Source organism: Teredinibacter waterburyi (assembly GCF_001922985.1).
In the GTDB taxonomy this organism is placed as follows: Bacteria; Pseudomonadota; Gammaproteobacteria; order Pseudomonadales; family Cellvibrionaceae; genus Teredinibacter; species Teredinibacter waterburyi.
In genome coordinates, this window is sequence record NZ_MRUH01000085.1 from 1 (window position 1) to 57,671 (window position 57,671).

Below are 57,671 nucleotides of genomic sequence, written 5' to 3' on the forward strand. Positions count from 1 at the left end.
TGTCGCGCAGCTCCATATTACACAAACGCTCACAGCAAAAATTGCAGGTGAGCTTGGCGTTAACTGCCAAGGAATAGTAAGTGCCTAACTCAAGAAAAGAAGCATTTAATTTGTTAGAAAAACTTGGTGCACCAGAACATCTAAAGACTCACGTAACACTCGCGGGGGAAGCGGCTGATTTACTTATTGATGCACTAAGAGAACTCGGAGTCGAAATAGATTTTGAGTTTGTTCGCACTGGCGTAGCTATACACGATATAGGAAAGATTCTACATACCAGCGAAATGACTGGCCCAGGTTCAGAGCATGAACCGGAGGGTGAAAAAATTCTTATTAATAACGGTGCCTCACCTAAACTGGCGCGAGCCTGTATGTCCCATGCGCGCCGGGATAAAATGGATTGTTCTTTTGAAGAATTGATGATCGCACTGTCAGACAAATTATGGAAAGGTACGCGCGTAGAGTCCATCGAACTAGATGTTGTGGATAGAGCCGCGAATACCCTACAGAAAGAACGCTTGGATATATTCCCAGAATTAGATTTAAAGTTTGAAGAAATTGCTTCGGGCGGTCACGAAAGGTTACAGCGAAGTGTTGGCAGTTAACAAGGTAATCAACCGAAGTCCGCATTGCGTGGTTAGCACTAAAACACATATTGGAGAATTCATGATAAAAAGTATTAAGGTCCATCTACTGTTGATAATAAACGTAACTTTTATCGGTTGCGCTTCCCAAGGAATTAAGCTGACGGCTTACAAAGAAGCGCCAAGCAGTGCCTCAGCCAAAATAATGTTTAAAAACTCAGACCCATTCTACTATGAAAAAGGGGAGGCTAAAGATGCTTCCTTTATAATTGTCGATTGGATACCAGGCACTTATCGCGATTTCTCTGCAGTTATCTATGATAGCAATGAGATTTGTACAGATGGAAAGGTATTCCCCATTGTTAACGATACTGACAAATCTTTTGATATCAAAGCCGGAGAGCTTCAGACATTTATGCTGAATACTTATCACAACACTGAAGATAAAAGGGTTTGGTGTCCGAATAGATTCTCTTTTATACCCCAACAGGGTGAGGAATATACTGTGAAAAACAGTATACATATCAAAAGTATTGATTACGGGTATTGTCAGGTTGAGGTCTTCGATTCGAGCGGAGATCGCATCGAAATAATTGCCAGGGAAAAAATACCTCCTCTGTGGACTCAAAGTAGTCCTAGATGTGACAAGTCAGAGATAGAGAAACCAGTACAATCAAAAATATCTAAGCAAAATTTCGAATGTATAATCAAGGTGGGCGGGTACAAGTGCTAACAAGGCCAGTCAGCATCGCCAGCTGCGCGGGCTTGACAGGTTACTCCGCACCTTTTGTGTTTCGCTACGCTCATTTTTACACAAAAGGTACTCCATGTTAGCTGCCGCTGCTGGCCGCGTTACATTCAATCTATATAAACAAGAAGTACTAGTTGAGAATTGACCCTGTTTTTCAAAAAACCTATCCAAAACTATCGAGTTGGATACAAGCAAATCTACCTAAGGTTAAAGTAAAACCTAAGGTTTGGAATGCTTTTAAAAAGTATTCCGAACTTAAAGAGCCTTCGGCAACATGGGCTATCACTAATGGATATAATCCGGATATAACGTATGCAGTAATGCCTGGTTCGAATGGACGGTTTAATGGCGGGAAGTTTCCAAACCGAGTCTATCTGGCAAAATCAATATGTGATCGTTTTGAAAGTGTAGACTTTTCTAACCCTCTAATGCATTTGTTGTTGGAGTCGACAATTTTGCATGAAATGGTTCACTGGGGAGATCATAAAGATGGAAAAGACCAAGCAGGTGAGGAGGGAAAAGCTTTTGAGGTGGCTGCATATGGAAAAAATATTAATAGGTATTGGCGGTAAGATATTTCTAACGATTATAGCATTTATAGTTTTATCCTGTTCTACGGAGAGTAATATGAAATTACCAAATACATTGGTAAATAATGTATTTAAATTAATCCTTTCAGATGAAGAGTTTCATCAGTATTTGCATCTCGAGCTGGAAGAGCGTAGCCCTATTTTAATAGCAACAAATCACAATATCCCTATAAGTACAAAGCCAGATGGCTTCGACGTGGTATTGCACGTCGAGAAAATATCTGAGCTGTATATAGAAGTTGTTAAATTTGTAGTCGAAAGTAATAGCGTTGAGTTCGAGATTAATTATGAAGTTGAGGGGGTAACCTTTCAGGGCGTTGCATCTAAAAAAAATGGTCAATGGGTTATCCAGAAAAAGTCAATATTTGAATCATGAATCAGTGAATGCTGGAACAGCTGCTCTGGGCCTGCTGATGGTAGCTACACCAATTGGCTGGGTAGGTTTAATTATTGGTGGTGTTGTCGTTGCTGGAGCCGCCGCAACAGCATCTATTACCACGAACAATATTGTGAAGGGTAAAAATGGCGGTTTGTATGATCAAATTATGGCACGGCTTTCATTACTATGAATTTTGAAGATTTTATCTTTGCTTTGGGTTTTTCGGTGGGCTTCTTTCGCTTATCCTGTATGTATTATTCGGTCAAATAACGGTAAGAAGGCTTAGGAAAAACCCAAAATCCAAGGGTCGGCTAGGGGTTGAGTTTGCAAGTGGCTGGGATATATTTAATGTTGCTCAAGCACTATCGCTCCCGAAGTTTATAACTCGGAAGTTGGCTGAAAGTCCAATGTCCAACCTCTATGCGAATAGGGATGTGTTAGATGAAAGCACGAATTTATTCGATAGGTGTCTAGCTCGTATATTTTAATAGCTTAACAAAAACATCCAGCCGAAGCGGAAAAGCGCGCGCCTGCTGTAAGCGTTAACAATATTCTAGGAATTATCGTGAAGATTAATAAATATTTATTACTTACATGCTTTATTATCTCTGCCGCTAGTCACGCGTCAGATTTTAAGAATGACTGGGGATATCTAGACCTTGTTGCGGATGTTGACGACTGCGCAATATTTTTGATTAAGAGTGCTGCAGATAACTATCAAAAAAAAGCAATCTCCCCTGCTGCTAGTGAAATTCAACTTCAAGAAGAATTAATGAGTTTTGTTCGTTATGTAGAGCTTGGATTTCGGGCGCAATGCTATTGTGCAAATGAGATGCTTTATAAGCAGTACAGCAAAGAACAAATTAAGAAACGTAGTACCGGAGTTGATATTGGTACGCTATTGAACAGTGAACAATGTATCCGCCAGCGTGATGAGGCCTTTGAGTCACTAAGAAAATAGCTAACAAAGCTGTACACCTACCCCAAACTAAGCTTGGCGCTCATCCAACTAGCGCCAATTCTCCCGCTTCGTTTGGGCAAGCCTACGCCGCCCTAAATATGCCCCACTGAAATACCTGTAACCACTAATGAATCAGCCATAAAAACCATGAGAGAGCACTATTTCACATAACCATCAGCATAAATAGAGCCCGCCATAGAGAAGGTGCCGACTATGGAAAACTATGCATTACAGCTTTAAATACTGAAGAATCCCATAGTATTATTGAGCCCGCTGGCATTGTCGCAGAATTTTTACTTAACCCCCTAAACGATAGCAGCTAACAAGCATGTCAACTACGCGGTTACATGGGCGTTAGGCAATAAGGTCGTACCATGAATATAATTGGCAAGATTAGATCGCTGTTTTTAAAATCTGATAATCAACATTTGACAAATAAAGTTGAGCAGAAAAAAACGTATGAGAGTATCGATATTATCGTAGATACATTCAATTTTTTGATTTCCATCCCTGATGATGAAAATTCCTGGGAAGCAATTTGTGACAGGTCGGAAAATTTCTTAATTACTGACGACTTTATTGATCTTTCATGGAATAGATTGGCGGATAAGTATGGTTTCAATCATATTTCAGAAAATATGATTTCTGAAAATGAAGTTGAATTGTCTTATCGTAAAAGTAGTATAAAATATCAATTGAATCATGATCGAGATGACATCATCAGAGCTTATTGCGCGTTATCAAAGCTTCTAGAAGATGATTTTTATTTGTTTTATTGTACCGATAGTTGGCAGACAAGTGATCTAGCATTTCTTGCAGTGCCTAGCTCTCATATTGATTCGTTAAATGATAATGAAAGTAAAAAGATTATTCCTGTACAAGAAAATTTCGATATATTTTTCAATAATGCATTTTCTGATGAATATAAAAATAACTATACCTAACAAAGCCCGTAACGGCGTCAGCTTCGAAAGTGAATTAAAGATGGTTTTCTCCGACTTCTATACGTACCCAAGTGAAGTCAAGCTAGCTCTTTTCGATATTATTTTCAACGTCGGAATGACCGACTTAAACAATCAATGGCCAGTCTTTAAAAAAGCTGTTAAAGCGAAGGATTGGTCCACTGCTGCAAAAGAATCAAACAGAAAACATCCCATCTCGAAAGAAAGAAATAAGTATGTAAGCTTAGCTGACAGCTACGCATAGAGCATCAAAGCGATGTGTTTAAGGTCATATTAAAGACCGTATAGACTAAACACGCGATATTTTCACACGGATTTTACATCGAGATCATTATAGTGTGTGAAAAATATCGAGGGACTAGCCATGTTAAAAAAAACGCTCATAGTATTATCCAGCCTATTGGGCATATTCTTTATGTTCATATTTAGCGTCATAATCATCAGCGGCTCATCAAACGATGAAAACCTCGCCAACACCAAACCAGAGGATATTGCCTACCTAGAAAAACCTGCGTCAGGTCGAGGTAAAATTCTTGCTGTGGTCACGAGTACCGGCGAAATCGGGAATACAGGAATGGAAACGGGGTATGAACTCACAGAACTTTCCCGAGCTTATTATGTGTTTCATACCAATGGATTTGAGGTGGATATTGCCAGTCCAAACGGCGGACGCCCTCCCGTAGTCATTGACGAAGATGACATAGGAAAATATGACTACGCCTTCATGAACGATATTGCCGCCCAAAAGAAAGTCAACAATAGTATACCGCTTAACGAGGTTATCCCAGGTGAGTACAAAGCAGTTTACTTCGTTGGCGGCAAAGGCGCCATGTACGATTTCCCTAACAATAGCAGTATTCAAAAAATAATTAGGGAATATAATAAAGAGGGAAAAGTGATTTCTGCCATTTGTCACGGTCCCTCGGCCTTTGTGAATGTGATGCTTTCCGATGGAACACCGTTCATCGCCAATAAGAACGTAAGCGCATTCACGAATAACGAAGAATTATTTTTGATCCCTAACGCTAAAGAAGTATTCCCATTCCTATTGCAAGACAAACTAACAGAACAAGGAGCCCTCTTTGAAGAAGGTTCTCTTTACTTAGAACACCTCAGCCAATCAGGCTCAGTGTTGACAGGACAAAACCCATGGTCAATTTGGCCACTGGCCGACGCTATCGTCAAAGAGCTTGGTTATTCGCCAAGAAAAAGAGCGAAAACACCAGAAGAACATAGTATTGACATATTACTCACCCTTGATGCAGAAGGTTTAGATGAGGCAAAAGCCTTGACCCTAGAAGCAATTGAAATATCCCCTCAGGCGATTAAAAAACAGTTAATCACTACTCACGCCCTCATTGCGACACTAAATATGGAATTCAAAAAAATGGGACAATTAATTTATCTTCTCTTCTTCGCTGCCGCAGCCACCTAACATCAGGTTGAATGAACGATTAATGTATGAAGGCGCCCTAAATGCTTTTATTATCTTTTTGCTACACGCTCCACCGCTTATTAATATTGGCTAGGGTATGTGATTATGATATTTTTTAGCTATATTTTATCATCTGGACCGATTTGATACTTATACACCATTTTTCTCCAAGCAGAATGACTTGAGATTACCCCAAACGAGAAAAAAGAAATGATTAGAAAAAAAATTATGTGTTCATTGGGGCTGTTGTTAACAATAGCCACTATAGTATCGTCTACACTTATCTTTTCCGGATGCAATTACACAAAAAAGCTCTCCCCACAAAATAGCAAAAATCACTATATTGTGGCCGGCGTGAATTTGATCGATGTGGTTAACCAGAAGATCATTCCTAAGCAAAGCATTGAGGTAAAGCAGGGCAAGATTGTGCGTATCTTTCAGCACGATAAAAAGAGCTTAGTCGCGAACAACGTGCATACTATCAACGCAAAGGGAAAGTATCTTTTGCCTGGTTTGTGGGATATGCACACGGTGACCTCCATGCTATCACCAGAATTGGACTACCCCCTCTATATTGCCAATGGCGTGACCTCCATACGAAGTATCATTGCATGCCCCAACGAAAACAAAACCTCTTTATACCCCTGCTTCCAACATAAACAACAGTGGAATCAGGAAGTACTCAAACAAGAGATGGTTGGGCCCATCATACGTGGATCAGGTACTTTCCCGGTCAATGGGGAAGATCATTCTCACCCTGATTCACCTGATTTTCACGCAACAAAAACATCTGAAGACGTCCAAAAACTCGTCAACTACTATGCCAATATCAATGAGGGAATGCGACCTTTCTTTATCAAAAGTTACAACTGGATTCAGCCAGAAGCCTATTTTGAAATGGCCTCAGAAGCAAAAAAACAAGGTATCGAAATCGGCGGACATATGCCTCGTAAAGTAGGGCTGATGAAAGCCATCGATGCAGGTCAAAGATCGTTTGCCCATGCTCGCCTCTTTTTGTTTGATTGTTCAAAATACGCGGCGGAACTTCGAGAAGGAAAACACTGGGATAAACCACTAGCCGATCTTTATCGACTACTTATTGATAGTTTTGATGAAAAAAACTGCGCAGAAAAATATCGCTACTTAGCTGAACATGATGTGTACCTTTCTCCCACGCTATTGACTCGACGAAATGATTATCTTGCCGTCGCGGAGCAAGAGAGTGATGTCGAAGGACTAGAATATACCCACTATATAATCCGTCTAGCGTGGAGTGAAGATATTGCAGGTCTAACAGATAGAGGCCGTTCTGATGCGCCTATATTTAAGGAATTCTACGAATTGGCGGCCAAAACCATCGTGGATGCGCATCGCCATGGCGTCAAAGTTATGGTCGGTACGGATGCAAATGATGTTTACGTCGTGCCTGGGTTTTCCCTTCATGAAGAGATGAAAGCCTTAAACAACGCGGGCATGTCTGCATTTGATATCCTCACTGCTGCGACATTAGTACCAGCACAGTATTTTAAAATGGATAAACATTTAGGAAGTATTGAGGAAGGCAAAGATGCAGAATTTATATTACTCCATGATAATCCTGTGAGCAATATCGCCCATGCCAAAAATATCAACATGGTGTTTCAAGGGGAAACGATTTACGATGAAAAAGAAATCGACGAGCTCAAGTCCCATGTTAAAGAGAGTTCAGGAAGCCATAGAATTCTTTTTTACGTCTTATCTATGTGGTTGAAAAACCCAGCAGGATTTTAGTAGAGACTGTAAATTAAATTGTGTATCTGCTCATTATTAATTACCTTCTACCCGGAGAATAATAATGAGTAAGATCATGAACCAAGACAAGATGAAAGCGCTAGCAGCCGAGTTAGCCAAAGACCTCAAAACACCTGAAGATCTCAGCGTATTCAGCGCCCAGTTAACCAAAATCTCTGTAGAAGCAGCTTTAAATGCCGAGATGGATAGTCATTTAGGTTACTCCCGCCATAATGGAATTTCCAATATCAGAGTTAGTAATGGATTAGGGAATTGTTTTTTATAGAGATTGATAAAGCGCTTAACATCTATGCCATTCTTTTGACTCCAAAAAGCCTGCATATCTTGCTGGTGCTTATAATCAGAAGCCAAAAGGGAAACTAGACGCTTATGGATGTCTGACACGGCCCTCAGTATTGCTGATAATCTTGGAGTTGAATCAAAGCACATTCAACAAAACATCGAAAACAAACTCCCTGAAAAAATTGCTAGTGTAATTGCTTCTACATGTGGCTATGATTACGAACGAAAAAAGGCTCTGATCCAATCAATTACGTCGGGTAACTTCGATAGCCTAAAAAGTACTAATATCTCCCAAGATACGCTCGGCAATCTTATAAAGGGGAAGTACGTCGAGATAGTGGGTAATTTGAAGTTTGACATCCCGATAATAAAAGACAATCAATATGCTTCGATACATTTGTTTACTTTCCTTACTTGCCTTTAGCACCGGCTTATGTTCTGCCCCTACTCCCAAAACGCCAGCGGAAATTTGTTCAACGTATGGCGAGAAGAACAAAGGCGAATTATTGCAGTCTATTAACGATGTAAGCTTTCTCAATAAAACTGAATTGTCTTGTATTATCTCGCCTAAAAGTGCCAATGAAATTTCTGAGATTATCGAAACGATAAATAAGTGGAATGAACTTAACCCTAAAATTCATATCAGCGTCGCAGGAGCCAGACACAGTCAGGGTGGGCATATAGCGTCAAAACTCGGCATCACATTGGATATGAAGTCCCTTAGCTTTGTAGACAGCCCGAATCTTAAAAATGGATTGTGGACAGTTAAGGTTGGCGCTGGTGCATTGTGGAGCGATGTGCACAACGCTATCAAGATGTTTGACGGGCATTCACTCGCAAACAAAGTTCAGCAAAGCTCTACGCCGTTTACGGTTGGTGGCACACTATCGGTTAATGCTCATGGCAGAAGCTTTAGTTATGGCAGCGTAATTCATAGTGTAGAAAAAATTACAGTTGTATTGCCCGACGGTTCTATTACTACAGCTAGTCGAAATGAGAACCCTTTCCTTTTTAATCGAGTAATCGGCGGTTACGGACTATTCGGTGTAATTGTTGATGCCACATTAGAGCTTCACGAAAATCATTACCTTAAATCAGAGGCCACATATTTTAATTCGCCCGAAGAGTACATAGTAATACTTGATAAAATACTTAAAGACACGCCAAGGCATATCATCGAACGAGATGAATCAGGCTCTATCGAATCGCTAACCCAATCGCCAATCGCCTTTCTATTTGCGACACTTGCGCTAGATAGGGACGGGTTCATGACAAAGGGCACTGCTTATACTTATCGACAGTTGGTAGATGTAGACAGAACCGGAACTGTAAACCCAGACCCAAAACCAACCCTGTTTAACCCAAGGGCTTTACTAACAAAAATTGGCTTTTGGCTAAAGCGAAAAGGCTTACTTGCTTCTACAGCTCAAAAACTGCAGTACAAGTTTTTAAACACTCAAGACACTCACTTAAAAGTACTAACCCCACCAATCAAGCCAATATTGGCGGCTGCCAGTAAAAAGAACCCCGATTTGCTTCAGGAATATTTTATTCCAGTCCGACACATGCCTGAATTCCTAGGTCATGTAAAAGAGGCATTTTTAAATAATGACATTAAACTAAGTAACGCTTCGTTGCGCTTCATTCCAAAATCTACCACTTCCTCTACCTTAACTTACGAGTCGGCGACAGAAGATCAGCTAGCAATCGTGCTTTATTTCTCTCTCAGGCTGAATAAAGAGAATATTGATAAAGCTAAGATATGGACACGAGATTTAGTGCAAAAATCTATCGCGCTCGACGGCCGCTATTACCTTCCTTATCAGCAATGGCCAAGTAAAGCGCAGTTTGAGCAAGCTTACCCAAGCTATAAAGTCTTCAAGGAAGATAAAGTTTCGCTAGACCCTAACGACGTTTTTTCAAACCGTTTTTATGAATACTATTTAAATTCTAGTGTTGATTGAAAAAGCAGGAAGCATGAAAATTCGAAGGTGCTAAATAATTATGTGCATTCTTTACTCTGTGAAAATTATTTTACAGAGAAGCTAGCAACAGCTGTGTTAATTCAGCTTCCCGTTGCAGCATGGTATGCATGCTTTACAAGCGTACTCTACCGGATCAGCTCATCACCTAAAGATAAAGGCCCCGGTGGTCGGGCAAGAGTTTTTAAAGCTTCTTATTTCGGTCGATTTATATCTTCTGGGAGTTTACACAGCCCTATTTAATTCTCGAAAGATTTTCTGCATTTTTTTACTCTTCTAACTAGGCGTTGGTGATTAAATCACATTGATTTCGCCATTTGTTTACAGTTATCTCCGCCGCTAAAAGCACATTATTTAAGAATTGCAGTGTTGTTATAGTTACGCTACTTGCTGCAAATCTTTTATTAACTTCCGCGCCATTATAATTCCAATTGGGATTAGCCATACACACATCAAAAGAAGGGAACCCAACCAAATTATTGGGGCGGGTATTAATATGAAATATAAAAACTGTCCATTGTGCGATAAGGAGATCGAACACGATAGCCATATTTGTACACACTGCAACAAGGGAGCTTTTGTCGTTGATTTCGGAGATTCAGCGGCAAGGCTCATAGCCGGTATGATTCTTTGACAAACCAAATGCGTACGAGATATGTGGCTGGCACGATATTATTGTGCCAGCGGGAGTAAGGCCTCCCAGCCCCTCAAGGGAATGGAGATGCGAGAGATATGAGCCCAAGGTATTTCTTGGTAAGTAGGGATTGAACGCACTAAACATGGAAACTACCGTTTAGCCAAGTTAGCTGGATGGGAGAAAGTGACAGGCACAAAAAAGCCCGCTACAAGAGCGGGCTTTTTTGTCGTTGAGTTAACAACGTGATTTGGTGGAGCCTAGCGGGATCGAACCGCTGACCTCAACACTGCCAGTGTTGCGCTCTCCCAGCTGAGCTAAGGCCCCATAAAGGGTCTGAGAACTGTGTCTTCAGAGGGGGCGCATTCTATCAAACATCGCTGTACTGTCAACAAGTTATCTGGCTTTTGGGTGATTTTACGGCTTATTGCGGCTGTACGCCGCGGTTGTCGGAATGCCTAGCCTCGTTTGCTTGGTATACTGCCGAGCTAAGCGCTGTGGAGATAACCAATAATGACAAGCCTTGCTGCCTACCGCGGCGCCATTCTGCACTTTTTACACGAGCCAAACGCTACAGCGCCAGGTGTTACCAACCCCGATGACGCCACAAGCACTGCCCTGCCCGCGTGGCAGTATTGGCAAGATGGCCTGCTTCTGGTCGAAAACGGCCATATACGGCAACTGGGCGATGCTAGCGAGCTGCTGCCACAACTCGCCGCCGAACTGGCTGAAGGCCTCGCGATACAGCACTACCCTCACCATTTGATACTACCCGGCTTTGTGGACACCCATATTCACTACCCGCAAACCGAGATGATTGGCGCTTACGGCGAGCAGTTATTGCGCTGGTTAAATACCTACACCTTTCCCACTGAGCAAAAATTTGCCAACCCAGCTTACGCAGAACAGGTTGCAGCGTTCTTTTTAGCCGAGCTGTTACGCAATGGCACTACCACGGCTATGGTGTTTGGCACGGTTCACCCGCAATCGGTTGATGCGCTGTTTAGCGCCGCACAGCAACATGGCCTGCGCTTAATTGCCGGTAAGGTGATGATGGATCGCAATGCGCCAAGCGCGCTGTGTGATACCGCAGAGACGAGCTACAGCGAGACCCGTGCACTGATCGAACGCTGGCACGGTGTGGATAGGTTGCAGTATGCGATTACGCCGCGCTTTGCGATTACCAGTAGCCCAGAACAATTAAATATGGCCGGTAAGTTGTTAAGCGAATTCGACGATGTGTACCTGCACACTCACCTTGCGGAAAACCACGACGAGGTTGCATGGGTTAAAGAGCTGTTCCCCACCGCCAGACATTATTTAGATGTTTATGCGCAAGCGGGCTTAGTAGGCAAGCGTAGTGTGTTTGCCCACGGCATTCACCTAAGCGATGACGAGTGTTCGCTATTGGCCAGCCGCGATGCAGCGATTGCACACTGCCCTACCAGTAATTTGTTTTTAGGTTCTGGCTTATTGAACTTAACTCGTTTGCAAAACGCTGGGGTTAAAGTCGGTTTGGGAACGGATATTGGTGCGGGCAGTAGTTTTTCGCTGTTTCGTACAATGGACGAAGCCTATAAGGTTCAGCAGTTACAGGGGTGTAATTTAGCCCCTATGCAAGCTTTGTATATGGCAACACTGGGCGGCGCAAAAGCGCTGGATTTAGAGAGCAAAATTGGCAACTTCGCCGCGGGCAAAGAAGCCGATTTTACCCTGTTAGATTTACACGCAACGCCGTTGCTAAAATTTAGAACCGCACACTGTAAAAATATTGAAGAGCTGGTATTTGTGTTAAACACTCTGGGGGATGATCGCTTAATAGAAAAAACCTTTGCGCTGGGCAGGTGTGTTCATCAGCGCGACTGAGGCTTTAATAACAAAACAATACAAACGAAAAATCCCGCCTCGGCAATAAAACTGTTTATTACCAAGCCGGGATTTTTCCGAGTGATTTTTTTTCAAACGTTTAGAACGACACTGTTTAAGCCTGACCGCCCTCTTCTGCTTGAGGTTTATCTAGGTCGGCAAATTCTTTTTCGTAGCGCTTTAACACTTTTTTACCTGCACCACCAAGCACGTCTACCGCTTCACGTAAACGCGTTCTCGACAAGTCCGGCCCTAGCAGCACCATTGCATCCATTACCGAAAAGCTGGATGTAGAACCGCTAATCGCAATAAATACCGGTGCGAGGAAGTCTTTTAGTTTAATGCCCATGCCATCGGCTAGGGCTTTAAACTCGGCAAAAATAGCATCGCGTTCCCAACTGCGCAGTAGGTCCATTTTCCATTGAGCAAATTGCAGTACTTTCTTTTGGGTTTCTACGTCGAGCTTATTCGCGCTAAAACTGGCTTCGGTTAAACCTAGGTTGCCTGTGGCCAAAAACGCGACGGTGGGAATAAAGTCGCCCAAAATTTCCATGCGCTGTTTTACTTGTGGAATTACCGCAAGTAAATTTTCGCGATTAAGTAACCATTCGGTTAAGCGGTCGGCTAGCTGTTCGTCGCTGTGGTCTTCGCGAATCCATAAGCCATTTAACCAGCGCAATTTTTCCACATCAAAAATTGGCCCGCCCAATGAAACACGGCCAATATCGAACTGATCTATCATGTCGGCTAACGAAAACTTCTCGCGTTCGTCTGGCATGGACCAACCCATACGACCAAGGTAGTTGAGCACGGCTTCGTGCAAAAAGCCCATACGCTTGTAGTACAAAATACTGGTGGGGTTTTTACGTTTGCTGAGTTTGGTTTTATCTGGGTTGCGCAATAACGGCAGGTGGCAAAGTACCGGCGCTTCCCAACCAAAATATTTATATAACAACAAATGTTTAGGGGCAGAGTTAATCCACTCTTCACCACGAATAACGTGGGTGATACCCATCAGGTGGTCGTCGACGACGTTGGCCAAGTGATAGGTTGGCATGCCGTCGGACTTCAGCAATATTTGCGCATCCACTAAAGACCAATCTAGCTCCATAGTGCCTCGTAATAAATCGGCAACTTCGCAGCTGCCGGTTTCTTCTGGCACCATCATGCGCACTACGTAGGGCAGGCCTGCCGCTTCGCGCGTTGCTTGTTCGGCGTCGCTCAATTTTAGGTCAGACGGTTTTAGGGCCGAATGAATACCGGCTTCTTTGCGCTGGTTGCGCAGTTCGTCTAACTCTTCTGTGGTGCGGTAGCATTTAAAGGCGTGGCCGCTTTCTAGCAATTTGTTTACGTGGTCAATATAAATATCTTTGCGTTCGCTTTGACGATACGGGCCGTTGTTGCCACCTACGTCTGGGCCTTCGTCCCATTCTAGGCCGAGCCAACGCAGTGAATCTAAAATCGCTTGCTCCGATTCTGGCGTGCTGCGCGCTTGGTCGGTATCTTCAATACGCAAGATAAACTGGCCGCCATGCTTGCGGGCAAAACAGAGGTTAAACAAAGCGATATAGGCTGTGCCTACGTGGGGGTCGCCGGTTGGCGATGGAGCGATTCGAGTTCTTACGGTCATGGTATTTCTCGGCCTGGCTATAACAAGAATTTTTGTAGGGTTAAAACTATTGGCGGCGATTATACCCGCTATAGTCGGTTTGAATAAGAGCTTGGCGGCAACTATTGGTATACTGCGATTCTTTCGCAAAGCAAAACAAGACAGTAACATTAGATAACAGCGATACTTACTGGTACATCTAGCAGTAATACGTTTGTTTAAATCGTCACCCCTACCCCAGCCGCGCCAACTGATAAGCCCTAAAAGTAGAGCAAATTATGACCGAAACCAATTCCAGCGAATCATCTATTACAACCAACCAAACCGACAGCGGAACGGTAAATCTGTTGCTAAGCCGTCGTTCTAGCACCGCCGCCGATATGGTGGCGCCGGGCCCAGATGCAGCGCAATTACAAACTATTTTAGCGGCGGGCCATCGCGTGCCAGACCACGGCAAAATTGGCCCTTGGCGTTTTGTGATCTTTGAAGGTGAGGCGCGTACAAAGTTTGGCCAAATGGTTGCGGCTATTTTTGCGGTAAAAAATCCCGAGGCTTCAGAAAAGTTATTAGAATTTGAAAGCCAGCGTTTTAACCGCGCGCCACTGGTTATTGCAGTGATCAGCTCTCCTGTAGACCACCCCAAGGTGCCGCAGTGGGAGCAGTTACTTTCTGCCGGAGCCTGCTGTCAGAATATGTTAGTGGCGGCAACCGCAATGGGTTTTGGCGCTCAATGGTTAACCGAATGGTACGCCTACGACGACGATGTAAATAATGCGCTAAACCTAAACGCTAACGAAAAAATTGCAGGTTTTTTGTATTTTGGCAGCCGCACTAAACCTGCAGATGAACGTGTAAGGCCCGATTTAGCTGAACGCGTGCGTCATTTTTAACGATTATTACGTTCACATTCAATTATGCGCTTTTTTATTTCTTTATTGAGATTAAAGAAGCGCAACACCTTTTACCTGCGCAAACACCTGCATACCTAGGGTTAAATTTAATCGCATTTGCGATAGCCGAGTAATTTTTGCGAGCAAGTACTGGCCATCATTTAGCTGTAAGCGCACGATTACGCGCGCTTCGTCTAGGTTTTGAATATCGCTAACTTTTGCCTCTAGAATATTCACTATGCTGGTATCCAAAGCGCGACTTAAGGCTAAGCTTACATCCGCTGCGTAAACGCGAATACGCTCTAGTTGCCGTAGTTTTTTGTGCTCTGCCGGTACAGCGATTTTTTCGCCGCCCACCCCCAACCAACTCAAGCCCTGTGCATCTTTTGCGGTTATTAACGTCGCGCGTAAAACAGCGCTGGCATGGTCGTTTTGTGCGAGCGGTAAATGCAATTGCGTGAGTAGCTGTTGGGTGTTGCCTTGGGTTAGGGTTTCACCCCCATCCATAATTAATATGTTGTCGCTAAAACGCGCGACTTCACTTGGGTCGTGGCTGACGAATAGCGTGGGAATTTCCAAGCGCGCAATTAAGTCTTCTAAATAGCGAATAATATCGTTGCGTGCGGCTTGGTCTAACGCGGCTAGAGGTTCGTCTAATAATAACAACTGCGGATTACGAAGCAGTGCTCGACCAATGGCAACACGCTGTTGCTGGCCACCAGAAAGCTGATGCGGTTTGCGCTGCAATAGTTTCGTTAAACCTAGCAGTGCAATGACGTGACTAAAACCCAAACCCAATTTGGTTGGTTCGGCGATTGTTACATTAGTAGCTTTTGTTTTAGCGACTTTTATTTTAGCCGCTACGCTTTCACCAAAGCGAATATTTTGCTCTACCGACAAGTGCGGAAATAACCCAGACTGCTGCACTACATAGCCAATACGACGCTGATAAGCCGGCACAAAAACTGGTCTGGTGCCGTTTTTTTCATCTCGCGAGGCTTGCCATATCGTGCAACTTTTACCGTTGGAAAGCCACTCGCAGCTACCCTGTGCGCTGGGTTCTAAACCGGCTATAGCGCGCAATAAGGTTGTTTTACCGCAGCCGGAGGGGCCAAATATTGCAGTTACACCGCGCTGAAATTTAAACTCGCAGTTCAGTATAAAGGGCTGAGTTGATTTTGTTCGTTGAGTTAAATCGCCGCGCTGTAACCTAAACTTGCCTTGCAGTACTGGCTGATCGTTTGTTAGCAAGTCTGACATCGCTTGGTTCGAATCAGTCATTGTCACGCTCGCTGCCGCTCGTTACTGGTCTGTTTTTTTCGGCCTCGGCATCTCGCCAGTAGTCGGCTTTACTGGGTTGGGATTTACGGTGTTTGGATTTGCTAAGCTCGGCTTTACTAGACCGAACCGGTAGCGATAAGCCTAATGCAGAATACTTTTGTAAGCGGTGAGTGATTAGAATTACAACAAAAGCAAACAGCAACATTAATAACGACATTTGATGTGCAGCCCCCCATTGCAACGATTCCACCTGCTCGTAAATAGCAATGGAGACCACGCGTGTTTCTCCGGGAATATTGCCACCAATCATTAACACCACACCAAATTCACCAAGCGTGTGGGCAAAGCCCAGCACAAACGCCACTACAAATCCGGGTTTTGCCAGCGGTAACGCTATCCGCGTAAATCGCTGTAAGGGTGTGGCACCAAGCGTTGCGGCAACTTCGAACAGGTTGTGGGGAATGGCAGCGAAACTATTCACTAGTGGCTGCACAACAAAAGGCAAAGAATAAATAACCGAGCCAATTACTAAGCCGGTAAAGCTAAACGCAAACGTCGTTAAGCCGAACAGCTGGGCAACGTTTGCCAAACTACCTTGTGGTGAAAGCAGCAACAATAAATAAAAACCAATAACGGTTGGCGGCAGCACTACCGGTAGCGTAACCAAGGTGTTAACGATACTCACCCACCACCCCTGCCGGCGCGCCAGCCACCAGGCTAAGGGCGTGCCCAGCAGCAGTAATATCAATGTCGATACAAGTGCGAGCTTAAGGGTTAGGGTTATTGCTAGCCAATCCATTTGTTTTATAACGTCTCTTTTTGTGTGTTAGCTGGCGAGTTGTAGCCCATGGTTTTTAAGCGTGCTTGGGTTTGTTTTGTTAGTAGGTAATCTAAAAAATTTTGCGCCAAGATAATTTGTTGCGCAGCTTCTACACCGCTAAAGCGGCTATTAATCGTGCCGCTGAGTACCACAGCATGTTGGTCGATAGGGTCGTAGTGACCTTCTGGCACCAGCCAAACAGCCGAAGTGCGTTGTTTATCTAAACTAATAAGTGATGCGCTAACAAAACCCGCGGCAATATTTCCACTAGCGACAAATCCATAGGCTTGTGCCACGGATTCGCCCATCACTAAACGCGAACGTGCGCTGGCGGGAAAGGATTCACGCTCTAAAGAACTAATGGCGGCGGCTCCGTAGGGCGCGATTTTGGGGTTTGCCAAGGCAATTTTTGCCTGTGGATCTTGCGCGAGCTTAGCGATAACGGCGGCGAAAGACATCTCGCTGTTTAGCCCAAACTTTTGTGGCTCGGCCACCCATAAAACCAACTGACCGCGCGCGTAGGTACTGGTACGCTCGGCAAACCCCTGCTCCACCAATCGCGCAGGGGTTTGCTCGTCTGCCGCAAAGAACAACGCAAACGGCGCGCCATGAATAATTTGGGTGTACAACTTGCCGGTCGAGCCGGCACTAAGATTCAGTATTACCCCAGTTTCCGCTTGGTAGCTTGCTTGCAACTTTTGCATTGCGGGTAAAAAGTTAGCGGCAACAGCAATATTAAGCTCGGCGGCATATACTGCTGTCAGCGGGGCTGCGATCGATATCGCAAAGAGAAGTCGCAGCAGCCGGTGTCGATACCCGCACAGCTGCCGCTTGAAAGAACTCAACATAAACTACTCATAGAAGACCGAAATAAGCCGTTAAAGACGCAGATTACACCACAAGCAACTGCAACTTGCCCAGAAGTGTAATGTTTTTGCACGTCTATCTCTAAGCTTTCATCAGACTGACGAGACTAGGTTATGGCAAGCAGGACACAAAAAAGGCAAGCCTGCGTGGCTTGCCTTGGTGATCTCAAAAAACCTAACGGAATAAATTACTGGGAAACGCGCAGCGCCTCGGTGGCGTGACTTAACTGCTGCATTTCGGTGTTCAAAGTGTGAGCAACGCTTAGCACTTCAATTGTCACTTTAGTGGTGCTTTCGGCAGAACTGGAAATGCTATCGATACTTGCGTCAATTCCGCCTGCAACGTCGCTCTGCTCTTTTGAAGCGGTAGCAATAGACTTGCTCATCTGTTGGATATTGGCGACGGCATCGACAATTTTTCGTAACGTTGTATTCGCTAAGCCCATCTGCTCGACACTTGCCTGAGCCGACACGGTTGAGTTTTCGACCACGGCTACGGCTTTACTGGTTTGGCTCTGCAGGCGTTCGATGATTTTCTGAATCTCTTCCGTGGAGCTCTGGGTTTTTTGAGCCAAAGTTCGCACTTCATCGGCCACTACAGCGAAGCCTCTGCCCTGTTCGCCTGCTCGTGCGGCCTCAATAGCGGCATTCAGCGCTAGCAAATTGGTTTGTTCGGCAATGCCGGTAATAACCGTAAGTACCTTGCCGATTTGTTGACCGTCTAAATCCAACTGCTGCATTACCTTTACCGCGCTATCCAACTCTTGCGACATTTTTTTGATAACGCCTGAGCTTTTTTCAACAACGATATACCCTTCTTTTGCCTCGGCACTGGCTTCGTCGGCAAATTGTGCGGCGCTAGTCGCATGCTCAGAAACAAGATGAACCGTCGCCGTCATTTGGTTCATGGACGTTGATACCGACTCCAGCTCACGGTGCTGACGGCTGACGAAGCTTTCCGATTCAGTTGCTACACCAATAAGTTTTGCGGTTTGCTCGCAAACATTTTTTGATCGGTTTTGCACCCCTTCCACGATAGCACTAACCTGTTCGATCATCCGGTTGTAGGCGGTAAACATACTGCCAATTTCGTTATCGCTAACCTCGACATCGATCGCATTAGAAAAGTCACCGCGGCCTACCTGTAATAACCGCTCTTGCAGCAGATGAATTTGGGCCATTAGCCAATTCATGCCCAACAACCAACTCACTAAGGCAAACGCAACCGTAACCAGCGCAAGTACAAGCGCCGTTGTTTCCTGAGCGTGTACCGATTGGTTCGCTTCATTTGCGATCATCCCTACCGCTTTGTTCATATCTTTTAACACCGCAAGACTCTGCTGCTGTAACTTTGGTAGTAGATCGCTACTTTTAGTTTGTAGGTAGCTGTTAACAGTTGTTTTGTAGTCTCGCCACAAACGCCCTACTTGATCTAGCTGCGCTTTTATTTCGGGGCTTGCGGGCGGGTGAATGGCGTCCGCCTTATTGCCATTTAACAAGCTGCGGTGGGAAGCTTCGAACAGCGAAATCGTCTCTTCGGGCACTGTCGCCTTTTCGGCACCTAGCACGACTAACATCGACTCTTTTGCCAAGCGCTGGCTCAGCATTCGCTGCCGACCTGCCATATTGACCGTATCGGCGCTCTGCTCCAACGACAGGAAAATCGTTCCTGCGGAAATTCCGGCACACGTAATAATGATCAAAAAGGCTAGCGTAAACTGGCTCTGGATCGAGTTAAAACCAACCATTCGTGACATCGAATTGAGCAGATAGGACAAATTTTGGCGCATTCTAAACCTCGTGATACTGCAAGCGCGGGAGATGGCCCAAAAAGCTAGGGGTAAAGATCGGGCATAAAGCTTGGGCGTAAAGAAAGGCGGCTAGATTGCTTATTATCAATCCTGAACCGCAATAATGTATAAGTTAGTATAGACACTAATTCCGAAGCGCAAGCCACGATTGAGGACAAGACAGCCAGTCAAACCAGTTTTGATAGAATCTTCGACATAGTCATATGTTCCCAACACAAAAAAGCCCCAAGTCCCATTTGCAGACTTGGGGCTTTTTGAGATTCATACAGCTATGGCCGCATTCTTACAATCAGAATGCGGCTATCTGAATTACCAACTTAGCTGTACTTCGACGTACTTTATTGCGCAGCACAAAGCATCTTATAGCGTAGCGCGAAGCATCCAGGCGGTTTTCTCGTGAAGACGCATGCGGTCTGAAACCAGCGACGCCGTAGACTCATCGGCAGCGCCCTGTGCCAGCACCAACACATCTCGACAGGTTTTGACAACTTGTTCATGTCCAGCAGTTAAAATTTCAACCATCTCACGTGAAGCCGGTACACCTTCCACTTCACTTATTGACGACAACTTAGCGAAGCTTTTGTAGGTACCAGGGGCAACTACATCGAGGGTACGAATACGCTCGGCAATTTCATCCACGGCTAGAGCTAATTCGGTGTAGTGCTCCTCGAACATTAGGTGTAATTCGCGAAACTGCGGCCCCGTCACATTCCAATGGAAGTTGTGAGTTTGCAGGTAGAGTGTGTAGGAATCAGCTAATAACTTTTTCAGCCCTTCGGCAATTGCATTACGGTTCTCGGTACTAATACCAATATCAATAGAATGCATACTTGATCTCCTTGTTTAGCGTGGTTCATTGAAAGTCGCGGCGTTTTCTAAGCGATGTTAGGGTTGCCGCGATCGATGGGTTTATACTATGCCCTTACGGTCATTGATAATAATTATTAATGACTAGGCGATCGATAAATTTTACCTATTCACGATGATAGCTTTTCTATGACGTCCACAGGTTCTCGTTCCACAGACTCTTTCACGTCTCGCCCCACAAGTGCTACAAAGGCTGGCCCGTCTGTATCAAATGACACAACTCGGTCGACTTCCCAGCCGAACAAGCCGACGCCCCAACCCATGAAAGATTCGAAGCAAGTTGTTAATCGGCGTCATCATCGATTCTGCATTGCACCGATGATGGATTGGAGTGACCGACACTGTCGTTACTTCTGGCGTTTACTCACAAAACAAAGCTTGCTCTATACAGAGATGGTGACGACTGGCGCACTTTTAAACGGCGATCGGCAACGGTTTTTAGAATTTAATAGCAGCGAACACCCCATCGCCCTGCAGCTTGGCGGCAGCGACCCCAAAGCCTTAGCCACTTGCGCGCGCATGGCCGAAGACTGGGGTTACGATGAAGTGAATTTAAATTGTGGCTGCCCCAGTGACCGAGTGCAAGAAGGTAAAATTGGCGCGGTATTAATGGCAGAACCGGATTTAGTCGCCGACTGCGTTGCCGCAATGAACGCCGCCTGCACTATTCCGGTAACGGTAAAACATCGTATTGGTATTGATCAGCAAGATGACTACGCAGATATGGCGACCTTCGTTAAAACAGTCGCAAGCGCTGGCTGCGATACCTTTATTGTGCATGCTCGCAAAGCCTGGTTAAAAGGCCTGAGTCCGAAAGAAAACCGCCAAGTCCCGCCGCTGAAATACGAGTTGGTACAACAACTTAAAGATAACTTCCCCAACCTAACCGTGATTATCAATGGCGGCATTACCACCATCGACCAATCGCTACAGTTACTTGAAGGTTTGGACGGTGTGATGATTGGACGAGAGGCGTATCACAACCCTTACTTTCTTGCCGAAATCGATCAAAAAGTATTTGGCGAAAACACCCCGATACCGAGCCGAACAGAGGTATTAAGCGGGTTTGTTGACTACTGCTCCAGCGAGATCGCCCGCGGGAACCGCCTGCATCATATGTCGCGCCATATGTTAGGCCTTTTCGCTGGCGAATACGGCGCTCGAGCCTTTCGCAGGTACATCACCGAAAACGCCAATCAAGCCGGCGCTGGCGCGCAGATTTTGCTGGAAGCCGAAAAACTCACTCAGCGCCCACCGTTTGTGTAACCGATTATCATTTTTCGGCAAAATTCGACCTCTAAACCGGACTTCACACATCGTTTTATGTTAAAAAGAGTGCGCCGTAAATTCTGCAATTTCCGACGAAATGACCAATAACAATAATCCAAGAGGGTTTTCACATGCACAACTCACGTCTCTTGCTAAAGGGGATGATCGCCGCCGTACTTTGGCTGGCACTTCTCGGCAGCAGTGTTACCAATGCTCAAACGCGCATCATGCCGCTGGGCGATTCAATTACAGGTAGCCCAGGTTGCTGGCGCGCCTACCTATGGGATCAGCTAGTCAATGCTGGTTACACTAATATCGATTTTGTGGGGACCCTCGGTCCGCAGGGCTGTAGTATTTCTCACGACGGTGACAACGAAGGCCACGGTGGCATTCTTGCTACCAATATGGCTAACCAAGGTCAACTTGGCCCATGGCTTTCCAGCACTAACCCAGATGTGGTTATGATGCACCTAGGCACTAACGATGTATGGAGTGGCCGCTCTACCAGTTTGATTCTGGAAGCCTTCACCTCATTGGTTGGCAGCATGCGTGCCAACAACCCCAATATGAAGATTATCGTGGCACAAATTATTCCTATGGACCCAGCGGGTTCTTGTAGTGATTGTGATCAACGCGTTATCTCTTTGAACAACGCCATTCCGGGCTGGGCTTCTGGTCTTAGCACTTCGGCATCTCCTATCGTTGTTGCCAACATTTGGTCTGGCTTCGACGCAGTTGCCGACACTGGCGACGGCGTCCACCCTACTGATGCCGGCGATCGCAAAATGGCGAATGCTTGGTTCCCAGTGCTAACCTCGGTTCTTGATGGCGGCGGCTCTAGCAGCTCAAGCTCAAGTAGTTCTAGCTCTAGCAGCTCTTCAAGCTCATCGTCTAGCTCGAGCAGCAGTTCTACCAGCGGTGGTAGCTGTACTGAGCAGTGTAAGTGGTATCAAGATGACCCACGTCCACTATGTGCCAACCAAACTAGCGGTTGGGGCTATGAGAACGGTCAAAGCTGTATTGGTCGCACTACCTGTGAAAGCCAAGGCGGAAACGGCGGCGTAGTTAGCTCTTGTACTAGTAGTTCGTCTTCCAGCTCTAGCAGCTCATCCTCGTCTAGCTCTAGCAGTTCTTCTAGCTCATCCAGTTCTAGCAGTTCATCTTCCAGTTCTAGCAGCTCGTCTTCTTCTAGCAGCTCTTCAAGTTCTGGTGGTACCTGTACTTCGAGCCAAACGACCTGTAACTGGTACGGCACTCAACACCCTGTGTGCAACAACCAGAACTCCGGTTGGGGTTACGAAAACAACCAAAGCTGTATTGGTGCTGACACCTGCGCGAGCCAACCAAACGGCGGCGGTATGACTGTTGGAGATTGTTTCCCAGACAGCGGCAGCTCAAGCTCTTCTAGTTCTTCATCTAGCTCAAGCAGCTCAAGCTCATCATCTAGCTCAAGCTCTTCTAGCTCTAGCAGCTCATCAAGTGGCGGCACAGGCGGTACCTGTAACTGGTACGGTTCTAGCTACCCACTCTGTACCAACACTAGCAGCGGCTGGGGTTGGGAAAACAACCAAAGCTGTATCGCACCTTCTACCTGTAACTCACAGTAGTCGACGGTGTTTTAATCTTTATGCCTTATCGCGAATAATTACTTTTTGATCGCAGATAGATAAGGCATAAAGTCAAAATATAAAAAAGCCCAGCTCTATGCTGGGCTTTTTTTATATTCACTGCTTTACCCCGTCTACACGATCCCCACAACTAAAGCCAACCCTAGATAAAGGCATACCGCTGCTACCCCACATACAATTTACGGTTGTGTCTGCCGCCTACAACCCCGATAATGTGCGCCTTTGCTAACCGCACGCGTTATGGGGAGTAACATGACCAACAAACTTGAGCAATTAAAGCAGTATTCAGACGTTGTCGCCGACACCGGTGATATCGAAGCCATTCGTCGCTATCAACCGTTAGACGCTACCACCAATCCATCTTTGCTGTTTAAAGCAGCCCAAATGGAGCAATACGCACCTTTAGTCAAGGGCGCTATCGAAAGCAGCGACAGTATCGACGCCGCCTGCGATAAAATTGCCGTTGCCATCGGTTGCGAAATTTTAAAAATCGTTCCTGGCCGTGTTTCTACCGAAGTTGACGCTCGTCTTTCGTTCGACACCAAAGCCAGCATCGCCAAAGCTAAGCATCTAATAGAGCTTTACGCTCAAGCCGGTATTCCTAAAGAGCGCGTACTTATCAAGCTCGCTTCTACTTGGGAAGGCATTCGTGCTGCAGAAGTACTAGAAAAAGAAGGTATTACCTGCAACCTGACACTTCTATTTAGCTTTAGCCAAGCCGCTGCATGTGCCGACGCTGGAGCCTTCCTGATCTCTCCGTTTGTCGGCCGTATTTTGGATTGGTACAAAGCCAATACCGACAAAAAAGAATACGCACCAATGGAAGATCCAGGTGTCGTGTCTGTTACTCAGATCTACAACTACTACAAGCAAAATGGTTACGACACAGTGGTTATGGGCGCAAGCTTCCGTAACACTGGTGAACTAGAAGCTTTGGCTGGTTGTGACCGCTTAACTATCAGCCCTCAGCTTTTAGGTGAACTAGAAGCAGACACAGGCAAGCTAGAGCGCGTATTGAGCCCAAATAATAGTAGTGACGCTATGGCAAAACTGATCGAAACCGAAGCGCAATTCCGCTTTTCTAACAACCAAGATGCCATGGCAACGCACAAGTTAGCCGAAGGGATTCGCGGTTTCGTAGCAGACCAGATTAATCTGGAAAACTACCTAAAATCTTTAAAGTAAGTACAACTAACGAATAGGCGGCCCCCAGTGCTAGCGAAAATAAAAGACTTTTTTCGATCTGAACTGCAAGGTGCCGATGAGGGCGCAATCGAGCACCAAAAACAGCTCGCTTGCGCCGCTCTTCTAATTGAAGTCGCCATTGTTGATCACGAATTCGATGCAGATGAACTAGGCGCGCTGACCAATATCCTGCAACAAAAGTTCGGCATCTCAGCCGAAGAATGCCACAGCCTTGCAGCCCTCGCCCAAGCCGAGTGTGAACAAGCAACGTCACTGTACCAGTTTACTCAACTCGTAAATGACAACTGCAATCAGAACGACAAGTTCGAGCTGGTTAAGGGTATGTGGACTATCGCATACGCAGATGGCGACCTCGACAAATACGAAGAATACGTTATTCGTAAGGTTTCTGAACTTATCTACGTTAGCCACAGTGACTTTATTCGCGCAAAACACGCCGCACGTCCAGCCGACATACCACGCACCTAAGTAGCGCCCTTTCAAGCCTGCAACCGCGCTGCGTACTACACTAGGCTAGACCTCAACTCTTCGCCGCTGTCCAAAAACAATCCGTGATACCCGATTCTAGACGCCTCGTCGTCTCGCAATATGCTATACCTGTTAGATAGAATTGACGAAAAGTGTGACAATTGCGTGGCAGATCAAACAACTCCTACACCGACACCAACCAGAGCTGGCTTCACCCTAGAGCTCGACGAAAGCAGCGGTCGCCTCTACGGTGTAGTCCCTAAGTTAGACGCAGATGCGAAACTAACAACAAACATCACCGCTATGCCGCAACTTAGAGCCGCTATCTCTGCCATCGGCTGCGATGACTGCTACTTCCCAACCGACAGTTTAAGCCTATTCTTAAAAAAATTAGACCGCCACGAGAGTGGGCGTTACGTTCTGGCAGAACGACGTGACGCAAGCCTGAGCTTACAAGTGAGCAAAGATAAGCTGCAGCTACGAATCCAAGCCCTGCCCTCCCAGGGTGGTGTGCCTTTATCAATCGAGCTTATTCAACAACAACTGGCAAAGCTCAATATCGCAGAACAAACCATTAAATCCGACCGACTACTACTCGTTGCCACTGCAACCGAAGCAATCGATATAGTCGTAGCTGAAGCCATCCCCCCCCAAAATGGATATGACACGACGTTTATTCCACTGACCGACAGCCGCCTAATCGTCGAACACAACAGTAATAGCGGAGACGTGATCGATCTACGTCAAAATTTTGAGTTTCTCACTGTTAATGAAAATGTTCCTGTGATGCAGCGCATTCCCGCTACCGCTGGTATTGACGGCATGAATGTCGAAGGTAAAGCGATAACCGCAAAAGCTGGGAAGGACTTAAAATTCGACAAGAAGCTAGAAGGGGTGAAAGTTTCAGACGATGGTTTACACCTTATATCCATCGTAAAAGGCCACCCCATTGTAGGCCCGCGCAGTGTACGAGTAGACCCCGTAATGAAACTCGATGCGGTGAATATTCACACCGGACACATTCGCTTTGATGGCTCACTATTTGTAAAAGGTGATATTGAAAGTCACTTTAAGGTCGACGTAACCGGCGATGTAATTGTTGCCGGTGCCATCTATAAAACCCAACTTAAGGCTGGCGGCAGTGTTCAGGTAAAGGGTGGCATTCAAGCCGACCATATTGGTGGAGAACATGGCTGCCACATTTCCAGCGGCGGCGATTTAACCGCAAAATTTCTCAATCAGGTCGAAATTACAGCGCTCGGCAACATCCATATCAGCGAATATATTATGCATAGCCAAATTACCGCACACGGCTCTGTAAACGTCGGCCAAGATCGCGGTCGCGGCATAATCATTGGCGGAGAAACCGTTTCTCACTGCGCCATCCACGCGCAAATACTGGGAAGCGATGCGTTTGTCAAAACCAACCTCAGGCTAATAACGAATAAAAGCTCAGAAGTTGCCGCTCGCCGACTAAATGAAAATTTAGCAAGGCGAAAGCTAGAAGCAATTCAGCTTACCAATATCCTGAAAAAAATCACCAATAACGAAACGCCAACAATGTTGGGCGAAGTGCAGTTCGACAAGACTGAAAAAATTCGCAACACCCTCGTTTCATTGCAGTTGAAAATTGCCGAGCTTGAAAATGCTCTACCGGCAATTGAAGCGCAAACAACACCAACAGACGAGTTAATGGTAACCGCAAAAAAACGTATATATCCAAATATTCAAGTTCACATCAATAGCCATCACTGGCGATGTGAAGCCGCCCTAGGCGCTACTTGCGTACAGCAACGCGACAAACTTGTTGTTGCCAGCCATCTAGAGCCTAGCAAAACAAAATCGAAAAAACCTAAATAGTATAAATGCACTTGATGCTTTATTCGGAGCCCACCATGTTAGTTGCCGACATCATGACAAAAAATGTCATCACTGTTAGTCCCGATAACGACTTAGCAGACTTGCGCCAACATTTCTCCAGCAAGAAATTTCACCACCTATTAGTTGAAGACAATGGTAAGTTGGTCGGTATCATATCGGACCGCGACGCTTCCGCAAATTCTAGCCCTTTCTTGGGCACGTTAAATGAACGTCCCGAAGACCGCGAACTTTTAGATAAAAAGGTTAGCGCTATGATGTCGACGACGATGGTAACGGTTGTAGTGGATACAATTATCGATTGCGCCGCAATTTTACTGCTGGAAAATAATATCTCTTGTCTGCCCGTGGTCGACCAAGAAATGAATATCAAAGGTATCTTAACCTGGAAGGATATCCTGCAATTCCATGTCTATGATGTTGATAAGACACTTTGCATACCGGCAGCAAACTAACTCAGCCAAGAATAAGCCCAAGCCAACGCCTACAGGAAAGTCAATGTCGCTTTTAAAAAGTGTATTTTCAAAGTCATCATCAGCGGAGCAGAAAGAGTGGCGAATTATAGAGCCCGGCGTCTACTCAATTAAAGATGCGCAGGATGCCTATTACCATTACCTATATCCAAGCAACACGCAAAAGCCGTTGAGCGTACCGCAAAAACTTGTGGTTAATGTTGTTAAAGGCAGCCTGCAAAAACGTGCAATTCGCAATCGTTCAGTGCCGCGATTACCGAGTGTGATACCGCGTTTATTACGCAGCTTGCGCGACCCGGATTGTTCTGCAAAAGATTATGTAGACATCATCAACAAAGACCCAGTTATGAGTGCCGCCGTATTGAAACTCGCCAACAGTGTTTACTTTAACCCTATCGGCGCGCGTATTGATGAAATTGACACTGCGGTAGTAAAGCTGGGAATCGACGGTTTGCGCTCGGTGCTTTCAGCTGCGGTAATGCAGCCAATTGTGCAGCGCGAGTCACCCTATTTTTCAACAGCCGGGAAAAAAATGTGGCAACACTCATTGTGCTGCGCGGTGGCCTGTGAACTGATTGCAGAGCACAGAGGAATGGAAAAATTTCGAATGTACGTAATGGGGCTGGTGCACGATATAGGGAAAATTACCGTGTTCAGTGAACTGTGTAAACAATACAAGCTAAATGGCAACGATGTAGAACCGGGCTATAACGCTTTTGTGCCACTGCTAAAGTATATGTCGCCTGCGGTTAGCTATTGGGTGGCAAAAGATTGGGAGTTACCAAAAGAGATCTGCAAGGCAATTGCAGAACAGGTGACCTTGCAGAAGGACGCAAAACTGTCGCCCTATGGCCACGTTTTGTATCAAGCCAACTTGGTTGCAGAAACTTACGTGACGCTCCACAAAAAAAACCCGAGCACCGCAAAAACCTTGTTATCGCAACTCGACCTACCTACAGACCTGTACGATAAACTCGATCTACTTTCACGCGAGGTTTGACGGGTCCCAGCTTTCAATAAACACAGCTCCCTGCTTTGTGGTGGCTAGGGCTCGTTTCGATTCAACAATATCGTATAGAAACCACTGCCAGTCACCCGGCCATAGGGGACTTCCGTCCGCCGGAATTTTACGCTCATTCACACATAAGAAATTTGGTTGTAACTGCTCGGCTATTACCTTGTGACGAGCATCGTAGCGATGCATAACCCACCCCACGGGCACCTTATCGGTTGCTTTGGCGAGCGCTATCATTTTTTCGTCGAAAGAAATTATCACGCGCTGGGCGGCCACTATTTCGCTTTCCGCTAACGCTGCAAACAAAAAATCTTTGCGGCTATAGGTTCCAGTCGCTACACCTTCAGCGGTCACATAACACTCTTCTTTTAACTCAATAAAGATAAGCCCTTGGAAATCGCGCAATACCTCGCACACCTGTTTGAGGCTCGCTATTGCACTAGGGTAATGTTGCTCGCCAAAACGCTCTGGCTCGTGAACACTTACCGCGCGCAGGTCACTAAATCGAGTTAAGGCTACATTCATGGCTTGGTTGGATGTACGCAAGGTATCGATATCGTGAATTACGACGCAAACGCCATCGGCACTAAGTTGAACGTCCAGTTCGATTGCATCCAAACCTAGCGCGGCCGCACTTTTAAAGCCCGCTAAACTATTTTCAGGGAAGTGTTCAGGGTTACCTCTATGCCCCACAATTTTGTAGGGCAAGGACGCACGAGTGGTTAAATCGCGATCGCCTAATCCCGGAGCGCCTGGTTCTAGATTTACATCCGTGTCTGCATCAGTAGGTTTAGCCATGCAATCGACAACTCCGTTTAGGGTTCATTAGCCGTATTAAATATCGCAACGAATATGCTGTTCAATTTCATCTTCGTAGAGTTTGAATAGCGCGTCGTGAACGTCGGCATCCAGACTAGCAAGGTCACTAACACTCACATTATTAACGACTTGCTCTGCTGATGATGCGCCGGTAATGATTGTCGAAACTGCCGGCTGATCCAAAATCCAACGCTGAGCGAACTGCGCCATGGTGTAATCATTAGGCTTATGTACGCCAAGCTTTTCAACCAGAGCCAGACCTTTGCTGAATTCTATTCCCGAAAAGGTTTCGCCAACATTAAAAGCATCGCCATTGCGGTTGTAATTGCGATGATCCGATTCAGCAAACGTGGTAGTACTGGAATATTTACCACTCAGCAAACCGCTAGCGAGAGGCAAGCGCACAATAATACCAACGTTATTCTCCTGCGCCTTGGCGAATAGCGCTTTAATAGGACGCTGGCGGAATAGGTTAAAAATGATTTGCACTGATGCCAAATCGCTGTGAGCGGCGCAAACCAACGCATCAGCCACGGTTTCAACGCTCGCGCCGAAATGGCTGACATGCCCTTCCTGCTGCATTTCACGCAGCCAGTCAAAAATTTCGCCGTGCTGCATTACTTCTGAAGGAATACAGTGTAATTGAATTAAATCGATACAATCGCGCTGCAAGCGATCTTGAGCGCGGCGAAGAGAATCACGCAAATCCGTTACCGAATAACCATCTGGATAGGAGCCGGGGCCACGGCCGTACTTGGTCGCAATTTTTATGTTAGCTGGCGCTTGCGCTAGAACCTTACCCAAATAGCTTTCGCTCTGACCGGCGCCGTAAACGTCTGCCGTATCAAAAAAAGTGATGCCCTGCTGAAGTGCTGTTTCGACAATTTCAGTTGCTCTAGATTCATCGATAGGACCAAAATCACCACCTAGCTGCCAACACCCCAAACCGATTTCGCTAACGGACAGGTTGGAACTTCCAAGGACTCGGTTTTTCATCGCTTATTCCTCTAAGGTAAATTCGTAAATTCTAAATGCGCCGCACCAATTCTGGCGTAACGAAAAAAAGCGGCGAGTAAAAACTCGCCGCAAAAAGTTAACACAGACTCACATACACTCGTGGTGTTACGAAGCCAGCATACCTAAACTTAGGTAAAATCTTAGTCGACAAATACACGCGCATTGCGGAATAGACGCATCCAAGCGCCATCTTCGCCCCACTCTTCTGGCGCCCAAGAGTTAGCGACTGTACGGAACACGCGCTCCGGGTGCGGCATCATGATAGTCGCGCGACCGTCAGACGAGGTCAAACCGGTAATACCAGAGGGCGAGCCATTAGGGTTAGCCGGGTAATTAACGGTGGCATTGAGTTGATTATCGATAAAGCGCATGGCGACGCGGCCATTTTGCTCACAACCTTGCCAAGCGTATTCATCGACAAATTCTGCGCGCCCCTCACCGTGCGCGACCGCGACCGGCATGTGCGAGCCGGCCATGCCCGCCAGCAGTACCGATTTAGTCTCTTCAATTCTAACCAGGCTGACTCGTGCCTCAAATTGCTCTGAAGTGTTACGCACAAAATGCGGCCAACGCTCGGCCCCCGGAATAAGTGACTTAAGATTCGACATCATTTGACAACCGTTACAAACGCCTAAACTGAAAGTGTCGTCACGGTGGAAGAAGCTTTGGAACTGATCGCGTGCCTGAGCATTGAATAAAATGGTTTTTGCCCAGCCCTCACCGGCACCGAGTACGTCACCATAGGAAAAACCACCACATGCGGCCAAGCCCTTGAAGTCGGCAAGGTCTACACGCCCAGCTAGGACATCGCTCATATGTACATCGATCGCGTTGAATCCCGCGCGATCAAAAGACGCGGCCATTTCAGCGTGACTGTTAACCCCCTGCTCACGCAAGATCGCTACCTTCGGACGAAGGCCTTTGGCAATATAAGGCGCACAAATATCTTCGCTTGGGTCGTAGCTTAGGCTTGCACTAAGTCCATTATTTTCTGCGGCAATAGTCGCGAATTCGGCATCGGCACAATCGGGGTTATCGCGTAAACGTTGGATCTGGTAACTCGTTTTACTCCAGAGTTCCTGTAGAGCAGAACGCGTATTTTGATATACCACCTCACCTTGGTGCTGAATCGTCAATTGCTGCTGTGCGGTTGCAGTGCCAATTTCATATACCGCGCCGGCAAGGCCCGCAGCATCGAAGATGGCTTTCACATTAACCAACTGGCAATTGGGTACTTGGATAACCGCACCCAGCTCTTCATTGAAAAGCAGTGCCGCGCTATCGCTAGTGCTAGATAACGCCGACAGATCGATGTTTGCACCGCAACGACCGGCAAAGCACATTTCAGACAGCACCGCGAACAAGCCGCCATCAGAGCGATCGTGATAGGCCGTAATCGCGCCCTCTTCCAAACAATTCTGAATCGCGCTAAAAAAGCCTTTTAGCAGTGCTGCGTTATCGAGGTCTGGCGCTTGTTCGGCCATCTCATTATAGACTTGAGCAAAGATCGAAGCGCCAAGACGATTCTGACCTTTACCGAGATCAATCAACAATAGTGTTGAATCTTCGTCTGGCTGCAGCTGTGGCGTAACGGTTTTGCGAACATCTAATACTGGAGAGAAGGCGGTAATAATCAATGACAAAGGTGCAGTTACGGCTTTTTCTGTACCGTCTGCCTCGGTCCAAGCGGTGCGCATCGACATAGAATCTTTACCGACAGGGATGGTAATACCCAACTCAGGGCAAAGCTCCATACCCACGGTTTCTACCGTGCGGAAGAGTTTTTCATCTTCGCCTGGGTGCCCTGCTGCACACATCCAATTGGCCGAAAGGCGCACATCACCAAGCTTGCCGATGCGTGTTGCGGCAATATTGGTGATCGCTTCGGCAATGGCCATACGACCCGATGCGGGGCCATCTAACAGCGCAAGTGGTGTGCGCTCGCCCAAACTCATCGCTTCACCGGCATAACTATCGTAAGACACTGTAGTAACGGCACAGTCGGCGACAGGAACCTGCCAAGGGCCGACCATTTGATCTCTAGCCACCTGACCGGTCACCGAGCGATCACCGATGGTAATTAGAAATTGTTTGCTCGCTACCGTAGGGTGTTGAAGAATTCGTTCCGCAGCCTCGGCGATATCGATTCCGCTGTAATCAAACGCACGGGTTTTAGCCTCTAAGCGCTCCGCCGTGCGATGCATCTTCGGCGCTTTACCAAACAAAACACTCATTGGCAGTTCGACCGGCTTAGCTTCGAACTCAGTATCGTTAACAATCAATATTTTTTCGTCGAGCGCTTCACCCACAACAGAGTAAGGGCAGCGTTCACGCTGACAAATCGACTCGAACTTCGCCAAGTTTTGCGGCGAAACGGCCATAACATAACGCTCTTGAGATTCGTTACACCAAATTTCTAGGGGCGACATACCCGGCTCGTCATTGGGAACGTTGCGCAGTTCAAAATGTGCACCACAGCCACCGTCTTTTGCGAGCTCTGGAAATGCATTCGATAAACCACCCGCACCAACATCGTGAATGAAGGAAATAGGGTTAGCTTTACCAAGCTGCCAGCACTGATCGATAACCTCTTGGCAGCGTCGTTCCATTTCTGGGTTTTGGCGCTGTACTGACGCAAAATCTAAGTTTTCGGAAGAGGAACCCGAAGTCATGGACGAAGCTGCACCGCCGCCCAAACCAATCAACATTGCCGGGCCACCCAACACTATTAACTTGTGGCCAGCGCTGAATTCATGCTGCTCGATATGTTCTTCTTTAATATTGCCATAACCACCCGCCAACATAATCGGCTTGTGGTAACCGCGACGCTCACCCGCAAAGTCGTCTTCAAAGGTTCGGAAATAACCGCAAATATTAGGTCGACCAAACTCGTTATTAAACGCCGCACCACCAAGTGGAGCTTCTTCCATAATGGTCAAGGCGTTAACGATACGGTTTGGCTTACCGTAATCCGTTTCCCACGGCTGGACATAATCGGGAATCTGCAGGTTGGAAACGGTAAAACCGGTAAGGCCAACTTTTGGCTTTGAGCCCTTACCAACAGCGCCCTCGTCACGAATTTCGCCTCCAGAGCCGGTACCAGCGCCCGGATGAGGTGCAATGGCTGTGGGGTGATTGTGGGTCTCAACTTTCATCAGCAGATGAATTGGCTCTTGGTTGTATCCCCAGGTGCGTGTTTCTGGGTCGGGGTAAAAGCGTCCAGCAACGGTTCCCTCAACGACCGAAGCGTTGTCCGCATAGGCCGACAACACCCCTTCGCCACCCTTTTCATAGGTGTTTTTGATCATCTTAAATAGTGACAACGGCTCGTCTTTACCGTCTAAGGTCCAGGAGGCGTTAAAAATTTTGTGACGGCAATGCTCTGAGTTTGCCTGCGCAAACATCATCAACTCAACATCGGTAGGGTTACGCTTAAGCTCGATGAATGCCTCGGTGAGGTAATCAATCTCATCTTCCGCCAACGCCAAACCTAAATCGGTATTCGCCAGTTCCAACGCTTGTCGACCGGCACCGAGGATATCCACTGTCGTCAGAGGCTTTGGCGATTCATGACGGAATAGCCCTTCGACCGAAGCGCTGGCTTTAAACACATCCTCAACCATGCGGTCGTGTAACAAAGCCGCGATATTCGGGTTGTACTCCACACCTGAAACTCGGTACTCGACGCCGCGCTCGATACGTAGGACGCAATCTAAACCGGCATTTCGAGCGATATCGGTCGCTTTCGACGACCAAGGCGAAATGGTGCCAGCGCGCGGGACGACTAAATAACTAGAAGCTTTAAAGCTTGGCTCGATTTCTGCAGCATTTATATCCGCATCTGCAGACAAATCCTCCTCACCGGCAGACGGCCCGTAGCGCAAGAGCTGCTCGAGAACCTCAACCTCACTGGCAGTGGGTTCGGATTTGGTCTCAATAAAGTGCACGAAATGAGCTTCAACTCGAGATACAGATAGGTCAGTTTTCTGCACAAGTTCGAGTAGCTTATTGAGTCGGAAGTCAGATAGAGCGGGAGCGCCACGCAAGGTCAGCATCGTTGGGTCGGGCCTCGATTGGTTTGAGTAAGGGCTTAAGTTCGGGTGTCATTAAAAACGGACTGCATTGTACTTTATCTGCAAAGTCTTAGGGAGCCTTTCCACTCTTAGGCCTCGAGGTAATTCGCCGAAGCCGGCCTAAGGCTCCGCCCTAAGTGTCTGTTTTAGCTAAATTGCGAACAAAACAGCCAGGCTAGATATAAATATGACAAAAATATCGACAATCTTCGCCAACATTCACGGAGACAAAATAAGGTCTGAGCAGCCGCGCAACAAAGAAACGGCGGCAACATTAAAAAGCCCCGCGAACCTAGGACAACCATACAATCCTGACCTAGACTAATTAAAATAATCGCCGTACAGCATAGCTGATCAAAAAACAAGCTATGCAATCACACAATTCAACGGTAAAATTGAGTAATAGTTATACAAAGCTTAGTTTTTGATTTTAAAGACGTTTTGTGCGCCTACCGCATTGCAATTCGCGCCATACACATCGAAACAACTAAGACTAAATGAGCCTTATTATGCTGAAACGAATAGGAATACCGCTGTTTAAGCACCTTACCCTGCTGGGTAAGCGCTTAGCTATGATCGGCGTTATTGCCGCGGTTACCACGCCGCTCGTCAGCAGTCGCATCCCCACCACCCTAGAGTCGGTAAAAGCTTCTGGGCAGTTAGTTGTTATCTCCCGCAACGGGCCAACAACCTATTATGAAGGGCCTAACGGTCATATGGGTTTTGAGTATCAACTGACGAAACGTTTTGCCAAATACCTAGGCGTAAGCTTAGAGGTAAAAGAGGTCGAAAACCTAGGTGAAATCATCAACCTGGTCGGCACCCGCAACGGACAACTAGCCGCCGCTGGCTTAACCGTAACCGAGCGTCGCAAAGAACAGGTTCAGTTTAGCGAACCCTACCTGCAAATCACTCAACAGGTGATCTACCACCAAAGTGAACACAAGCCCACCAGTGTTGCCGATTTACTCAATAAACGCATTATGGTAATTGGCAATAGTTCCCATGCCGAACACTTGCGCCACTTAAAGCTAGAATACCCAGAACTGCGCTGGGAAGAACGCCATGATGTAGAAATGCTCGATCTGATCGAGATGGTCCACGCCGGCGAAATCGACTACACAATTGTAGATTCCAACGCTTACCGCATTAACAGCAACATTTTTCCAAATGCAAAAGTTGCTTTCGATATTACCGAGCCGCAGGACCTCGCTTGGGCATTTCCAGCTCAGGCTGATGCCAGCCTATACATCGAAGCGCAGAAGTTCTTTGAGTCTATCAAGCAAAATGGCGTGCTGGAAAATATCATTGAAACCCACTACGGACATTTAGAAGAAGTCGAGTACAGCGGCGCGGTGCTATTTGCTAATCGCCTTGACGTGCGTCTTCCCAAATGGGAGGCACTATTAAAAGAAGCAGCGGCTGAATACGACTTAGACTGGCAGCTGTTGGCCGCGCTTAGCTATCAAGAATCGCACTGGAATCCGAAGGCAAAATCGCCTACTGGCGTGCGTGGTTTTATGATGCTTACGCTAGACACCGCTAAATTTGTGGGTATTAAAAATCGCCTAGATGCACGTCAAAGTATTTTTGGTGGCGCTAAATATTTCCGCTCAGTTTACGATCGTATTCCCGAACGAATTGTCGACCCTGATCGACGTTGGTTAGCAATGGCTGCTTACAATGTTGGCCTAGGACACTTGGAAGATGCACGCATCTTAACTGCGCGCAACGGTGGCGACCCAGATAAATGGCGCGACGTTAGAGAAAACCTACCTCTGCTAGCCAAACGTAAATACTACAAACAATTGAAGCATGGGTACGCGCGCGGCTGGGAGCCGGTGCGATACGTTAAAAACATTCGCAACTACCAATCCGTTATCGCTTGGAATCAATTACAAAAAGAGCGGACGCAACAACAAATAGCGCTGAACGATGCAGCGACCGAATTCGAAGAGTTTAGCTCCGTTATGACTGAGGCTTTGCGCAGTATCGCGGTCGACCCTGCAACCTCTGCGCTTTAACTACTAGAATTTGAATGACTAGAATTTTAATTACGAGAACTCGCATTTTGTTTTAAAGCTTTCTTTTTTTCCCTTCGCTCCGCAAAAAACTGCTGTATAAGAGCTGCGCTCTCACTCTCACAAACGCCTCCCGACCATTCAAAACAGTGATTAAAAATACCTGAATTTAAATGGCTGGGATTGCTCTGTAGCACTCCGGCTTTAGGTTCACTTGCGCCAAATACAACTCGCGCAATTCGCGCATGAACAATCGCGCCTAAGCACATAGTGCAGGGTTCGATAGTAACGTAAAGCGTTGCACCTGGTAGCCGGTAGTTACTAGATTTTTTTGCCGCCTCGCGCAACGCAATAATTTCGGCATGCGCCGTGGGGTCGCAACCGGAAATGGGGAGGTTAAAGCCTTCGCCTAATAGCGCATTATCACGCACGACCACAGCACCAACCGGCACTTCACCAGCCTTGGCGGCGAGCTGGGCTAGCGCCAAGGCTTTTGACATCCACTCGGCATCCATCGTCACTTTAGCTTCAGTCTCTATCGACATTTTTTTTAACAGTTTTGTAAATATTAAACTGTGCATTTTTATGCACGGGCGGCGCTGTAGCGTCGGTTGTAATATCCGTTTCAGGCTTAGCCTCACGCTTTACTTCAGGTGTTATTTCAGCCTTAGACCACAAGTCGATATTTTCTCTGCTTGCCGGCGGTTCAATAGTTTCCTCGGCTAGGCCTGTGACTTTTTCTAGCGATGCTGCGGCTTGTTGCGGCTCGTTCGTTTCTAGTCGCGCATCCAGCTTTTGTGACTTACTCAGCGCGTGTATCTCGCTTTGTTTCGACAAGTCTTGCTCAGCGTGATCAACAATTGGTTCAGCCAGGGTCTGTTCGGCCACAATTTCGTGAAGTGCTAATTTTTGAATATAGAAATCGGCCTGCATAGTAAGCGGCAAATGTTCACTCAATTTACTTTTCGCTTCGCTGTTGCCATGCCAATTAAACGGCGTCATCGCGAGCAAATTATTCGCGGCTGCGGCGCTTGTCAGTTCGAACTCAAAACTCACTTGGTGCTCTTCAAGCAGCTCCACACCCGTTTCTATTTCCGGTGCTTGGTGAGTATTTACCGTATCGTAAATCATATTTTTCAACTGACGCAGATGGTCTGGCCCGGGTGAGACGCGCAACCATATACCACCAGGCTTTAATACCCGCTGCACTTCTTGGCTGTTCGCGGGTGAAAACACGCTAAAACAACAGTCCACGCTGTTATCTGCGACCGGTAAATTTACCGTGCTGGCAACTGCAAAATCGGCGCACACGGAACCAGCCGCGGACGATGCCGTAAGTTGTTTAAACCCTACCGCCGCTTTTTTAACGGCCGGTTTGGAAATATCGACACCATAAAAAGCATCGCCGCTACGCTGTCGCTCAGTTGTAGCTCGAAATAGCTGTTCTAAGTAATACCCTTCGCCGCAACCCAAATCGAGAAAGGTCGCTGAGCCATCAGACGGCTCTAGATGGTCGCAATGGTCGACCATTAAAGACGCTAAAAATTCGGCCATTGGCTGATAAAAGCCTTGGTGTAAAAAAGCATGGCGCGCTTGGATCATTGCGCTGTTATCGCCGGGTTCACGACTGTGTTTCTGGTTTGCTAAGAGCAAATGCACATACCCCTGACGCGCGCGGTCGTAGCTGTGTTTATTTGCGCATATCAAGCCGGACGTTGGTGCAGCGGGTTTAGTCGGCACAGCCGTTACTACCGTTTCGACAGGAATCGCTTCGACTGAAACCATTTCGAGGCCGTCTATGGGAGAAAGCTCGGTTGGAGACAAGCCGAGATCATCTGTCGCGACAGGGCTCGGCGCCGGCACGATAGCAACAAACTCAGCTGAAACGAGTTCAGTGCGACATTTGGGACAGATCCAAATCATATCGACGACCTCGCCTGATCAAACTCTTCATCGCTCATCGGCCCGATATAATCGAATCTTGGTACCTCTTCGCCAACAGCGGTATCCACAGACTCTAAAAACATTGCGGCAGGACGCACCCACATACTGAAATCACCGTATAAGCAGAAGTAAACTACCATGCTTTCGCCGGTTTCGGAGTGTTTGGCAAGCCCCACGACTCGGTAGTCATTGCCTTTGTAATGTCGATATCGACCGGTTCGAACCTGAGTTGTCATAGGGTCTGCCTCCAAAGATGAAATCATGATGCTAAAGCACTACCATAGCGCCCCAAGTAAAAGCGCCGAAAAAGAATCTAGCGGTTAAACAATGTCCAAATAGCGCCTAAAACGCGCCGCTGAAGTATAGCGCTGAGTACAGCTGAAGCGGCAAAAGCAGGCACTATACATGAGGCTACAGCAAAGGCCACTGCCTTGCTGCCCGGCGAGAATTTGGCACAACCAAAATTTCTAATCGAAAACAACAAACCGAGGCTTACTATACGCGTTATGGCAACTATTCATATTATCGTCGGGTCCGTGATGGGTACTGCCGAAGCATTGGCAAACTGGATTGCAAATGAATTGCAAAGTAGCCCCCTTAACGTTCGCGTGAATCGCGAATTTAAAGCTGGCGAGCTTTTTAATAGCGCGGACGAGGTGGTATTGGTCTGTACGTCTAACACTGGCATGGGCGACTTACCGCAAAATATTCAGCCATTACTTACACATATTGGCAACGACTACCCCGCCATTGCCGGTCGCGGTTACGGCATCATAAACTTGGGCGACAGTTCATACCCTAACTTTGCTCAAGCTGGGCAAACGCTAAATGAAGCTTTTGCGGATATCGGTGCAACGCTTATCGGTGAACCGCTAGTGATTGATGCACTCGACGACCAGTCTCCCGAACAACTCTGCAGTGCTTGGCTAAGCAGCTGGGTTGATCAGGTGAACGGTTTTCTGGAGGTGTCTCGATGAACACAACCGCCCCAATCGCGCTTTTTTATGGCAGTTCTACCTGCTACACCGAAATGGCCGGAGAAAAAATTCGCGAACAATTGCAAAGCCACCTCAAGGCTTTAGGCAAACTATCAGCGGATCAGAGTAATGCCGTGGACGTGTTCAATATTACCGACGAGCCACTAGCTACCGGTCTACTTTACGATTATTTGATTTTCGGAATTCCAACTTGGGACTACGGCGAACTGCAAGAAGACTGGGAAGAAATTTGGGACGATATCGACGAGCTAGATTTTTCGGGTAAAACCATCGCCCTTTATGGGCTCGGCGATCAGATTGGTTACCCCGAATGGTTTTTGGATGCGCTCGGTTTTTTGTATCACAAACTTAAAAAACAAGGCGCTTCGTTAGTGGGGTTTTGGCCGATCGCAGGCTACAGTTTTGAAGCCAGTAAAGCCTTGAGCGACGACGGCGAGCACTTTGTCGGCTTGGCTTTAGATGATGAAAATGAATTTGAAAAAAGTCCCGCTCGAATACAGAGCTGGTGTGAACAAATCGTGCAGGAATTTGGTTTGTGAGCACAGTGCAAGATCTCAATTTTGGCTTCGCCGAACTGGCATGGAATGACGATAACCAGCCTATCGCCAGTCGCTTCAACGATGTGTATTTCTCTACGACAGACGGTATCGCCGAAAAGCGTTACACTTTTTTAGAAAACAACAACCTTAGCCAGCGCTGGCAACAACAAAGTGCATCCCACAGCTCTTTTACCATTGCCGAAACGGGGTTTGGCACTGGGTTAAACTTTTTATTGACCTGGCAGCTATGGCTTGAGGCTCGCCGCCTCTTCCCAGACTGCGCGCCCTCTCAGTTGCATTATATTTCATTGGAAAAACACCCCATAAGTTGGCGAGACTTAAAACGTATATGGCAATTATGGCCGCAGCTGCAGCCGCTTAGCGACGAATTACTCGATGCCTATCCGCCACTGCCAACCGCTGGATGTGTGCGCTTGATACTCAATCGGGGCTTGGTTCATTTGACTCTTTATATTGGTGATGCTGCGACTGGTTTGCGGCAGTTTTCACCCTGCTCCGATCGCAATAATGCCGCCCCAAAAAATATGAGCTTTAATGGCATGCAGACGAGTGTCGACGCTTGGTATCTGGACGGATTTTCACCGGCGCGCAATCCCGACATCTGGTCGCACACATTATTCGCCGCGATGGCAAGGTTGTCTCATGCCGACACGACTTTTGCCACTTTCACTTCGGCGAGACTAGTAAAAAAGGGTTTAGTGGAGGCGGGCTTTCAATTAATCAAAAAGCCCGGCTTTGGATTAAAACGCGAAGTAATCTGCGGTAATTTTCAAGGCACTCGAAACTGCGCGGCTCATGAACAAGGCAACAGAAAAACACCCCCAAGAAAAATCAAGCGCGGAGATACCAGCGACCACTATTGGCATTTACAGGAACTTCGCACACGAACAGAACAAACATCAACAGAAAGAGAGGCTAATCAGCGACCGATAAAATCGGCTTTGGTTATTGGTGGCGGAATAGCCGGCTGTAACACCGCCTTCGCACTTTCGCAACGAGGCATTCAGGTCACACTGTTAGAGCAATCTGCTGGGCTCGCCGACGGCGCTTCGGGTAATCGCCAGGGGGTTGTCTACACCAAACTGTCGCCCCACCCAAGTCAGCTCAATCAATTTAATCTCTGTGCGCAAATATTTGCCAACCAGTACTACGCCCAAAAACTGAACGGAACCTCGTTATTTGACCGTTGTGGCGGCGCAACTGGGGTACTGCACTTGGCGGTAACGACAAACCAAGTCGAGCACTATCGCAAACTTGCTCAGCACTATGATGACTGCCCACAATTTTTGCAGTGGCTAAGCCCAGAGCAGGCCAGTGAAAAAGCTGGGGTTGAGCTCAATCATCCAGCACTTTGGCTGCCCAACAGCGGCTGGCTAGCGCCTCACAGCCTGTGTGAACAACTCACCAGCCCAGCCAATATCGACCTGCGATTAAATTGTAAGGTGGCGAAACTAGAGCGGTGGAAAAACGCTGAGAACGGCGACCAAGAAACCGAGCAATGGCATGCCTATTCTGACAGCGGCGATATCATCGCCAGCGCAGATACCTGTGTAATCGCCAACGCCGGGGCTTCACAACAGTTCTCACAAACCGCAGGGCTGCCGTTAAAGCCGATTCGCGGGCAAGTAACCCATCTAAGTGAGTCAGCGCCTCTGGCGGCCGACTGGCAGCTACACAAGCTATCTACCACTCTGTGCGGGCGCGGCTATATCACCCCCGTCTACGATGGCTATTTCAGCTTTGGTGCCAGCTTCAATTTGAATGAGAGCGCAACCGAACTCAATCCTGATGACCATCAGGTCAACCTCGATAATCTAGCGTCGATGCTCACCCATGTGCAAAGTAGCCAGCAGGAATCACTCAGCGATACCTTGGAGGGCCGCGTCGGCTTTCGCAGCACCACACCTGACTACTTCCCAATCGTCGGGCCAGTGCCAAACCAGCCACACATGCTCGAACAATTTGCTCCCCTGCGTCACAAGGCCAATGCGATTATCGACGCGTCTGGCAGCTACTACCCACAGCTCTACACCTTGCTAGGTTTGGGCTCCCGCGGTCTCGCCTACAGCCCCTTGGCTGCCGAGCTGATTGCCAGTTTAATCTGCAACCAACCGCTTCCCGTCGATCAGCAACTATACCGCTACCTGCACCCTGCACGATTTTTGATCCGAAATTTGATCCGCAGCGAGCGCTAATCGGGTCTAGACTTAGAGCGACATTAATATTAGAGGACTTCGCTATGCTGCTCGGTGCCGGTAGACACAAATTTCAAGACCTTCCCGCGCGCGACTCGGTGCACAACTATTACGAGCATATAGTGACCGAGCAGTTACTGCGCGCCAACGACCGCGTGCATTCAGACCCAGACTTTATGGCCGATGTGCTCTGCGTAGCGCTGAATCGCCTACCACCGCGCTATGTGCGCCACGATGTGGATATGACCTTTTTTCTATCGCCAACCGAAATGGAAGAGATGACCAACAAGGTGGTTAAGGCGGTAAACGACGCAGTCACCTATGTTGAAAGTCGCGGTGAACGCAGCGAGGAAGATCCGAGCGAATAGAAAATAGGCTAGAATGGCGGCTTTCAAATTATCGTAAAAGCTTGAAACACCGCCATGCTTAACTACACCCCATTCTGCCAACCCGTCGCCCGAACTAAGATTAGTGCGTCAGGTAAGGCGAACAAAAACAACCAAAGCCTCGCCCTATACGCCATTTTACTCACGCTGTTTGTTCTTCTTAGCCCCTCAGCAAAAGCTGCTCGCAGCCTTCCTCAGGACGGCCTAGCCCTTAGCTACGAGGTGATTAAAACACTCCCTCACGATTCAGACCTTTTTACCCAAGGATTAATCGTCGCCGATGGCAAATTAATTGAGTCTAGCGGCTTATATCGCAAATCCATGGTGCGCAGCTACGATATCGAAACCGGCGAAACCGAACAGCAAACCGCCCTACCTCAACAAATTTTCGCCGAAGGGATAACCCTGTTTAACAACCGCCTCTATTTATTAACCTGGCGAGCCGGACTGGTTTATACCTTAAACCCGAAAACACTGAAGGTTAATGGCAGCAAATCCTACCAAGGCCAAGGCTGGGGTATCACCCACGATGGCACTCAATTGATTACCAGCGATGGCAGCCACTTACTTTCGTTTCGAGATGCCAAGAGTTTCAAGGTTGGAGCCCAACTTGCCGTCTTTGACCCCTACCTAGAAACACCACTCAGAAACCTAAATGAACTGGAATATGTACAGGGGCAGATTTGGGCGAATCGCTGGCAAACCCCCTATATCTATCGCATAGACGCCGAAACAGGTAAGGTTACTGGTGTACTAGATCTAACCGCATTGATCCCCGCAGACAAACGCAGTTCCAACCAAGACGTGTTGAACGGCATCGCGTGGGATGAACAACAGCAAGGCTTTTGGGTAACCGGGAAATACTGGAACCTACGCTACCTTATTCGTGTTACGCAAGCCGATCTGCTCACGCCCCCCTCCGCGCCGTCAAAGCCAGCCATCTCCAGCGTATTCATCGACCCTGAAAACAACAAAACTAACGACGTGGTTCCCGACCAAACTCACAACAACCGGGACAAATAACCTGCAGCAACTAGCTTAGTAACACTAGGCAATACTTCGCGCTAACAGGCAGCAACTTGTAGTGATCGGTGCATATCGCTTGTAATAGCCACAGCATTGCTTAAAATGCGCGCAATTTCGCCACAACCGCGGTACCCCGAATGACAACTGAATTACTTTCTCCGGCTGGAACCTTAAAAAGCATGCGCTACGCCTTTGCCTATGGCGCAGACGCTGTATACGCGGGGCAACCACGTTATAGCTTACGTGTGCGCAACAATGAATTTAATAAAATCGAAAACTTGGCGATGGCCGTAGATGAAGCACACAGCCAAGGTAAAAAGTTTTACTTAGCCAGCAACCTATCGCCCCACAATGACAAAGTACGCACCTATATTCGCGATCTAGAGCCTGTCATCGCCATGAAGCCCGATGCGCTGATTATGTCTGACCCTGGGTTGATTATGATGGTGCGCGAAACATGGCCGGATCAACCCGTGCACCTGAGCGTGCAAGCGAATGCGGTGAATTACGCAACGGTAAAGTTCTGGGCCAAGCAGGGCATCGAGCGCATTATCCTGTCGCGCGAGCTTTCAATCGATGAAATTGAAGATATCCGCAACGAATGTCCAGAAGTTGAACTGGAAGTGTTTGTTCACGGCGCGCTCTGTATTGCCTATTCGGGCCGCTGCTTACTGTCCGGCTATATGACTCACCGCGACTCCAACCAAGGCGCCTGCACCAATTCTTGTCGCTGGGAATACAACACCCATGAAGCCAAAGAAACCGATACTGGCGATCTTATCGCCGTAGATTCAGGCAAGCAGCTCAACACCTCTGCATTAACTTGGTCCCCGGAGGCAGAAACACAGACCACAAACGGCCACGATGAAGTTGCACCAGTGCTCCTACAAGAAAAGAGTCGGCCCGGCGAATACATGCCCGCCTACGAAGATGAGCACGGCACTTACATCATGAACTCCAAAGATCTGCGCGCCGTGCAACACGTTGAGCGTCTCGTCAAAATGGGCGTACACTCGCTAAAAATCGAAGGTCGCACTAAATCTCACTATTATGTCGCCCGTACAGCTCAAGTTTATCGTCGCGCCATCGACGCCGCTCAGTCTGGGCAAGCGTTTGATATGTCGCTAATGCGCGAGCTAGAACACCTTGCCAATCGCGGCTATACCGAAGGTTTCTATCGTCGCCACGTCCCCAGCGAATATCAGAATTACGAAAAAGGCGTATCCGACAACGGTGCTCAGCAATTTGTTGGAGAAGCCATTCAATATGATGCCGCCAACGGTTGGCTGACACTAGAAGTGAAAAACAAATTCCACAAAGGTGACGCGCTAGAGCTGATCACCCCCCAGGGTAACGTGCCTTTTTTGCTTACCGACATGGAAAATCGCAAAGGCCAAAGCCTAGATGTTGCGCCGGGCTCTGGCCATGTCGTTCGCATCCCGATCCCTGACGTTGGATTGAATGAAAACGGCGGTTACGCTATGTTAATGCGCCACATCCCCTAAGGCCGGAAACTTATAATGCCCCAAGCCAACACACTCGAAGAACCAGCCCCGCAAACGCCACACATCATTCGCCGCGGCGAACTCGATATAGTGCAAATTGATAACGCCGCTTGTAGCGCGGAAGTCAGTCTTTTTGGCGGTCATGTGATGAACTGGCACCCCTCGGGGCAAAAACCAGTATTGTGGATGAGCAAAACGGCTGCCAGCGATGCCAAAACGGCGCTGCGCGGTGGTATTCCTATCTGCTGGCCATGGTTCGGTCCAGTCGAAGGTAAAGGCCGACATGGCTTGGTGCGCAATCGTAACTGGAAGATCGAGCACTACAAAGAACGCAGTCGCCATACCGAACTTGACCTTAGTATCGAACTAACCGACGCCGAAAACCCTTGGCCACACCCTAACCGGCTACTGCAAAAACTCGTGTTTGGGCGAACCTTGCAACAAACGCTGGTGATGGAAAACCACACATCATCTGTACAGTGTTTCGCCTATGCGTTACACAACTATTTTAAGGTCAGTAACCCCGCTAATGTTGCCATCCCCGATATTAGCAACACACTCTACGACGACAAGATCAGCAACGAGTCACAGCTTATCGATCAGGGCGACCAAGCCTACACAGGCCCAATAGATCGCATCTATCAGTGTGACGCTTCAGCCGAGGTAATCGACACTGGCTACAAGCGAAAAATCGTCATTGAAAAGTTTGGCTCGCAGCATTGGGTACTTTGGAATCCCGGCAGTGATGCCGCCAACCTTAGCGACGTGCACGAGGGCGGGGAAGATAGCTTTTTATGCTTTGAGGCCGCCAACACCGCAGATATTATTGTTCCCGCTGGCAGCCAAATTGAAGTTGGACAGGTTATTTCGGTCGAAGCCAACGCGTAACTAAGCAGCTTAATTCCTGTTCGCTATCCGAACTACACCCTAAATAGCACCCCGTCTTAACTCTCTCGTCGTCAGTGTGGCGGCGATTGATTTCAGTCAAGGTTCATTTATGCAGAAGCTCTAGACTGCAAATATGCAGAAAAATGAGCCGACACAGACAATGATTCAATACCCCCGACTCGATCAAGCTAGCAACGAGATAGTGGATTTAGAAGCCCACCGTATACTGAGCCGTTTTCGCGGCAGTCACGGCGGTCACATAAACCTTGCTATCAATACCCTCGATTTCCGTCCGTTTATGGATAGCGAAATTCAACCTGCATTCGAAGGCCCTGTGAGCAAGCTTCTGGTCAAAGAAGTTTCCCTCTGGTCGAAAATGATTGGCCGTAAAAGTGTACGCCAGCTGTTGCTAAGCCACCCTTTTGCACTTCTCGAACCCTATCAGTTGACCGAAGTTATGCACGCTTTGGCGTCACACTTCTCGCTTTCGGAAGCCGCAGATCGCCGCTATGTGGCAGCATCCAATATTCGTGAAATCGGCAGCCAGCACATCGCATTGCTAAAAGGCTTGGGGTTTAATCATTATCAATTAATTACCGATTATCGTGACCTCGCGGAGATGTCGCTTATTCGAAACGCTATGCGTCAAATCCGCCAATTTGCGTTTCGCAGTGTCAGTATTCAAGTGCGTGATGCGGACTGCCTTGACGACCTACGCGGCCATATTCAAGAATTAACCCGCGAGTGCTCCCCCAGTTTTATCTTTGTTGGCAACCGCCCGAAATTACTCAACATAGACCCAGCTCAACAGGAACCTGGCACCATTATCTTCGACGGTGAAGACGACGTTACTGACAACACACTTACCCTAGGGTTAGAAGAGAAATCCTTTTTCGACGGATTGGAAATTGAGAATTTTTGCGATCCACAGCGTTACCTTAACGCGCTCGAATCCGGACGCCTCCCCATTCACCCTTTTCATCATCAAAGGTGAATGCCTGTGGCGGTTTGTGCCGAGTACTATATAATCAATGAGTCTTTACAATCTCATATGGAATAGTCGATGTCGGTACAAACTGCTTCACCGCGACAATGTCACTCAACCCCTCATGTTAATTGTGCAGACTGCCGCCTTGCATCAATTTGCCTGCCGATCAGTTTGCAGATCGACGACATCGAAAAACTTGATGACATAGTACAGCGTGGCCGTCCTGTGCAGCGTGGCGATCGTATCTACCACGCTGGGGAGAACTTCCATGCCGTATTCGCACTTCGTTCTGGCGCCGTAAAAACGGTCTGCGTTACTCACGATGGGCAAGAGCAGATAACCGGCTTTTACCTACCCGGCGAAATTTTTGGGATGGACGGCCTTGCCTCCAACAACCACACAAATTCAGCCATTGTGCTAGAAACCTCTGCTATATGCGAAATTCCGTTTGCCCGCCTAGAAGAGTTAAGCTCACAAGTGCCCTCGCTACAGCGTCGCTTCTTTCAGCTAATGAGCAAAGAAATTGCACAGGAACAGCAGCTTATTACACTACTAAGTAAAAATAGCGCAGATGAGCGTATTGCCTCTTTATTGCTAAGTATTTCAACCCGTAACCACAATCGCGGGCTGTCAGCACGTGAGTTCCACCTAACGATGTCACGCTCGGATATCGGCAACTACCTTGGCTTAACCATCGAAACCGTGAGCCGAGTTCTAAGCCGCCTCCATAAGCAAGGTGTTATTGCACTCGACAAAAAGCATGTCATTATCAATGATTTGGACGCCCTCAAAAGCGTTGCGTCAATCCCCACAGATGCCGTGAAATAACCCGATGTCCGACAAGCTGACAGAGGTTTTAGACGCGATTGATAACTGCAATCGCGCCGACCCCAACCAAGAGTTCGATCTCATTAGCGGCACTATGCACCCCAAAGAACTCCTATACGGCCAACGTATGTCTCAGGAGCTCGCGCTATTCCTACCCAACGCATCAGAACATCTGCAAATTGCGGCACGCGGGCAACATATCGAACGCTGGACATCCGCACGCAGCGACTATCCCGAAGGGCGCGCCGGCTACAAAAAATGGCGATCGCAGCTGGGGCTATTTCACGCATCGCGAGTTGGCAGCCTTATGGAGGCTATCGGTTACGAAAACAGCGATATCGAACGGGTAAAGTTTTTACTACAAAAGCGTCAACTCCGGCGCGACGAAGAAACTCAAGCGTTGGAAAATGTAATCTGCTTGGTATTCCTTCGCTACTATTTAGATGCCTTTGCCGCCAAGCACGACGAACCCAAACTTATTGATATCATTCAAAAAACGTGGGGAAAGATGTCAGAAGCCGGTCATAGTGCTGCACTTGCACTACCCCTTTCGAGCGATATGCAAAGCCTGGTCGGCAAGGCTTTAAGCTAGAAATACCCGCATACCACCATCATTGCATCTGACCTTTGCGAGCTCCCAGCTTTATACAAAAGCGTGGTTACGGCTCGCAAAAAATGAATTTACCTGTCTATCCATACCCCCCCATAGCCTTCCCCTTGACCTAGCGACCCTCTACACATCGAAAAGCTTAGACCCGGTCACACTTTGACCATGACCGCCCACACAAACTTACACCACAACTCTCCGCCGATCAGCCAAAACCAACCACAGGCAAGGAACTGGATCACAAACCCTTGACTTTCATATCTGGGGGTACTTTAATGGTGCAGACCTTACCAAAACCAATAACAATAAAACTAGGTAATAAACGGGTGGAGATACTATGAAAAGTCTGACCTTAGTTGTAGCGCTACTCGCCACAGTAGCATTCTCAAGCGCGAACGCTTGCGATGAAACGTGCCGTAGAGATCGTGCGCAATCTGAATATAAAATTGAATTCCCAAGTTACCTTAACTGGAAGTTTTGCGAAGACACGCGCATGGACTTTATGACCCGCGACATGAAAAGTGTTGCAGACTACCAATCAAAGCATTTCGATACTCGCTACAAAGGCGGAATGCGCAACATTAAGAGTTTTGTTGAGCAACGCAAAGAGTGGTTAGTTGAGTGTGACGACTATATGATAAAGACCAATAAAGGGCGTATTTTTCAGGACGAAAAAACCACTGAGGACATTTTTGCTGCTCTAGACTCCGTAGCGCGCGAACTTGGGGCACTAATTGCCGGAGCGACCTACTCTAGCCAAGCTGGTGAAGAGTCAAATGCAATAATGAACGAAAAGTTTGACGGCCTGCTAACCTCCGTCGATGATCACATGACACTCATGCACCTTCGCGGTAAATATGTAAATCGCTAAAGGTTCGACTTTACGCGATAACAGCAATAAAAAAGGCTCCTATATAGGAGCCTTTTTTATTGCTGTTAAATAATACATCAGCCGCAACAGCGAGCTAATCACACACCTACCCGCGCTAACACCTAAGAAGATAAAATTAACTAGGATGCCAAGCTATCGCTATGGTGTGCCGCGTTAAGAGCCGCTTTTTTAATAGCTTTCATACCGCAGCGTAGCAAACAAGCTTGATCTACGGCCGAAAGCCCCTCGGGGAAATGGCTGGGGAATACCCCCATAGGTTGAAGCGGGTCACCCTCTACAGCAATTCTAAAACCAGTTGAGTGAAACGCTGAAAGTGTACGTAAATCGACATTCCAAGCATCAAAATCCATCGTGATACCTCCTTGTACTTCCTATATCGCCTATAGCTACCTTGCCAGTACTAGATATTTCCGAAATGCTCAACCGGACTAGGTTGAACCGAACAGCTAATTGAGTTTTTACACACCAAAGGCCTGCGTAAACACCATTGTTTGGCTGATACCGCATTTTACGAATAATCATTGCCGAGCCACCTTGTTTTTCGACAGCGAGTACTTTATTCAATGGATTTTAAAATTTCGACACCTTAACTGCTACCAGTACAAACCCACTTAAGTACCACCACCGTTATTGTTTTATAGTTTTTGTATGCTAAAACAACCTAGGGAGCCGATCTATTTCCAGCAAACAAGATGCGAACGAACCCACAGTAAAGCGCGAGCTATTGTGTCACCTTCTTCAAAAAGTGACAACTAGGTCACAATAGCCGTCCGACTATTGGTCACCTACTCCCACTCAATGGTGGCTGGCGGCTTGCTCGACACATCGTAGGTGACACGCGAAACACCCGATATCTCGTTAATAATGCGGTTTGAAACCTTCTCCAGTAACTCATAGGGTAAGTGGGCCCAACGCGCCGTCATAAAATCTACCGTCTCTACCGCACGAAGGGCGATAACCCATTCATAACGGCGACCGTCTCCGACAACACCGACAGACTTAACCGGCAGGAATACAGCAAATGCCTGACTGGTTTTGTGGTACCAGCCTGCGGCATGGAGTTCCTCTAGGAAGATGGCATCCGCATCGCGCAAGATATTCGCGTACTCTTTTTTCACCGCGCCCAGAATTCGAACGCCCAAACCCGGCCCTGGGAATGGGTGGCGATAGACCATGTCGTATGGCAAACCCAACTCTAAGCCAATTTTTCGAACCTCATCTTTAAACAGTTCTCGTAGGGGCTCAACAAGCTCGAAGGCCATGTCATCAGGCAGTCCGCCAACATTGTGATGTGATTTAATTACATGTGCCTTACCGGTTTTTGCTGCAGCCGACTCAATAACATCAGGGTAAATCGTACCCTGAGCTAGCCAACGCACATCTTTTAGCTTTTGAGCCTCTAAATCGAAAATCTCGATAAAAGTATTACCAATAATTTTGCGTTTTTTCTCTGGGTCCGCCTCATCGGCTAACTTACCGAGGAATAACGCTTCCGCATCCGCTCGGATCACCTTAACACCCATGTTTTTGGCGAACATATCCATAACCTGATCACCCTCGTTTTTACGCAACAGGCCGTTGTCCACAAAAACACAGGTAAGCTGATCACCGATTGCCTTGTGCAGCAATGCCGCCACTACAGACGAATCTACGCCGCCCGACAGGCCCAATAACACCTTGTCGGAACCAACCTGCGCCTTTACGCGAGCAATAGCATCTTCGACAATATTGGCCGGTGTCCAAAGCGGCTGGCATGCTGCAATTTCAAGAATGAAATGTTCGAAAATTCTCTGCCCCTGCAGTGTGTGCGTTACCTCTGGGTGAAACTGCAATCCGTAAAAATTCTTTTCGGCGCAGTACATTGCCGCTATTGGGCAAGATTCAGTAGACGCCATCAATTCGAAGCCTTCGGGAAGTGCCTCGACCTTGTCACCATGACTCATCCACACATCGAGCAAAGCGCTACCGTCGTGCCCGACATGATCTTTAATTCCATCAAACAGCGCACTACTGCCCTCAACCTTTATCTGCGCGTAACCAAATTCACGTATATCTGAACCCGCAACAGCACCACCCAATTGATGGGCCATAGTCTGCATACCGTAGCAAATACCCAATACAGGAATGCCGAGTTCGAATACACATTCAGGTGCGCGCGGCGAGCCAGCGTCAGGTACAGACTCCGGGCCACCAGCCAAAATAATAGCTTTTGGCGCGTATTCACGTATTTCGGCTTCGCTCATATCAAACGCACGAATTTCGGAGTAAACCCCGATCTCGCGCACGCGACGTGCAATCAGCTGGGTGTATTGTGAGCCAAAATCCAGAATCAATATTCGCTGGGCATGAATGTCTTGGGTCATAGGTTGCTCTGTATATATAGTTAAACTGTATGGTTAAACGGTCTGATTAAATGTCTAGCTGATCTCTGTAGATCGAGAAGATATTGGGAGCTAACGGTTTAGTGAAAAGCAAACAGCCCGTAAGTTATTCACTTACGGGCTGTGTTTAGCAGCACGACTAACTTAGCGCCCCGAGACGGGGTAGTTAGGTGCTTCCTTGGTAATACTGACATCGTGAACATGGCTTTCACCCATACCAGCCGAGGTAACACGTACAAATTCAGGCTTGGTACGCATAACTTCAATATCTATCGAGCCGGTATAGCCCATTGCCGCACGCACGCCCCCCATCAACTGATGCACGATTGCGCTCAACGAGCCCTTGTAAGGAACACGACCTTCAATACCTTCCGGCACGAGCTTCTCCATGCCCTGGCTTGAGTCTTGAAAATAGCGGTCCGAAGAACCTTGGGTTTTCGACATAGCGCCGAGAGAGCCCATGCCGCGATAGGACTTGTAGGTCCGCCCTTGATACAGCTCTACCTCGCCTGGTGCCTCTTCTGTACCTGCAAACATTGAACCCATCATGATGGCGTGAGCCCCAGCGACCAACGCCTTAGCGATATCGCCAGAATAGCGAATGCCGCCATCGGCGATCACAGGAATACCAGTACCTTTTAGCGCATCGACAACATTGGCGATAGCCGAGATCTGTGGCACACCAACACCACTGACAATACGTGTAGTACAAATAGAACCGGGGCCAATACCAACCTTTACCCCATCCGCACCAGCTTCTACCAATGCCAATGCCGCTTCACCGGTAGCAATATTGCCACCAATCACCTGCACCTGAGGGTAGGTTTTCTTAATTTTAGCAACTCGATTTAAGACGTTTTTTGAGTGGCCGTGGGCGGTATCTACCACCAACACATCAACACCGGCCTCAACCAGTGCTGCAACGCGATCATCTGTATCTGGGCTAGTGCCTACGGAGGCACCTACACGTAAACTGCCATCAGCGTCTTTACACGCGTTTGGATAATTTTCCGCCTTGTTAATATCTTTGACCGTAATCAGTCCTCGCAACTCAAACGCATCGTTAACAACCAATACTTTTTCGATACGGTGCTTGTGTAACAACGCCTGCACTTGCGAAGCATCTGTGCCTTCTTTAACGGTAACCAACTTCTCTTTTGGCGTCATGATACTGGCGACAGAGGCGTCTAAGTTCGTTTCAAAACGCACATCACGTCCGGTCACTATACCGACAAGGTCACCGTTATCTAACACCGGCACACCCGAAATATTGTGCTTACGCGTAAGGTGAATCAATTGGCTTATCGTTGCACTGGAGTCGATAGTAATAGGATCTTTAACCACGCCAGCTTCAAATTTCTTAACCGCACGCACTTCTTTCGCCTGCTGCTTTATGGTCATACTTTTATGAATAATACCGATGCCGCCTTCTTGCGCTAACGCAATGGCGAGTTTCGCTTCGGTTACGGTATCCATAGCCGCCGACAATAACGGAATATTTAGCGTAATCCCGCGTGTTAATTGCGTTTTCAGACTAACGTCTTTGGCGGTCACATCTGAGTAACCGGGAACCAATAAAACATCGTCGAAAGTAAGGGCTTCCTGAGCAATCCTCAACATAGAAATTACAACCTCAAGCAAGATAGTAGCGCTTCAGTCTGTTTTGGCGTGCCAATAAAGCACTTAACAACCTGAAAGCACGGGGGGAAATAAACCCGACATTATAGGGTGAAGTAAGCACTGGGTAAACATGATGCGAAATTAAACTCTACATAAGCACAAACACACAAGCGCAGCGCGAATGGGTTAGAATGACGACCTCTGAGCCCAACGCCATACACTCGTCAATTCGAGACACTTCACCGATGTTAGAGCAAGATAACCTACCAATTGATGACAATGCACGTAGAGTGCTTTCGGTAACCGAACTAAATCGCAAAGCAAAATCGCTACTGGAAATACACCTACCGCTGATGTGGGTTCAGGGCGAGATCTCTAATATTTCGCGCCCTGCGTCTGGGCACATGTACTTCACCCTTAAAGACGAGCGCGCTCAAGTACGTTGCGCAATGTTCAAAAGTCGTAATAACCTTACAAAAATCACCCCTAAAACAGGTGATATGGTGCAGGTACGCGCACGCGTTAGCCTTTACGAAGGTAGAGGCGATTACCAACTAATCGTTGAACATATGGAAGCCAGTGGTTTCGGCTTGCTGCAGCGCCGCTTCGACGAACTCAAACAATTGCTACAGGCAGAAGGTTTATTCGATCCAGAACGCAAACGGCAGCTACCTGAGATACCTAAGCATATAGCGATCATCACCTCACCCACCGGGGCCGCCGTGCGAGATATGCTAACGGTGCTGAAGCGACGCTTCCCGGCCATTCCAATTACAATCGTCCCTTCGGCAGTTCAGGGTGATGACGCCCCAAAACAATTGCTGGCAGCGCTCGATAGAGTGGAAGAGTCTAAGCGCTTTGACGTTGTTGTGCTATGTCGCGGCGGTGGCAGCCTGGAAGACTTGTGGGCATTCAATCACGAAAAACTTGCGCGCAGAATTGCAGGCTTCCCTATTCCTGTTGTCAGCGCCATAGGCCATGAGGTCGACTTCTCTATTGCCGATTTTGTTGCCGATGTGCGCGCACCCACTCCGTCTGCAGCTGCCGAACTACTCTGTCCAAATAGCGCTGACTACGAGGTCGCCTTCCTTAATGCAGCACTCAGGCTAGCGCGCTTAATTCAAACCAAGATAGCGAGTGAAAAAACGCGTTTACTTCACCTGAGGCAATTAGTTAAACACCCAGGAGAAAAAATCCAAACCTGGGCGCAGCGAACCGATCAATTAGAACTGCGTCTAGTTCGCGCACTTCGAGTACAGCAACAAACACGTTCTGCGAAAGTAGCAACTCTAGCCAGACAACTAAAAGCCCAAACACCAGCGCGAGCCATCAAACTTAGCCGTACAAATCTTGGTCGTCTACAGGCTCAACTGAACACTTCGATAAAACGGGCGCTACACAGCCGGCAACAACTGTTTGCAAACACTGTCGCCCAACTAGAGTTAGTCAGCCCGTTAAATATTTTGCAAAGAGGCTACAGTATCGCTCGCAACGCCCGCGGCGAACTTATCCGCTCCGCAAACCAAATTACCATCAACCAACATATCAATATCACCCTCGCAGACGGAAACCTGCAAGCAGCCGTGACTGCAACCAATCCAAGCAAAAATAAAGCAAACTAAAGCTTGATATGAATCGTTTGCGGTTCTAAAGCACAGGGCTTAGACTTGCACCTCAATTGTCGGGGTGCTTGCCAGCTGGCTCGCTGAGATTATACCCGTAGGACCTGATCGAGATTATGCTCGCGTAGGCAACAAATATGACCGAAGCACTGCCCCCCAGAGGCGACAACATCGCCCCTTCCTTGAATAAAACAAGCGCTTCAACCGCGCACTCAAAACGCAATTCACAAAACATTGCGGTTGTTGGTGCTGGACTACTCGGCCGACTTTTAAGCTGGCGCTTGCTGTCCGCTGGGCATAGCGTAACCCTCTACGAAAGAGACTCTTTCGAAAATTCCCGCGCCGCCGCGTTCACAGCTGCCGGCATGATCTCTCCGATGAGTGAAGTGGTGGTCGCAGATCGATCCATATACGAAATGGGTTTACACTCGATGCGTCTCTGGCAGGAATGGCTGCATCAATACCCCCAACACTTTAGCGGGGCTTATCAGCAGCAAGGTTCACTTGTTGTTGCTCACCCTCAGGATGAGAGCGAATTAGCGCAATTCTACCAAGATTTAAATTACCACCTAGGCACTGACAACGATGCTCGTTGGCTAGACCAAAGCGAACTCAAACAATTAGAGCCCGACTTAAGCAACACACTGCAGAGAGGCTTATTTCTACCGCGAGAAGCGCACATAGACAATCGCCACTTTTTAAACAGTAGCCTAACGCTGCTGCAGCAATTAGGGGCCAACTTACAAGCCAACGCCAACGTAAGTCTCAATGATCAGGCCCTATGCAACGAACAAGCGTTAAGCCCATGTGACCTTATCGTCGATTGCCGCGGCATTGGATTAAAGCCAAACAACCCGCATATTCGCGGTGTTCGAGGTGAAGTACTTAGAGTCGAGAGCACAGAAATTCAGTTGGCTCGCCCCGTTAGGCTTATGCACCCACGCTACAAGCTTTACGTAGTGCCACGCCCGAACCACCAATTTATTCTTGGCGCCACTGAAATTGAGAGCGAAGATCGCTCCCCTGTTAGCATTCAATCGAGCCTCGAACTCAGCAGCGCGCTTTACACACTGAGCCCAGCATTTGCCGAAGCAAGAATTATTGAGATGGACGTTAATTTACGACCGAGCTTACCAGACAACCTACCGGCAATTTTTCAGCGTAAAGTTAATGCTAATCAAGCCAGCGCCATTGATGTGATTGAATTAAATGGTTTATTTCGCCATGGTTACCTACTCGCGCCAACTATGGTAGAGCAAGCACTAGCACTCATCGAACAAAACGGCTCGATACAGCCTTTTAGCGATCAGCTATTAAAGAAATGCCCAACCCAGAATAGCTCTCTATAAAAGCGAGAGCTCAGAAAAATGGAAATCAACAAAGACATTTTATGATTGAAATAAGCCTAAATGGCGAGCTCACCAAAGTAGCTGCCAACACCAACCTCGCGCAACTAGTTGCCCAGTTCAGCAACGCAGAAAAACCCGTCGCCGCAGCCATTGACGGCGACTTTGTGCCGCGCTCAGCACATGCGCAAACACAACTTAAAAGTGGCGATAAAATCGATTTGGTTAGCCCTGTTGGTGGAGGTTAATAGCATGACACTTGCCAACAACAATGATTCGCTAACACTATATGACGAGACATTTACCAGCCGTTTTCTACTCGGCACCGCCCTTTACCCGTCGCCGCAAGCAATGCTCGACTCCATCGCGGCCTCACGCAGCGAAATCGTCACCCTAGGACTGCGCCGACAAAGTCCAGAAGAAAATGGCGGCGCTGCCGTTTGGCAATTGATTAAATCTAGCGGCTGCAAGCTGTTACCGAATACAGCTGGCTGTAAATCGGTAAAGGAAGCCATAACAACAGCAGAAATGTCTCGCGAATTGTTTGAAACAGACTGGCTCAAACTCGAAGTTATCGGGGATGACTACAACTTACAGCCCGACCCCTTTGCCTTGCTTGAAGCCGCAGGCGAACTTATTAAACGCGGTTTTAAAGTACTACCCTACTGCACCGATGACTTAGTACTCTGCCAACGTCTCGTGGATGTCGGTTGCAAAGTGCTTATGCCTTGGGGTTCACCTATCGGCACAGGGCAAGGCCTTCTAAACCGTTACAATTTACGCACGATTCGCGAGCGCTTACCCAATATCCCCATGATCATTGATGCAGGCCTAGGCGCCCCCTCACAAGCTATGGAGGCTATGGAGATGGGCTTTGATGGCGTACTATTAAACACCGCAGTCGCAAAAGCGCAGAAACCCGCGTTAATGGCAAAGTCCTTCGCCGACGCGATTGACGCGGGAAGAATGGCTCATAGCGCAGGCCTAATGCTAAAACGACAAACTGCCAGCGCCAGCACCCCAACCATCGGCCAGCCTTTTTGGCACCAAAATAGATAACCTGATATGGCGAAACGACTTCCTAGGTAATACACTTTTCAACCAAGTTAAAGATCAACAATTAATCCACAACAATGACGTTCCAAGATCACAGGTACTAACAATTCTAGTGCCATTACGCTCAACAACCTTCATCACGGAGAGCCCCAATGTTTAAGTTCAACGCCCTAATAAAAATCGCAACCGTATTAGCAACCACATGCGTCGGCGCCACGCTCCTAGTTAGTGCAGCCAGCTACGCCCAACAGGACGCTCAACAAAACGAAGCCAGCACAATGGATAGCAGCACAGAGAACGTCACAGCTAATGAAAGTACAAGTAGCAAGAGTATTTGCGTTCTTCAAGGCTTAGTACGACGTGTAGAAGTGGTATACGAAATTCCTGGCGAGAACCTTCCATGCGCAGTCAACTACTACAAAGACAGTGAAGCCCCCGGAGAGGTCAATACGCTTTGGAGCGCGCAAAATATAGATGGCTATTGCGAAGAAAAAGCTGGAAATTTTGTAGGCAAGCTAGAGTCTTGGGGCTGGATTTGCAACGAAAAATAAAGCCTCATTAGCACATTAGTAAAACAGTCGAGCACGAGTGGCTACCTATC

The 57,671-nt window shown here is 47.5% G+C and carries 53 protein-coding genes, 1 tRNA gene, 1 pseudogene and 1 riboswitch; of the genes and pseudogenes, 38 read left to right on the forward strand and 17 right to left on the reverse strand.

Annotated elements, in window-relative coordinates; genetic code table 11:
• Nucleotides 1-80: 80 nt before the first annotated feature.
• The 12 genes and pseudogenes from IDZ20_RS05925 (at nucleotide 81) to IDZ20_RS05980 (ending at nucleotide 9,699) form a co-directional block, all read left to right on the forward strand.
• Nucleotides 81-605 (forward strand): HD domain-containing protein, encoded by a 525-nt coding sequence (locus tag IDZ20_RS05925; protein ID WP_188150510.1) that lies wholly within the window; start codon nucleotides 81-83, stop codon nucleotides 603-605.
• A gap of 61 nt (nucleotides 606-666) precedes the next feature.
• Nucleotides 667-1,317: a hypothetical protein gene (locus tag IDZ20_RS05930; RefSeq protein ID WP_188150511.1), complete on the forward strand. Its 651-nt coding sequence runs from the start codon at nucleotides 667-669 to the stop codon at nucleotides 1,315-1,317.
• A 152-nt stretch (nucleotides 1,318-1,469) separates the two neighbouring features.
• Complete coding sequence (locus tag IDZ20_RS05935) at nucleotides 1,470-1,907, forward strand: hypothetical protein (protein WP_188150512.1); 438 nt, start codon at nucleotides 1,470-1,472, stop codon at nucleotides 1,905-1,907.
• A 55-nt stretch (nucleotides 1,908-1,962) separates the two neighbouring features.
• Nucleotides 1,963-2,301, forward strand: coding sequence for a hypothetical protein (locus IDZ20_RS05940; protein ID WP_188150513.1), 339 nt, complete (start codon nucleotides 1,963-1,965; stop codon nucleotides 2,299-2,301).
• The gene (locus IDZ20_RS05945; RefSeq protein WP_188150514.1) at nucleotides 2,291-2,494 is read left to right on the forward strand and encodes a hypothetical protein; all 204 of its coding nucleotides are present in this window, start codon (nucleotides 2,291-2,293) and stop codon (nucleotides 2,492-2,494) included. Before IDZ20_RS05940 ends, IDZ20_RS05945 begins: the two co-directional genes overlap by 11 nt.
• Before the next feature lie 375 nt (nucleotides 2,495-2,869).
• A complete protein-coding gene (locus IDZ20_RS05950) occupies nucleotides 2,870-3,265 on the forward strand; it encodes a hypothetical protein (protein WP_188150515.1) in 396 nt (131 codons plus the stop codon).
• A gap of 374 nt (nucleotides 3,266-3,639) precedes the next feature.
• Nucleotides 3,640-4,209 (forward strand): hypothetical protein, encoded by a 570-nt coding sequence (locus IDZ20_RS05955; protein WP_188150516.1) that lies wholly within the window; start codon nucleotides 3,640-3,642, stop codon nucleotides 4,207-4,209.
• Nucleotides 4,184-4,471: a hypothetical protein gene (locus IDZ20_RS05960; RefSeq protein WP_188150517.1), complete on the forward strand. Its 288-nt coding sequence runs from the start codon at nucleotides 4,184-4,186 to the stop codon at nucleotides 4,469-4,471. Before IDZ20_RS05955 ends, IDZ20_RS05960 begins: the two co-directional genes overlap by 26 nt.
• 120 nt (nucleotides 4,472-4,591) lie before the next feature.
• Nucleotides 4,592-5,662 (forward strand): type 1 glutamine amidotransferase domain-containing protein, encoded by a 1,071-nt coding sequence (locus IDZ20_RS05965; RefSeq protein WP_188150518.1) that lies wholly within the window; start codon nucleotides 4,592-4,594, stop codon nucleotides 5,660-5,662.
• A gap of 210 nt (nucleotides 5,663-5,872) precedes the next feature.
• Nucleotides 5,873-7,432, forward strand: a complete 1,560-nt coding sequence (locus IDZ20_RS05970) for an amidohydrolase family protein (RefSeq protein WP_188150519.1) — start codon at nucleotides 5,873-5,875, stop codon at nucleotides 7,430-7,432.
• Between the two features lie 76 nt (nucleotides 7,433-7,508).
• A pseudogene (locus tag IDZ20_RS05975) lies at nucleotides 7,509-7,664 on the forward strand (IS256 family transposase); the annotation flags it as partial.
• Nucleotides 7,665-8,241: 577 nt separating this feature from the next.
• On the forward strand, nucleotides 8,242-9,699 hold the full coding sequence (locus IDZ20_RS05980) for an FAD-binding oxidoreductase (RefSeq protein ID WP_188150521.1): 1,458 nt from the start codon (nucleotides 8,242-8,244) through the stop codon (nucleotides 9,697-9,699).
• A 298-nt stretch (nucleotides 9,700-9,997) separates the two neighbouring features.
• Here the strand turns inward: IDZ20_RS05980 and IDZ20_RS05985 are convergent, their stop codons facing one another.
• Nucleotides 9,998-10,267: a hypothetical protein gene (locus IDZ20_RS05985; RefSeq protein WP_188150522.1), complete on the reverse strand. Its 270-nt coding sequence runs from the start codon at nucleotides 10,265-10,267 to the stop codon at nucleotides 9,998-10,000.
• Between the two features lie 335 nt (nucleotides 10,268-10,602).
• A tRNA-Ala gene (locus IDZ20_RS05990) sits at nucleotides 10,603-10,678 on the reverse strand.
• A 186-nt stretch (nucleotides 10,679-10,864) separates the two neighbouring features.
• On the opposite strand from IDZ20_RS05990, the gene guaD reads away from it, so the two are divergent.
• Entirely contained in the window at nucleotides 10,865-12,217 is a 1,353-nt protein-coding gene (guaD, locus tag IDZ20_RS05995; protein WP_188150523.1) for a guanine deaminase, read from the forward strand.
• A 115-nt stretch (nucleotides 12,218-12,332) separates the two neighbouring features.
• Here guaD and gltX read toward each other — a convergent pair whose 3' ends face one another.
• A complete protein-coding gene (gene gltX / locus IDZ20_RS06000) occupies nucleotides 12,333-13,847 on the reverse strand; it encodes a glutamate--tRNA ligase (protein WP_188150524.1) in 1,515 nt (504 codons plus the stop codon).
• A gap of 257 nt (nucleotides 13,848-14,104) precedes the next feature.
• Between gltX and IDZ20_RS06005 the strand changes: the two genes are divergently transcribed.
• A complete protein-coding gene (locus IDZ20_RS06005; protein ID WP_188150525.1) occupies nucleotides 14,105-14,716 on the forward strand; it encodes a nitroreductase family protein in 612 nt (203 codons plus the stop codon).
• A gap of 51 nt (nucleotides 14,717-14,767) precedes the next feature.
• Here the strand turns inward: IDZ20_RS06005 and modC are convergent, their stop codons facing one another.
• From modC to IDZ20_RS06030, 5 genes are all read right to left on the reverse strand, one after another.
• Nucleotides 14,768-15,997 carry a molybdenum ABC transporter ATP-binding protein gene (gene modC, locus IDZ20_RS06010; RefSeq protein WP_188150526.1) on the reverse strand — a complete coding sequence of 410 codons (1,230 nt, stop codon included), beginning with the start codon at nucleotides 15,995-15,997 and terminating at the stop codon, nucleotides 14,768-14,770.
• The gene (gene modB, locus IDZ20_RS06015; RefSeq protein ID WP_188150527.1) at nucleotides 15,990-16,796 is read right to left on the reverse strand and encodes a molybdate ABC transporter permease subunit; all 807 of its coding nucleotides are present in this window, start codon (nucleotides 16,794-16,796) and stop codon (nucleotides 15,990-15,992) included. The genes modC and modB overlap by 8 nt, the downstream gene beginning before the upstream one ends.
• Nucleotides 16,797-16,801: 5 nt before the next feature.
• The gene (modA, locus tag IDZ20_RS06020; RefSeq protein ID WP_188150528.1) at nucleotides 16,802-17,665 is read right to left on the reverse strand and encodes a molybdate ABC transporter substrate-binding protein; all 864 of its coding nucleotides are present in this window, start codon (nucleotides 17,663-17,665) and stop codon (nucleotides 16,802-16,804) included.
• Between the two features lie 206 nt (nucleotides 17,666-17,871).
• Nucleotides 17,872-19,473: a methyl-accepting chemotaxis protein gene (locus tag IDZ20_RS06025; RefSeq protein WP_188150529.1), complete on the reverse strand. Its 1,602-nt coding sequence runs from the start codon at nucleotides 19,471-19,473 to the stop codon at nucleotides 17,872-17,874.
• Nucleotides 19,474-19,854: 381 nt separating this feature from the next.
• A complete protein-coding gene (locus IDZ20_RS06030; protein WP_188150530.1) occupies nucleotides 19,855-20,322 on the reverse strand; it encodes a Dps family protein in 468 nt (155 codons plus the stop codon).
• 300 nt (nucleotides 20,323-20,622) lie between these two features.
• Here IDZ20_RS06030 and dusA point away from each other — a divergent pair, with 300 nt between their 5' ends.
• The 7 genes from dusA (at nucleotide 20,623) to IDZ20_RS06065 (ending at nucleotide 28,283) form a co-directional block, all read left to right on the forward strand.
• Nucleotides 20,623-21,627 carry a tRNA dihydrouridine(20/20a) synthase DusA gene (gene dusA / locus IDZ20_RS06035; RefSeq protein ID WP_188150531.1) on the forward strand — a complete coding sequence of 335 codons (1,005 nt, stop codon included), beginning with the start codon at nucleotides 20,623-20,625 and terminating at the stop codon, nucleotides 21,625-21,627.
• 164 nt (nucleotides 21,628-21,791) lie between these two features.
• On the forward strand, nucleotides 21,792-23,237 hold the full coding sequence (locus tag IDZ20_RS06040; protein WP_425443418.1) for a carbohydrate-binding domain-containing protein: 1,446 nt from the start codon (nucleotides 21,792-21,794) through the stop codon (nucleotides 23,235-23,237).
• Nucleotides 23,238-23,510: 273 nt separating this feature from the next.
• Nucleotides 23,511-24,443 carry a transaldolase gene (tal, locus tag IDZ20_RS06045; protein ID WP_188150533.1) on the forward strand — a complete coding sequence of 311 codons (933 nt, stop codon included), beginning with the start codon at nucleotides 23,511-23,513 and terminating at the stop codon, nucleotides 24,441-24,443.
• A gap of 27 nt (nucleotides 24,444-24,470) precedes the next feature.
• Entirely contained in the window at nucleotides 24,471-24,932 is a 462-nt protein-coding gene (locus IDZ20_RS06050) for a tellurite resistance TerB family protein (protein ID WP_188150534.1), read from the forward strand.
• Between the two features lie 165 nt (nucleotides 24,933-25,097).
• Entirely contained in the window at nucleotides 25,098-26,792 is a 1,695-nt protein-coding gene (locus IDZ20_RS06055; RefSeq protein WP_188150535.1) for a flagellar assembly protein A, read from the forward strand.
• Nucleotides 26,793-26,827: 35 nt separating this feature from the next.
• A complete protein-coding gene (locus IDZ20_RS06060) occupies nucleotides 26,828-27,265 on the forward strand; it encodes a CBS domain-containing protein (protein ID WP_188150536.1) in 438 nt (145 codons plus the stop codon).
• 43 nt (nucleotides 27,266-27,308) lie between these two features.
• Nucleotides 27,309-28,283: an HDOD domain-containing protein gene (locus tag IDZ20_RS06065; RefSeq protein ID WP_188150537.1), complete on the forward strand. Its 975-nt coding sequence runs from the start codon at nucleotides 27,309-27,311 to the stop codon at nucleotides 28,281-28,283.
• Here IDZ20_RS06065 and IDZ20_RS06070 read toward each other — a convergent pair.
• The 3 genes from IDZ20_RS06070 to purL all read right to left on the reverse strand — a co-directional run bounded on the left by IDZ20_RS06070 (nucleotide 28,269) and on the right by purL (nucleotide 34,189).
• Nucleotides 28,269-29,096, reverse strand: coding sequence for a glycerophosphodiester phosphodiesterase family protein (locus tag IDZ20_RS06070; RefSeq protein WP_188150538.1), 828 nt, complete (start codon nucleotides 29,094-29,096; stop codon nucleotides 28,269-28,271). The genes IDZ20_RS06065 and IDZ20_RS06070 overlap by 15 nt on opposite strands.
• A 36-nt stretch (nucleotides 29,097-29,132) precedes the next feature.
• Complete coding sequence (locus tag IDZ20_RS06075) at nucleotides 29,133-30,113, reverse strand: aldo/keto reductase (RefSeq protein WP_188150539.1); 981 nt, start codon at nucleotides 30,111-30,113, stop codon at nucleotides 29,133-29,135.
• A 161-nt stretch (nucleotides 30,114-30,274) separates the two neighbouring features.
• Entirely contained in the window at nucleotides 30,275-34,189 is a 3,915-nt protein-coding gene (purL, locus tag IDZ20_RS06080; protein ID WP_188150540.1) for a phosphoribosylformylglycinamidine synthase, read from the reverse strand.
• A gap of 527 nt (nucleotides 34,190-34,716) precedes the next feature.
• Here purL and mltF point away from each other — a divergent pair.
• Entirely contained in the window at nucleotides 34,717-36,231 is a 1,515-nt protein-coding gene (gene mltF, locus IDZ20_RS06085) for a membrane-bound lytic murein transglycosylase MltF (RefSeq protein WP_245792149.1), read from the forward strand.
• 26 nt (nucleotides 36,232-36,257) lie between these two features.
• On the opposite strand, the gene tadA is transcribed toward mltF, so the two are convergent.
• Genes tadA through IDZ20_RS06100 form a run of 3 tightly spaced genes read right to left on the reverse strand, consistent with a single transcriptional unit; the run spans nucleotide 36,258 to nucleotide 38,408 of the window.
• The gene (gene tadA, locus IDZ20_RS06090) at nucleotides 36,258-36,773 is read right to left on the reverse strand and encodes a tRNA adenosine(34) deaminase TadA (RefSeq protein WP_188150541.1); all 516 of its coding nucleotides are present in this window, start codon (nucleotides 36,771-36,773) and stop codon (nucleotides 36,258-36,260) included.
• Nucleotides 36,757-38,151 carry a methyltransferase domain-containing protein gene (locus IDZ20_RS06095; protein ID WP_188150542.1) on the reverse strand — a complete coding sequence of 465 codons (1,395 nt, stop codon included), beginning with the start codon at nucleotides 38,149-38,151 and terminating at the stop codon, nucleotides 36,757-36,759. Before IDZ20_RS06095 ends, tadA begins: the two co-directional genes overlap by 17 nt.
• Nucleotides 38,148-38,408, reverse strand: coding sequence for a DUF1653 domain-containing protein (locus IDZ20_RS06100; RefSeq protein WP_188150543.1), 261 nt, complete (start codon nucleotides 38,406-38,408; stop codon nucleotides 38,148-38,150). Before IDZ20_RS06100 ends, IDZ20_RS06095 begins: the two co-directional genes overlap by 4 nt.
• Before the next feature lie 270 nt (nucleotides 38,409-38,678).
• Here IDZ20_RS06100 and IDZ20_RS06105 point away from each other — a divergent pair, with 270 nt between their 5' ends.
• The 11 genes from IDZ20_RS06105 (at nucleotide 38,679) to IDZ20_RS06155 (ending at nucleotide 49,024) form a co-directional block, all read left to right on the forward strand.
• Nucleotides 38,679-39,149: a flavodoxin domain-containing protein gene (locus IDZ20_RS06105; RefSeq protein WP_188150544.1), complete on the forward strand. Its 471-nt coding sequence runs from the start codon at nucleotides 38,679-38,681 to the stop codon at nucleotides 39,147-39,149.
• Nucleotides 39,146-39,709, forward strand: coding sequence for a flavodoxin FldB (fldB, locus tag IDZ20_RS06110; RefSeq protein WP_188150545.1), 564 nt, complete (start codon nucleotides 39,146-39,148; stop codon nucleotides 39,707-39,709). Before IDZ20_RS06105 ends, fldB begins: the two co-directional genes overlap by 4 nt.
• Complete coding sequence (gene mnmC1 / locus IDZ20_RS06115) at nucleotides 39,706-41,925, forward strand: FAD-dependent 5-carboxymethylaminomethyl-2-thiouridine(34) oxidoreductase MnmC1 (RefSeq protein ID WP_188150546.1); 2,220 nt, start codon at nucleotides 39,706-39,708, stop codon at nucleotides 41,923-41,925. Before fldB ends, mnmC1 begins: the two co-directional genes overlap by 4 nt.
• Before the next feature lie 44 nt (nucleotides 41,926-41,969).
• Nucleotides 41,970-42,293 carry a late competence development ComFB family protein gene (locus tag IDZ20_RS06120; RefSeq protein ID WP_188150547.1) on the forward strand — a complete coding sequence of 108 codons (324 nt, stop codon included), beginning with the start codon at nucleotides 41,970-41,972 and terminating at the stop codon, nucleotides 42,291-42,293.
• Between the two features lie 54 nt (nucleotides 42,294-42,347).
• Nucleotides 42,348-43,334 carry a glutaminyl-peptide cyclotransferase gene (locus IDZ20_RS06125; RefSeq protein ID WP_188150548.1) on the forward strand — a complete coding sequence of 329 codons (987 nt, stop codon included), beginning with the start codon at nucleotides 42,348-42,350 and terminating at the stop codon, nucleotides 43,332-43,334.
• Nucleotides 43,335-43,474: 140 nt separating this feature from the next.
• Nucleotides 43,475-44,842 carry a prephenate-dependent tRNA uridine(34) hydroxylase TrhP gene (gene trhP / locus IDZ20_RS06130; RefSeq protein WP_188150549.1) on the forward strand — a complete coding sequence of 456 codons (1,368 nt, stop codon included), beginning with the start codon at nucleotides 43,475-43,477 and terminating at the stop codon, nucleotides 44,840-44,842.
• Nucleotides 44,843-44,857: 15 nt separating this feature from the next.
• On the forward strand, nucleotides 44,858-45,730 hold the full coding sequence (locus IDZ20_RS06135) for a D-hexose-6-phosphate mutarotase (protein WP_188150550.1): 873 nt from the start codon (nucleotides 44,858-44,860) through the stop codon (nucleotides 45,728-45,730).
• A 160-nt stretch (nucleotides 45,731-45,890) separates the two neighbouring features.
• Entirely contained in the window at nucleotides 45,891-46,724 is an 834-nt protein-coding gene (locus IDZ20_RS06140) for a hypothetical protein (protein WP_188150551.1), read from the forward strand.
• Between the two features lie 69 nt (nucleotides 46,725-46,793).
• Nucleotides 46,794-47,546 (forward strand): fumarate/nitrate reduction transcriptional regulator Fnr, encoded by a 753-nt coding sequence (fnr, locus tag IDZ20_RS06145; protein WP_188150552.1) that lies wholly within the window; start codon nucleotides 46,794-46,796, stop codon nucleotides 47,544-47,546.
• A 4-nt stretch (nucleotides 47,547-47,550) separates the two neighbouring features.
• Nucleotides 47,551-48,138, forward strand: a complete 588-nt coding sequence (locus IDZ20_RS06150) for a DUF4202 domain-containing protein (RefSeq protein ID WP_188150553.1) — start codon at nucleotides 47,551-47,553, stop codon at nucleotides 48,136-48,138.
• A 352-nt stretch (nucleotides 48,139-48,490) separates the two neighbouring features.
• Nucleotides 48,491-49,024 carry a hypothetical protein gene (locus tag IDZ20_RS06155; RefSeq protein ID WP_188150554.1) on the forward strand — a complete coding sequence of 178 codons (534 nt, stop codon included), beginning with the start codon at nucleotides 48,491-48,493 and terminating at the stop codon, nucleotides 49,022-49,024.
• Nucleotides 49,025-49,164: 140 nt separating this feature from the next.
• Here IDZ20_RS06155 and IDZ20_RS06160 read toward each other — a convergent pair whose 3' ends face one another.
• The 3 genes from IDZ20_RS06160 to guaB form a co-directional block, all read right to left on the reverse strand.
• On the reverse strand, nucleotides 49,165-49,395 hold the full coding sequence (locus IDZ20_RS06160; protein ID WP_188150555.1) for a hypothetical protein: 231 nt from the start codon (nucleotides 49,393-49,395) through the stop codon (nucleotides 49,165-49,167).
• Nucleotides 49,396-49,830: 435 nt separating this feature from the next.
• Nucleotides 49,831-51,408, reverse strand: coding sequence for a glutamine-hydrolyzing GMP synthase (guaA, locus tag IDZ20_RS06165; protein ID WP_188150556.1), 1,578 nt, complete (start codon nucleotides 51,406-51,408; stop codon nucleotides 49,831-49,833).
• A 162-nt stretch (nucleotides 51,409-51,570) separates the two neighbouring features.
• On the reverse strand, nucleotides 51,571-53,046 hold the full coding sequence (guaB, locus tag IDZ20_RS06170; RefSeq protein ID WP_188150557.1) for an IMP dehydrogenase: 1,476 nt from the start codon (nucleotides 53,044-53,046) through the stop codon (nucleotides 51,571-51,573).
• Between the two features lie 191 nt (nucleotides 53,047-53,237).
• Between guaB and xseA the strand changes: the two genes are divergently transcribed.
• The 5 genes from xseA to IDZ20_RS06195 all read left to right on the forward strand — a co-directional run bounded on the left by xseA (nucleotide 53,238) and on the right by IDZ20_RS06195 (nucleotide 57,621).
• A complete protein-coding gene (gene xseA, locus IDZ20_RS06175) occupies nucleotides 53,238-54,668 on the forward strand; it encodes an exodeoxyribonuclease VII large subunit (RefSeq protein ID WP_245792150.1) in 1,431 nt (476 codons plus the stop codon).
• A 50-nt stretch (nucleotides 54,669-54,718) separates the two neighbouring features.
• Nucleotides 54,719-54,816: riboswitch (TPP riboswitch) on the forward strand.
• Nucleotides 54,806-56,017, forward strand: a complete 1,212-nt coding sequence (thiO, locus tag IDZ20_RS06180) for a glycine oxidase ThiO (RefSeq protein WP_188150558.1) — start codon at nucleotides 54,806-54,808, stop codon at nucleotides 56,015-56,017. Its footprint overlaps the riboswitch before it by 11 nt.
• A 41-nt stretch (nucleotides 56,018-56,058) precedes the next feature.
• Nucleotides 56,059-56,262: a sulfur carrier protein ThiS gene (gene thiS / locus IDZ20_RS06185; protein WP_188150559.1), complete on the forward strand. Its 204-nt coding sequence runs from the start codon at nucleotides 56,059-56,061 to the stop codon at nucleotides 56,260-56,262.
• Nucleotides 56,263-56,266: 4 nt separating this feature from the next.
• On the forward strand, nucleotides 56,267-57,073 hold the full coding sequence (locus tag IDZ20_RS06190) for a thiazole synthase (protein WP_188150560.1): 807 nt from the start codon (nucleotides 56,267-56,269) through the stop codon (nucleotides 57,071-57,073).
• A 149-nt stretch (nucleotides 57,074-57,222) separates the two neighbouring features.
• Nucleotides 57,223-57,621 (forward strand): hypothetical protein, encoded by a 399-nt coding sequence (locus IDZ20_RS06195; protein ID WP_188150561.1) that lies wholly within the window; start codon nucleotides 57,223-57,225, stop codon nucleotides 57,619-57,621.
• Nucleotides 57,622-57,671 lie beyond the last annotated feature (50 nt).

Excerpts from the sequence above, each read along its gene's own strand:
- IDZ20_RS05965 (WP_188150518.1), top strand. The coding sequence starts at position 4,592 with ATGTTAAAAAAAACGCTCATAGTATTATCCAGCCTATTGGGCATATTC.
- IDZ20_RS06140 (WP_188150551.1), top strand. The coding sequence starts at position 45,891 with ATGATTCAATACCCCCGACTCGATCAAGCTAGCAACGAGATAGTGGAT.
- IDZ20_RS06160 (WP_188150555.1), bottom strand. The coding sequence starts at position 49,395 with ATGGATTTTGATGCTTGGAATGTCGATTTACGTACACTTTCAGCGTTT.
- IDZ20_RS06105 (WP_188150544.1), top strand. The coding sequence starts at position 38,679 with ATGGCAACTATTCATATTATCGTCGGGTCCGTGATGGGTACTGCCGAA.
- IDZ20_RS05960 (WP_188150517.1), top strand. The coding sequence starts at position 4,184 with ATGAATATAAAAATAACTATACCTAACAAAGCCCGTAACGGCGTCAGC.
- IDZ20_RS05940 (WP_188150513.1), top strand. The coding sequence starts at position 1,963 with ATGAAATTACCAAATACATTGGTAAATAATGTATTTAAATTAATCCTT.
- IDZ20_RS05985 (WP_188150522.1), bottom strand. The coding sequence starts at position 10,267 with ATGGCTATCGTGTTCGATCTCCTTATCGCACAATGGACAGTTTTTATA.
- IDZ20_RS06095 (WP_188150542.1), bottom strand. The coding sequence starts at position 38,151 with ATGATTTGGATCTGTCCCAAATGTCGCACTGAACTCGTTTCAGCTGAG.
- IDZ20_RS06075 (WP_188150539.1), bottom strand. The coding sequence starts at position 30,113 with ATGAAAAACCGAGTCCTTGGAAGTTCCAACCTGTCCGTTAGCGAAATC.
- guaA (WP_188150556.1), bottom strand. The coding sequence starts at position 51,408 with ATGACCCAAGACATTCATGCCCAGCGAATATTGATTCTGGATTTTGGC.
- IDZ20_RS06190 (WP_188150560.1), top strand. The coding sequence starts at position 56,267 with ATGACACTTGCCAACAACAATGATTCGCTAACACTATATGACGAGACA.
- thiO (WP_188150558.1), top strand. The coding sequence starts at position 54,806 with ATGACCGAAGCACTGCCCCCCAGAGGCGACAACATCGCCCCTTCCTTG.
- IDZ20_RS06030 (WP_188150530.1), bottom strand. The coding sequence starts at position 20,322 with ATGCATTCTATTGATATTGGTATTAGTACCGAGAACCGTAATGCAATT.
- IDZ20_RS05930 (WP_188150511.1), top strand. The coding sequence starts at position 667 with ATGATAAAAAGTATTAAGGTCCATCTACTGTTGATAATAAACGTAACT.
- fldB (WP_188150545.1), top strand. The coding sequence starts at position 39,146 with ATGAACACAACCGCCCCAATCGCGCTTTTTTATGGCAGTTCTACCTGC.
- gltX (WP_188150524.1), bottom strand. The coding sequence starts at position 13,847 with ATGACCGTAAGAACTCGAATCGCTCCATCGCCAACCGGCGACCCCCAC.
- tal (WP_188150533.1), top strand. The coding sequence starts at position 23,511 with ATGACCAACAAACTTGAGCAATTAAAGCAGTATTCAGACGTTGTCGCC.
- dusA (WP_188150531.1), top strand. The coding sequence starts at position 20,623 with ATGAAAGATTCGAAGCAAGTTGTTAATCGGCGTCATCATCGATTCTGC.
- IDZ20_RS06135 (WP_188150550.1), top strand. The coding sequence starts at position 44,858 with ATGCCCCAAGCCAACACACTCGAAGAACCAGCCCCGCAAACGCCACAC.
- tadA (WP_188150541.1), bottom strand. The coding sequence starts at position 36,773 with ATGTCGATAGAGACTGAAGCTAAAGTGACGATGGATGCCGAGTGGATG.
- IDZ20_RS06120 (WP_188150547.1), top strand. The coding sequence starts at position 41,970 with ATGCTGCTCGGTGCCGGTAGACACAAATTTCAAGACCTTCCCGCGCGC.
- xseA (WP_245792150.1), top strand. The coding sequence starts at position 53,238 with ATGACGACCTCTGAGCCCAACGCCATACACTCGTCAATTCGAGACACT.
- mltF (WP_245792149.1), top strand. The coding sequence starts at position 34,717 with ATGCTGAAACGAATAGGAATACCGCTGTTTAAGCACCTTACCCTGCTG.
- IDZ20_RS06150 (WP_188150553.1), top strand. The coding sequence starts at position 47,551 with ATGTCCGACAAGCTGACAGAGGTTTTAGACGCGATTGATAACTGCAAT.
- IDZ20_RS06125 (WP_188150548.1), top strand. The coding sequence starts at position 42,348 with ATGCTTAACTACACCCCATTCTGCCAACCCGTCGCCCGAACTAAGATT.
- modB (WP_188150527.1), bottom strand. The coding sequence starts at position 16,796 with ATGGATTGGCTAGCAATAACCCTAACCCTTAAGCTCGCACTTGTATCG.
- IDZ20_RS06040 (WP_425443418.1), top strand. The coding sequence starts at position 21,792 with ATGATCGCCGCCGTACTTTGGCTGGCACTTCTCGGCAGCAGTGTTACC.
- fnr (WP_188150552.1), top strand. The coding sequence starts at position 46,794 with ATGTCGGTACAAACTGCTTCACCGCGACAATGTCACTCAACCCCTCAT.
- guaD (WP_188150523.1), top strand. The coding sequence starts at position 10,865 with ATGACAAGCCTTGCTGCCTACCGCGGCGCCATTCTGCACTTTTTACAC.
- IDZ20_RS06155 (WP_188150554.1), top strand. The coding sequence starts at position 48,491 with ATGAAAAGTCTGACCTTAGTTGTAGCGCTACTCGCCACAGTAGCATTC.
- IDZ20_RS06195 (WP_188150561.1), top strand. The coding sequence starts at position 57,223 with ATGTTTAAGTTCAACGCCCTAATAAAAATCGCAACCGTATTAGCAACC.
- IDZ20_RS06060 (WP_188150536.1), top strand. The coding sequence starts at position 26,828 with ATGTTAGTTGCCGACATCATGACAAAAAATGTCATCACTGTTAGTCCC.
- IDZ20_RS06070 (WP_188150538.1), bottom strand. The coding sequence starts at position 29,096 with ATGGCTAAACCTACTGATGCAGACACGGATGTAAATCTAGAACCAGGC.
- IDZ20_RS05955 (WP_188150516.1), top strand. The coding sequence starts at position 3,640 with ATGAATATAATTGGCAAGATTAGATCGCTGTTTTTAAAATCTGATAAT.
- IDZ20_RS06100 (WP_188150543.1), bottom strand. The coding sequence starts at position 38,408 with ATGACAACTCAGGTTCGAACCGGTCGATATCGACATTACAAAGGCAAT.
- IDZ20_RS06005 (WP_188150525.1), top strand. The coding sequence starts at position 14,105 with ATGACCGAAACCAATTCCAGCGAATCATCTATTACAACCAACCAAACC.
- IDZ20_RS06065 (WP_188150537.1), top strand. The coding sequence starts at position 27,309 with ATGTCGCTTTTAAAAAGTGTATTTTCAAAGTCATCATCAGCGGAGCAG.
- guaB (WP_188150557.1), bottom strand. The coding sequence starts at position 53,046 with ATGTTGAGGATTGCTCAGGAAGCCCTTACTTTCGACGATGTTTTATTG.
- thiS (WP_188150559.1), top strand. The coding sequence starts at position 56,059 with ATGATTGAAATAAGCCTAAATGGCGAGCTCACCAAAGTAGCTGCCAAC.
- IDZ20_RS06025 (WP_188150529.1), bottom strand. The coding sequence starts at position 19,473 with ATGCGCCAAAATTTGTCCTATCTGCTCAATTCGATGTCACGAATGGTT.
- purL (WP_188150540.1), bottom strand. The coding sequence starts at position 34,189 with ATGCTGACCTTGCGTGGCGCTCCCGCTCTATCTGACTTCCGACTCAAT.
- modA (WP_188150528.1), bottom strand. The coding sequence starts at position 17,665 with ATGTTGAGTTCTTTCAAGCGGCAGCTGTGCGGGTATCGACACCGGCTG.
- IDZ20_RS05970 (WP_188150519.1), top strand. The coding sequence starts at position 5,873 with ATGATTAGAAAAAAAATTATGTGTTCATTGGGGCTGTTGTTAACAATA.
- modC (WP_188150526.1), bottom strand. The coding sequence starts at position 15,997 with ATGACTGATTCGAACCAAGCGATGTCAGACTTGCTAACAAACGATCAG.
- trhP (WP_188150549.1), top strand. The coding sequence starts at position 43,475 with ATGACAACTGAATTACTTTCTCCGGCTGGAACCTTAAAAAGCATGCGC.